The sequence below is a fragment of the Arthrobacter sp. CG_A4 genome (assembly GCF_035985125.1).
Lineage (GTDB): Bacteria > Actinomycetota > Actinomycetes > Actinomycetales > Micrococcaceae > Arthrobacter.
On the sequence record NZ_JAXCID010000010.1, the window covers coordinates 57,308 to 101,865 of the forward strand.

37 protein-coding genes (1 of these 37 cut by a window edge) are annotated in these 44,558 nt (G+C 67.7%); 19 read left to right on the plus strand and 18 right to left on the minus strand.

All coding sequences use genetic code 11. The features are described from left to right. Nucleotides 1-1,471, minus strand: partial view of a cytochrome ubiquinol oxidase subunit I gene (locus RCH07_RS06415; RefSeq protein ID WP_326966641.1) — the 5' portion only. It extends 113 nt beyond the left edge of the window; only the first 1,471 of its 1,584 coding nucleotides appear in the window; its start codon is at nucleotides 1,469-1,471; the stop codon falls past the left edge of the window. A gap of 289 nt (nucleotides 1,472-1,760) precedes the next feature. Here RCH07_RS06415 and RCH07_RS06420 point away from each other — a divergent pair, with 289 nt between their 5' ends. After that, nucleotides 1,761-2,147: a BlaI/MecI/CopY family transcriptional regulator gene (locus RCH07_RS06420; protein WP_326966642.1), complete on the plus strand. Its 387-nt coding sequence runs from the start codon at nucleotides 1,761-1,763 to the stop codon at nucleotides 2,145-2,147. Between the two features lie 6 nt (nucleotides 2,148-2,153). After that, nucleotides 2,154-3,143 carry a M56 family metallopeptidase gene (locus RCH07_RS06425; RefSeq protein ID WP_326966643.1) on the plus strand — a complete coding sequence of 330 codons (990 nt, stop codon included), beginning with the start codon at nucleotides 2,154-2,156 and terminating at the stop codon, nucleotides 3,141-3,143. A 75-nt stretch (nucleotides 3,144-3,218) separates the two neighbouring features. Here RCH07_RS06425 and RCH07_RS06430 read toward each other — a convergent pair whose 3' ends face one another. Further along, nucleotides 3,219-5,327, minus strand: a complete 2,109-nt coding sequence (locus RCH07_RS06430; protein ID WP_326966644.1) for a DNA gyrase/topoisomerase IV subunit B — start codon at nucleotides 5,325-5,327, stop codon at nucleotides 3,219-3,221. Nucleotides 5,328-5,564: 237 nt separating this feature from the next. Here RCH07_RS06430 and RCH07_RS06435 point away from each other — a divergent pair, with 237 nt between their 5' ends. Next, the gene (locus RCH07_RS06435; RefSeq protein ID WP_326966645.1) at nucleotides 5,565-5,786 is read left to right on the plus strand and encodes a DUF7455 domain-containing protein; all 222 of its coding nucleotides are present in this window, start codon (nucleotides 5,565-5,567) and stop codon (nucleotides 5,784-5,786) included. A gap of 187 nt (nucleotides 5,787-5,973) precedes the next feature. Here RCH07_RS06435 and RCH07_RS06440 read toward each other — a convergent pair whose 3' ends face one another. The 4 genes from RCH07_RS06440 to RCH07_RS06455 form a co-directional block, all read right to left on the minus strand. Beyond that, nucleotides 5,974-7,296 (minus strand): RNA polymerase sigma factor, encoded by a 1,323-nt coding sequence (locus RCH07_RS06440; RefSeq protein WP_326966646.1) that lies wholly within the window; start codon nucleotides 7,294-7,296, stop codon nucleotides 5,974-5,976. A 282-nt stretch (nucleotides 7,297-7,578) separates the two neighbouring features. After that, complete coding sequence (locus RCH07_RS06445; RefSeq protein ID WP_326966647.1) at nucleotides 7,579-8,856, minus strand: DUF4192 family protein; 1,278 nt, start codon at nucleotides 8,854-8,856, stop codon at nucleotides 7,579-7,581. Between the two features lie 144 nt (nucleotides 8,857-9,000). Then, nucleotides 9,001-10,314 carry an MFS transporter gene (locus tag RCH07_RS06450; protein WP_326966648.1) on the minus strand — a complete coding sequence of 438 codons (1,314 nt, stop codon included), beginning with the start codon at nucleotides 10,312-10,314 and terminating at the stop codon, nucleotides 9,001-9,003. A 35-nt stretch (nucleotides 10,315-10,349) separates the two neighbouring features. Then, entirely contained in the window at nucleotides 10,350-11,288 is a 939-nt protein-coding gene (locus RCH07_RS06455; RefSeq protein WP_326966649.1) for a proteasome assembly chaperone family protein, read from the minus strand. A 356-nt stretch (nucleotides 11,289-11,644) separates the two neighbouring features. On the opposite strand from RCH07_RS06455, the gene RCH07_RS06460 reads away from it, so the two are divergent. From RCH07_RS06460 to RCH07_RS06480, 5 genes are all read left to right on the plus strand, one after another. Continuing rightward, complete coding sequence (locus RCH07_RS06460) at nucleotides 11,645-13,171, plus strand: leucyl aminopeptidase (protein ID WP_326966650.1); 1,527 nt, start codon at nucleotides 11,645-11,647, stop codon at nucleotides 13,169-13,171. A 247-nt stretch (nucleotides 13,172-13,418) separates the two neighbouring features. Further along, complete coding sequence (gene lpdA / locus RCH07_RS06465) at nucleotides 13,419-14,804, plus strand: dihydrolipoyl dehydrogenase (RefSeq protein ID WP_326966651.1); 1,386 nt, start codon at nucleotides 13,419-13,421, stop codon at nucleotides 14,802-14,804. Nucleotides 14,805-14,929: 125 nt separating this feature from the next. After that, the gene (gene sucB / locus RCH07_RS06470) at nucleotides 14,930-16,804 is read left to right on the plus strand and encodes a 2-oxoglutarate dehydrogenase, E2 component, dihydrolipoamide succinyltransferase (protein WP_326966652.1); all 1,875 of its coding nucleotides are present in this window, start codon (nucleotides 14,930-14,932) and stop codon (nucleotides 16,802-16,804) included. Nucleotides 16,805-16,973: 169 nt separating this feature from the next. Then, nucleotides 16,974-17,342, plus strand: a complete 369-nt coding sequence (locus RCH07_RS06475) for a hypothetical protein (RefSeq protein ID WP_326966653.1) — start codon at nucleotides 16,974-16,976, stop codon at nucleotides 17,340-17,342. 225 nt (nucleotides 17,343-17,567) lie between these two features. Then, nucleotides 17,568-17,996 (plus strand): OsmC family protein, encoded by a 429-nt coding sequence (locus RCH07_RS06480; protein WP_326966654.1) that lies wholly within the window; start codon nucleotides 17,568-17,570, stop codon nucleotides 17,994-17,996. 88 nt (nucleotides 17,997-18,084) lie between these two features. On the opposite strand, the gene RCH07_RS06485 is transcribed toward RCH07_RS06480, so the two are convergent. Next, on the minus strand, nucleotides 18,085-21,735 hold the full coding sequence (locus RCH07_RS06485; protein WP_326966655.1) for a S41 family peptidase: 3,651 nt from the start codon (nucleotides 21,733-21,735) through the stop codon (nucleotides 18,085-18,087). A gap of 74 nt (nucleotides 21,736-21,809) precedes the next feature. Between RCH07_RS06485 and RCH07_RS06490 the strand changes: the two genes are divergently transcribed. Beyond that, a complete protein-coding gene (locus RCH07_RS06490) occupies nucleotides 21,810-22,703 on the plus strand; it encodes a TIGR01777 family oxidoreductase (protein WP_326966656.1) in 894 nt (297 codons plus the stop codon). A 409-nt stretch (nucleotides 22,704-23,112) separates the two neighbouring features. Here the strand turns inward: RCH07_RS06490 and RCH07_RS06495 are convergent, their stop codons facing one another. Further along, nucleotides 23,113-25,143 (minus strand): serine/threonine-protein kinase, encoded by a 2,031-nt coding sequence (locus RCH07_RS06495; protein ID WP_326966657.1) that lies wholly within the window; start codon nucleotides 25,141-25,143, stop codon nucleotides 23,113-23,115. A gap of 50 nt (nucleotides 25,144-25,193) precedes the next feature. Here RCH07_RS06495 and lipB point away from each other — a divergent pair, with 50 nt between their 5' ends. The 4 genes from lipB to RCH07_RS06515 all read left to right on the plus strand — a co-directional run bounded on the left by lipB (nucleotide 25,194) and on the right by RCH07_RS06515 (nucleotide 28,284). Beyond that, nucleotides 25,194-25,919 carry a lipoyl(octanoyl) transferase LipB gene (lipB, locus tag RCH07_RS06500; RefSeq protein ID WP_326966658.1) on the plus strand — a complete coding sequence of 242 codons (726 nt, stop codon included), beginning with the start codon at nucleotides 25,194-25,196 and terminating at the stop codon, nucleotides 25,917-25,919. After that, nucleotides 25,916-26,923: a lipoyl synthase gene (gene lipA, locus RCH07_RS06505; RefSeq protein ID WP_326966659.1), complete on the plus strand. Its 1,008-nt coding sequence runs from the start codon at nucleotides 25,916-25,918 to the stop codon at nucleotides 26,921-26,923. The genes lipB and lipA overlap by 4 nt, the downstream gene beginning before the upstream one ends. An 88-nt stretch (nucleotides 26,924-27,011) precedes the next feature. Beyond that, nucleotides 27,012-27,773 (plus strand): DUF4191 domain-containing protein, encoded by a 762-nt coding sequence (locus RCH07_RS06510; RefSeq protein ID WP_326966660.1) that lies wholly within the window; start codon nucleotides 27,012-27,014, stop codon nucleotides 27,771-27,773. Nucleotides 27,774-27,918: 145 nt separating this feature from the next. Further along, nucleotides 27,919-28,284 (plus strand): DUF3817 domain-containing protein, encoded by a 366-nt coding sequence (locus RCH07_RS06515; RefSeq protein ID WP_442784782.1) that lies wholly within the window; start codon nucleotides 27,919-27,921, stop codon nucleotides 28,282-28,284. A 453-nt stretch (nucleotides 28,285-28,737) separates the two neighbouring features. On the opposite strand, the gene RCH07_RS06520 is transcribed toward RCH07_RS06515, so the two are convergent. Next, the gene (locus tag RCH07_RS06520; protein ID WP_326966662.1) at nucleotides 28,738-29,175 is read right to left on the minus strand and encodes an RDD family protein; all 438 of its coding nucleotides are present in this window, start codon (nucleotides 29,173-29,175) and stop codon (nucleotides 28,738-28,740) included. 298 nt (nucleotides 29,176-29,473) lie between these two features. On the opposite strand from RCH07_RS06520, the gene glnA (RCH07_RS06525) reads away from it, so the two are divergent. After that, a complete protein-coding gene (gene glnA, locus RCH07_RS06525; protein ID WP_326966663.1) occupies nucleotides 29,474-30,898 on the plus strand; it encodes a type I glutamate--ammonia ligase in 1,425 nt (474 codons plus the stop codon). Nucleotides 30,899-31,019: 121 nt separating this feature from the next. On the opposite strand, the gene RCH07_RS06530 is transcribed toward glnA (RCH07_RS06525), so the two are convergent. The 5 genes from RCH07_RS06530 to glnA (RCH07_RS06550) all read right to left on the minus strand — a co-directional run bounded on the left by RCH07_RS06530 (nucleotide 31,020) and on the right by glnA (RCH07_RS06550) (nucleotide 36,736). Then, on the minus strand, nucleotides 31,020-31,220 hold the full coding sequence (locus RCH07_RS06530) for an AsnC family protein (protein WP_326966664.1): 201 nt from the start codon (nucleotides 31,218-31,220) through the stop codon (nucleotides 31,020-31,022). A gap of 91 nt (nucleotides 31,221-31,311) precedes the next feature. Beyond that, on the minus strand, nucleotides 31,312-31,827 hold the full coding sequence (locus tag RCH07_RS06535; RefSeq protein ID WP_326966665.1) for a GNAT family N-acetyltransferase: 516 nt from the start codon (nucleotides 31,825-31,827) through the stop codon (nucleotides 31,312-31,314). A 59-nt stretch (nucleotides 31,828-31,886) separates the two neighbouring features. Further along, nucleotides 31,887-32,303, minus strand: a complete 417-nt coding sequence (locus RCH07_RS06540) for a VOC family protein (protein WP_326966666.1) — start codon at nucleotides 32,301-32,303, stop codon at nucleotides 31,887-31,889. 71 nt (nucleotides 32,304-32,374) lie between these two features. Next, a complete protein-coding gene (locus tag RCH07_RS06545; RefSeq protein WP_326966667.1) occupies nucleotides 32,375-35,386 on the minus strand; it encodes a bifunctional [glutamine synthetase] adenylyltransferase/[glutamine synthetase]-adenylyl-L-tyrosine phosphorylase in 3,012 nt (1,003 codons plus the stop codon). A 9-nt stretch (nucleotides 35,387-35,395) separates the two neighbouring features. Beyond that, on the minus strand, nucleotides 35,396-36,736 hold the full coding sequence (gene glnA, locus RCH07_RS06550) for a type I glutamate--ammonia ligase (protein ID WP_326966668.1): 1,341 nt from the start codon (nucleotides 36,734-36,736) through the stop codon (nucleotides 35,396-35,398). 263 nt (nucleotides 36,737-36,999) lie between these two features. Between glnA (RCH07_RS06550) and panB the strand changes: the two genes are divergently transcribed. Further along, nucleotides 37,000-37,980 (plus strand): 3-methyl-2-oxobutanoate hydroxymethyltransferase, encoded by a 981-nt coding sequence (gene panB, locus RCH07_RS06555; RefSeq protein ID WP_326966669.1) that lies wholly within the window; start codon nucleotides 37,000-37,002, stop codon nucleotides 37,978-37,980. A gap of 50 nt (nucleotides 37,981-38,030) precedes the next feature. Here panB and RCH07_RS06560 read toward each other — a convergent pair whose 3' ends face one another. Next, the gene (locus tag RCH07_RS06560; RefSeq protein ID WP_326966670.1) at nucleotides 38,031-38,195 is read right to left on the minus strand and encodes an SPOR domain-containing protein; all 165 of its coding nucleotides are present in this window, start codon (nucleotides 38,193-38,195) and stop codon (nucleotides 38,031-38,033) included. Nucleotides 38,196-38,245: 50 nt separating this feature from the next. Here RCH07_RS06560 and map point away from each other — a divergent pair, with 50 nt between their 5' ends. The 3 genes from map (at nucleotide 38,246) to RCH07_RS06575 (ending at nucleotide 40,778) form a co-directional block, all read left to right on the plus strand. After that, a complete protein-coding gene (map, locus tag RCH07_RS06565; RefSeq protein WP_326966671.1) occupies nucleotides 38,246-39,124 on the plus strand; it encodes a type I methionyl aminopeptidase in 879 nt (292 codons plus the stop codon). 87 nt (nucleotides 39,125-39,211) lie between these two features. Next, the gene (ppgK, locus tag RCH07_RS06570; protein WP_326966672.1) at nucleotides 39,212-40,015 is read left to right on the plus strand and encodes a polyphosphate--glucose phosphotransferase; all 804 of its coding nucleotides are present in this window, start codon (nucleotides 39,212-39,214) and stop codon (nucleotides 40,013-40,015) included. Between the two features lie 4 nt (nucleotides 40,016-40,019). After that, entirely contained in the window at nucleotides 40,020-40,778 is a 759-nt protein-coding gene (locus RCH07_RS06575) for an SDR family oxidoreductase (protein ID WP_326966673.1), read from the plus strand. Nucleotides 40,779-40,895: 117 nt separating this feature from the next. On the opposite strand, the gene nrdR is transcribed toward RCH07_RS06575, so the two are convergent. From nrdR to RCH07_RS06590, 3 genes are all read right to left on the minus strand, one after another. Then, nucleotides 40,896-41,387 (minus strand): transcriptional regulator NrdR, encoded by a 492-nt coding sequence (gene nrdR, locus RCH07_RS06580; protein WP_326966679.1) that lies wholly within the window; start codon nucleotides 41,385-41,387, stop codon nucleotides 40,896-40,898. Nucleotides 41,388-41,512: 125 nt separating this feature from the next. Beyond that, entirely contained in the window at nucleotides 41,513-42,892 is a 1,380-nt protein-coding gene (gene hisD, locus RCH07_RS06585) for a histidinol dehydrogenase (protein WP_326966674.1), read from the minus strand. A 40-nt stretch (nucleotides 42,893-42,932) separates the two neighbouring features. Beyond that, on the minus strand, nucleotides 42,933-43,619 hold the full coding sequence (locus RCH07_RS06590; RefSeq protein WP_326966675.1) for a hypothetical protein: 687 nt from the start codon (nucleotides 43,617-43,619) through the stop codon (nucleotides 42,933-42,935). 198 nt (nucleotides 43,620-43,817) lie between these two features. Here RCH07_RS06590 and RCH07_RS06595 point away from each other — a divergent pair, with 198 nt between their 5' ends. Next, nucleotides 43,818-44,276, plus strand: coding sequence for a flavin reductase family protein (locus tag RCH07_RS06595; RefSeq protein WP_326966680.1), 459 nt, complete (start codon nucleotides 43,818-43,820; stop codon nucleotides 44,274-44,276). Nucleotides 44,277-44,558 lie beyond the last annotated feature (282 nt).

Below are 44,558 nucleotides of genomic sequence, written 5' to 3' on the forward strand. Positions count from 1 at the left end.
TGATGTAAGTGACCAGCAGCTTGACCTCGACCACCAGGAGCACGGCGTACACGGCGGTCAGCACCACGAGGGAGGTGAGCAGCTCGCCGGCCGAGACGCCCGGGGAGACGGCCGCTGCGGTGAACATAAAGACCTGGTCGATTCCGCTGGGATCCGGGTTCGGCGCGACGACGAACGGCTGCCGGCCCATTTCGGTGAAGATCCAGCCGGCTGCGTTAGCCCCGAACGGGGCCATGATGCCGACCACGGCCAGCCGCATGAGTCCGCGGGAGGCCGGGACTGTTCCCTTGCGGGTGAGCCACAGCGCCACGAGCGAGGCGAACGCCGCGATTCCGCCGAAGCCGATCATCATCCGGAATCCCCAATAGGTAACTTCCATCACGGGGACGTACTGGATTTCCTGGCCTGCCCGGTCACCGTAGATCGGGTTGTCCGGCAAGTGGGTTCCGTAGTCTGCCTTGTACTGGTCCAGCAGGCTGTTCACGCCTTTGACCTCGGTGGTGAAGTCGCCTTTGGCCAGAAAGGACAGGATGCCGGGTACCTCGATCACGGCCACTACGTCGTCGCAGTTCCTGGACCCGATGTTGCCGATGCTGAGGATGGAGAAGCCGGTGCCGTCGTGGCAGGCTGCCTCGGCGGCGGCCATCTTCATGGGCTGCTGTTCGAACATGAGTTTGCCCTGCAGGTCTCCTGTGACGGCGGTGCCGGCGAAGGAGATCATCGCGACGACGGCGCCGATCCGCAGCGAGCGGATCCAGACGGCGTGGTCGGTCCGGTCCCGGCCCGGCGTAGCTGACTCGCCGGGGATGACCTTACCGTCGGGGCCGACGGTGTCGATGCCGTCGTGGCGCCGCCGCCAGAGGTGGTACCAGGCGATTCCCAGCAGGAAGGACCCGGCGACGGCGAGGGCGCCGAAGAGGGTGTGCGGGACGGCGACGAGGGCGGTGTTGTTGGTGAAGACGGCCCAGGCATCGGTCATGACCGGCCGGCCGTCTATCATCTCGACGCCGACAGGGTGCTGCATCCAGCTGTTGGCCACGATGATGAAGTAGGCGGAGAACACGGAGCCTACGACGGCTATCCAGAGGCAGGCCAAGTGGACGCCGGGCTTGAGCTGTTTCCAGCCGAAGATCCAGAGGCCCAGGAAGGTGGATTCCACGAAAAAGGCGAGGAGGGCCTCCATGGCCAGCGGCGCCCCGAACACGTCACCGACGAAGCGGCTGTACTCGCTCCAGGCCATGCCGAACTGGAACTCCTGCACGATTCCGGTGGCGACGCCCATGATGAAGTTAATCAGGAACAGCTTGCCCCAGAACTTGGTCATCCGGAGGTACTCCGGCTTGCCGGTGCGGTGCCAGAGCGTCTGGATCACGGCTACCACCAGGCCAAGGCCTATTGTGAGCGGCACCATCATGAAGTGATAGACGGTGGTGATTCCGAATTGCCACCGTGCGATTTCCAAGGCGTCCAAGGCAGTCCCTACTGTTGGCTGGCTGTTGGCTGGGCGAGTAATTTCTACGCTACGTAGAAACACTACTTCTACAGAGTGTAGAACAAATCAACGGCTCCCCGCACCCAGCGCCGCACGGTGGTGCACGGCGGTACACGGCCTGAAATTGAGGCGCCGCAACGCGCCGCAGTCGGCTTGTTCTACCTCATGTAGAAAATATGTGCAAAACGCGGTAAATTTGGAGTTGAAGTATTCACACACCATCCGGCACAACAGGTGAGCCGGGCGGCCCTCAAGAAGGACGTATGGAATGGCTAGCCTTGGTGAACTGGAACGGGCAGTGATGGATCTGCTCTGGGCGGGCCAGGAGGCTGCAACGGCCAACACCCTGCGGGACCTGCTGGCCCGGACTACCCGCCCCGCGGATGGCACCGCCGGCCATGAGGGCAAAGAACTCGCAGTCACCACGGTGCTTACCGTGCTGTCCCGCCTGGAGCGTAAGGGGTTGGTGGAGCGCGAACGCGGAACCCGGCCGCACCGTTACCAGTCCGTCTCCAGCCGCGAGGAGCACACCGCGGAACTGATGCACGAGGTGCTCGGATCCGCCCCGGACCGCGACGCCGTACTGGCACGGTTTATTGGTTCCGTCACCGACACCGAAGCCGAGACGCTGCGCAAACTGCTGGGCCTCAGCTAGCGCCCGATGTTCTGGACCTCATGGTTTCTGGCGGTCCTGGCGATAGCGCTGGCTTGGCCGGTCCCTATTGTCCTGTCCCGTGCCCGCTGGCCGGCCCGTTCCCCCTTCACCGCAATGCTGCTCTGGCAGGCCATCGCCCTGGCGGGAGGGCTGTCCATGATCGGCGCCATGCTTGTCTACGGGCTGGAGCCGATCGGTGGCAACCTGCTGGCCGGGCTCGGAGCCCTTGCCGGCATGGTGTTGCGGAATGAGCCCACCACAGCCCTCGGTTTCTGGCACGTCTTTGCACTTTCCGCCGCGGCACTCCTGACGGCGCACCTCGTGTTCACGTTGCTGTTAACCTATTACAAGATCCAGCGGCAGCGGCGGCGGCACCGGGAACTTCTGGAACTGCTCGCCTCCCCGTCCGCTGACGGCCCCCGGACCATGGTGCTCAACCTCGAGTCTCCCGTGGCATATTGTCTGCCGGGCGGCGCGCGCTCCGTTACGGTCCTCTCCGACGGGCTCCTGGCCGCGCTGGAACCCGCCGAGCTCCGGGCAGTGCTGATCCACGAGAACGCACACCTGAGCCAGCGCCACCATCTCCTGCTCTGGGCCTTCGCGGCCTGGCGCCAGGCGCTGCCGTGGCTGCCAACCACCCGGCTGGCGCAGGATGCGGTCAACTCGCTGATTGAAATGCTCGCGGACGACGTCGCGCTGAAGACGGAGAGCAAGTCCACCCTGATCAGGGCCATCGCGATCGTGGCCAGCGGCTCCTCCGGTGCCCTGGCCGGACGGATGGCGTTCGGCGAGGACGAACCGTCCGGTGACGATCCCGGCCAGCCAGGTGCCACCGGCGGGTCCGGCTCGGCGCGCACCACAGCCTCCCGGGTCAGCCGCCTGCTCTCCCCGCAGCCTCCTCTGCCGGAGCCGCTGCGGCTGGTTGTACTGGCGACCTGCCTGCTGCTCCTGGCCGTGCCGACGGCGCTGTTGATCGTTCCCGGGCTGCTCGGCTGAGAGGTACCAGCCCGGCCAGGCGTGAACCTGCCCGGTCAGGAATGAACCGGCCCCGTCAGGAATGAACCGGCCCGGTCAGGCGTCGATCCGCTCCCGGTCCAGGCCTGCGGCGCCGGCAATGATGAAGTCCTTGCGCGGCGCGACGTCGGAGCCCATCAGCAGGTCGAAGGTGTCCTCGGCCTGCTTGGCGTTTTCAATCCGGACCTTACGCAGCGTCCGGTGCCGCGGGTCCATCGTGGTCTCGGCCAACTGCTCCGCGTCCATCTCACCCAGGCCCTTGTACCGCTGGATTGGTTCCTTGTAGCGCTTGCCTTCTTTGGCGAGCCTGGCCAGCAGCACGTGAAGCTCCGCCTCGGAGTACGTGTAAATCATCTCGTTGGCCTTCTGCCCGGCGTTGATGACCTCCACCCGGTGCAGCGGCGGGACGGCGGCAAAGACACGGCCCCCGTCGATCATCGGGCGCATGTAGCGGAAGAACAGCGTCAGGAGCAGCGTCCGGATGTGGGCGCCGTCGACGTCGGCGTCGGTCATGAGGATAACTTTGCCGTAGCGGGCGGCCCCGATGTCGAAGCTCCGGCCGGAACCCGCGCCCACCACCTGGATGAGGGCGGCACATTCGGCGTTGGAGAGCATGTCGCCCACCGAGGCTTTTTGGACGTTGAGGATCTTGCCGCGGATAGGCAGCAGCGCCTGGAAGTCGGAGGACCGCGCAAGCTTGGCGGTGCCCAGCGCGGAGTCACCTTCGACGATGAACAGCTCGGACCGCGCGACGTCGTCCGTGCGGCAGTCCGCAAGCTTGGTGGGCATCGACGAGGTCTCCAGCGCATTCTTGCGGCGCTGAGTCTCCTTGTGCACCCGGGCCGAAATGCGGGACTTCATCTCGCTGACGACCTTTTCCAGCAGCAGAGCCGACTGGGCCTTGTCGTTGCGGTTCGCGGAGGTCAGTTTGGCGTTGATTTCCTGCTCCACCACCTTGGCCACGATCGCGCGGACGGCCGAGGTGCCGAGGATTTCCTTGGTCTGGCCCTCGAACTGGGGCTCGGCCAGGCGGACCGTGAGGACCGCGGTGAGCCCGGCGAAGATGTCGTCCTTTTCGATCTTGTCGCTGCCGGCCTTGAGTTTGCGGGCGTTCGCCTCGACCGCCTTACGGAACGTCTTGAGCAGCGCCTGTTCGAAACCGGACTGGTGGGTGCCGCCCTTGGGGGTCGAAATGATGTTCACGAAGCTGCGCACCGTGCTGTCGTATCCGATGCCCCAGCGCAGGGCGACGTCGACCTCGCAGTCACGCTCCACCTCCGCCAGCTGGCTGTGGCCTTTATCGTCGATGACCGGGACGGTTTCCTTGAATTTGCCGGCCCCATGCAGCCGCCAGATATCCGTGACGCCCGGATCGGCGGCGAGGAACTCGACGAACTCGGAGATGCCGCCGTCGTGGTGGAACACCTCTTCGTGCGGACCGGCCTCGCCAGGTGTGCCGGCAACCCGGCGGTCGTCCCGGACCGTCAGCCTGAGTCCGGGGACCAGGAAGGAGGTCTGCCGCGCGCGGGCGGCGAGTTCGTCGTAGGAGAATTTGGCGTCCGGGGTGAAGATCTGCCGGTCCGCCCAGTAGCGGATCCGGGTGCCCGTGACGCCGCGCTTGGCCTTGCCGATGACGTCAAGCACGGAGCCGTCGACGAAGGGCTCGAACACGGAGGCCGGGTCCGGCTTGGTGCCGGTGTCCTTGAAACGGCCCGGCTCGCCCCGGCGGAAGGACATCTTGTAGGTCTTGCTGCCGCGGTCCACTTCCACGTCCAGGCGCGCGGACAACGCGTTGACCACCGACGCGCCGACGCCGTGCAGGCCGCCCGAGGCAGTGTAGGAGCCGCCGCCGAACTTGCCGCCGGCGTGCAGCTTGGTAAAAACAACTTCGACGCCGCTCAGCCCGGTTTTCGGTTCCATGTCCACCGGCACGCCGCGGCCGTCGTCGTGGATCTCGACGGAATTATCCGAGTGCAGGATGATCCTGATGTCGTGGCCGAAACCGGCCAGGGCCTCGTCCACCGAGTTGTCGATGATCTCCCACAGGCAGTGCATGAGCCCGCGTGAGTCTGTGGAGCCGATGTACATGCCCGGGCGCTTGCGGACGGCCTCGAGGCCTTCCAGCACAGAGAGATGCCGGGCGGTGTAGTCAGAACTTGGTGCCACAGGTCGGCAACTCCTTCAGGAACGGGACGGTCAGGATGGACGCGCAGGGCGTCTTGGCGCCCCTCCTAGGGTAGTCGCCGCGCGGCGCCCTTCGGGGTTGCCACTCCCCTGCCCCCGGAGGCCACGAAACCCGTTATACAGACGTGATACGCGTACAGCGAAAGTCGGGCAAACTTGCGATGGTTTGGCTCCGAATGCTGGTTATATAGGTATACCGATCTACCAAGGAGGCCGAACATGACAACAGCAGTTGCGGACCGCACACTCACCACCGTTGACCGGTGCGATCGTTGCGGAGCACAGGCATATGTCCGGGTTGTTCTCGGCGCTTCCGGAGGTGAGCTTCTCTTCTGCGGCCACCACGCCCGCGCCGTGGAACCGACGCTGAGGCCGCTCAGCTCAGACTGGCACGACGAGACCAGCCGTCTTCAGGAAAAGACACCGGTTCCGGTCGACTAGACCATTCGCGTTCAGCCCAGCTGACCTGAAACCAAGCAGTCCAGGGCCCCTCCCTTCCGGAGGGGCCCTGGTTTTTAACCCGGCGCCCCTGAAACCAACAACGCGGGGTCACTTCGCGCCCATTCATCCGAAGATCATGGGCGGGATGTGACCCCGCGTTGGGTTAGTCCGGGCGATTAGTCCCGGCTTAGTCCAGGTAGTCGCGCAGGACCTGTGAGCGCGACGGGTGCCGCAGCTTGGACATGGTCTTGGATTCGATCTGGCGGATCCGCTCACGCGTCACGCCGTAGACCTTGCCGATTTCGTCTAAAGTCTTCGGCTGTCCGTCGGTCAGGCCGAACCGCATCGCCACAACACCCGCTTCGCGCTCGGAGAGCGTGTCCAGCACCGAGTGCAGCTGTTCCTGCAGGAGCGTGAAGCTCACGGCATCGGCCGGGACCACGGCTTCGGAGTCCTCGATGAGGTCCCCGAATTCGGAGTCGCCGTCCTCGCCCAGCGGTGTGTGCAGGGAGATCGGCTCGCGTCCGTACTTCTGGACCTCGACGACCTTCTCCGGCGTCATGTCCAGCTCGAGGGCCAGCTCTTCCGGGGTCGGTTCGCGGCCAAGGTCCTGCAGCATCTGGCGCTGCACGCGGGCCAGCTTGTTAATGACTTCCACCATGTGCACCGGGATACGGATGGTCCGGGCCTGGTCGGCCATGGCGCGGGTAATCGCCTGGCGGATCCACCAGGTGGCGTAGGTGGAGAACTTGAAGCCCTTGGTGTAGTCGAACTTCTCGACCGCACGGATCAGGCCCAGGTTGCCTTCCTGGATCAGGTCCAGGAACAGCATGCCGCGGCCGGTGTAACGCTTGGCCAGCGACACCACGAGGCGGAGGTTGGCCTCGAGCAGGTGGTTCTTGGCGCGTTTGCCGTCGTGGATGACGAACTCGAGCTCGCGTTTGAGCTTCGGATCCATGCTCCCGTCGTCGGCATTGATCTTCTCTTCGGCGAACAGGCCCGCCTCGATGCGCAGGGCGAGATCAACTTCCTGCTCGGCATTCAGCAGGGCGACCTTGCCGATCTGCTTCAGATAGTCCTTGACGGGGTCCGCGGTGGCGCCGGCGGACATGACCTGCTGCACGGGGGCGTCGTCGTCGTCGGCATCGGAGTAGACAAAGCCGGACCCGGTGGGGGCTGCGGCGGCCTTGGCCGGAATCTCTTCGCCGTCTTCGCCGATCTCGACGGCGGCTGCCTCGTCAAGGTCCACTTCGTTGTCGTCATCGGCGTCGCGGGCGGCTTTGCCGGCCGCCTGCGCCGCAGCCTTGGCGCCGGGCTTTGGCCCGCGTTTCTTGGGTTCAGGCCTGGCGGCTGCCGAGCCGGCGTTGTCACCTTCACCCAAGGCTGCGTCCTTGACGGCCTTGTTGGCTGCACGCGTGGCGGCGCGCTTTGCGTTGGTTGCCGCCTTCTTTTCCTCGGCGGACAATTCGGCCTGGTCGGCGGGTTCCTTCTTCGCGGAAGACGGGGTCACAGAAAACCTTTCTAGCAGCGGTCTGTGGAATCGCCATACGGGCAACACCACTATGACCCTGTCAAGTCCGTGTTTCACATCAGGTGCAGTCACGGCCAGCAGAGCCACTCAGTAGAACTGCCGGGAGGACCGTAATGTTCCCGATTTCCGGGGTTCACTACGAGCACTTAATACACGGACCCAACCGGGTCTCGGCAACCATTGTCTCATGATTTTCTGAATCGTTGCCGCCCCGCCGCGAAGCGTGGGCAATAATTTGGCCTTCCATGAAGGCGCCCGCCGTCAGGCCGCGTCGGCCTCGAACTTCTGCCAGGCGGAGTCTTTCCGGCCCGCCCAGCCGCACAGCGTCCCGCGCCGGACGAGTTCCGCCAGCAGTTCCGCCAGCCGGTATCCCGGGTATTCCGCCTCGGCGAGAATGAACAGCGCGTCCGCGTAGGATCCCTTGCCGCGGCACCACTCAATCCAGCCGCGGCCGGTCAGGGCCGCAGCCCCGGCTTCGCCGCCGGCTTCCGCCAGTTGGACGAGGATCCGGTCCAGCTGCCCCATCAGCGGCCAGTCCGGCACCGGCGGGGCGAGGCCCAGCAGCACTTTCCCGTACGCGGGCACCTCCACCGGCTCGTTCCCTGTGCTGCTGCCGCCGGCCGCGCCGCCATCGGCACCACCAACGTCGCCCGGACGAGCCGGCGGCGGAAAGCCCTCGAGCGGGGGCAGCGGCAGGGGCGGCAGGGGATCCGGCCGCCCCTGCCGCTGCCCGGAACCGTCGTCAAACACGCCGAAGTCTTCCGCACCGCGACCGGCGGCCTCCGGCCCGGCGGCCGCCATCACCAGCACAGCGTCCCGCCAGGCCGGGACGCAGAGGGTGGCGCGCAGATAGCCGGCCAGGCCGGCAGGGAGCTCCTGCCCGGGCGGGGCCCGCAGCACCCGCGTCCAGACTTCCAGCGCCCCGGCGAACTGTGGACGCTCCCGCCGTCGTCCAGCAAACAGCAGCGCCCAGTCGTCCTCGGCCGCCAGGACCACCGGGTCAACGTGGCGCGTCGGCGCCGGCACAGGGTCGCCGGGCGCAGAACCGACGGTGCTGCCGCGGAAGACCATCTCGGCGTTGAGCCGGCTGTTCCGAATCTCGTCGACCGGCCGGCCGGGCATGGCGCAACACGAAGGGTCATTGCAGTAGGCGTTGCGCCAGTAGTCGGCACCGATGAGCCAGGCATCCCGCACCGGCATGCCGGCTTCCGCCAGAGCGTGCTCCAGCCCTTGTAAGAGCAACGCGAACGTACTTCCGTCCCCGTCCATTCCGGTGAAGAAGGCCAGCAGCGAGCCGTCCGCTTCCTCGTCGGCCTCCAGATAGGACGCCACGCTGCGGGCGAAGCGGACCGCTGCGGGCGGACCGCCCTGGCCGCCTGCGCCTTCATCAGGCAGGTCTACCCGCAGGGTGGCGCCGAGGCGTTTGCCTTGCAGCGTCATGGCCACGAGACTGCGGGCGGGCCAGTAGCCCAGGGAATGCGGGATGAAGCCAAGGATGTCCTCGGGGCCGGTGATTTTCAGGTGTTCGGGAGCTGTCATAACGCCAGCTTCGTCGACGGCCGTGCCTTGCCGATAGCTCGACTTGCCCTATGTGGAGAACTCCTCGAGGCAAGGGCCGGGCCACCCGATACAGGTCAGGTGGCCAGGCCGCCCCAGGTCAGGTGGCCCGGTCAGGTGGTGCGGTCACGTGCTGCGCCTGCGCTGCCGGGCGAGGGCCGCGCGCAGCGGAGGCACCACCACGCCCTGCGCCGCCATCTGGCGGCGCACTTTCCGCCGGATGACGATGATGGCGCCGGCTCCGGCCGCCAGCAGCAGAAACTGGACGCTCAGGGCGATCCGGAACGGATCGATACCGTACAGCTCACCCTGGGAGAAGCCGGTGGCGTGCAGAACGTCAAGCACCAGGCCGATCAGGAAAATGGCCACGAGGGCGGCGATGAAACCGCCCACGTTGACGATCCCCGTGGCGGTGCCGATCCGGTGGGCCGGGTTGAAGGTCCGGGCGAGGTCGAAGCCGATCATGGAGCCCGGCCCGCCGACGGCCAGCACCACCACGAGGGCGGCCAGCAGCCACAGCGGGGACCGGCCGGGGATGAGGAGTACGGCGGCCCAGGCCGCGGCGGTGGCCGCCGAAATCAGCAGCACCATGGTGGACCGCCGCAGCGGATGCCTGGCCACAAACCTGCCCATCAGCGGGCCGGCGGCGATGGCGGAAGCGACGTAGAGCGTCATCAGCGCCGAGACCACGGCCCTATCCAGGCCCTGGGCGGAGATCAGGAAGGGGTAGCCCCAGGTCATCGCGAACACGGTGCCGCTGAACTGGACGGTGAAGTGGCTCCACAGCCCCAGCCGGGTGCCGGGCTGCTGCCACGCGAGGGCCAGCGAAAGGCCCGTGGCGCGCAGCCCCCGGGACGGTGCCGGGGGCCGTTGGCCCGGCGGCAGGTCCTGCAGCAGGACCACCACCAGAACGAGGGCGAGGGCGGACATCGCAGCGAGCGTGAGGAAAGCCGGAGTCCAGCCGGCGGAGTGCAGGATCAACGCGAACGGCACCACGGAAAAGAGCTGGCCCAGCTGCCCGGACATCCCGGTGAGCTGGGTGAGCAGCGGCACCCTGGCCGGAGCAAACCAGAGCGGGATCAGCCGGATCACGGCGATGAAGGTCATGGCGTCGCCGGCGCCCACCAGCACCCGGCCCAGCACGCCTCCCGGGATGTTCTCAGCGAAGGCCAGCTGGAGCTGCCCGAGGCCCATCAACAGGGCGCCGCCGGCAATCATGGCGCGGGAACCGAAGCGGTCCACCAGCACGCCGACGGGGATCTGCAGCCCGGCGTAGACGAGGAGTTGCAGCACGGTGAAGAAGGAGATCTCGGCCGCGCTGGCGTGGAAGCGCTCGGTGGCTTCCAGCCCAACCACGCCAAATGACGTGCGCTGACTGACCGCGACAAGGTACGCGAAGACCCCGATGATCCAGATCAGCCAGGCGCGGGGTGAAGTCACGCCCCTATTATGCCCGTGCGCGTGAACAGTCGTAGTTATTGTCCGGGTTCCGTCCGGGCAAGGTAGGCCTCCACGGCGGCACCGAGGGCATCCGCGTTGGGCAGCTGGTCGTTCTCGTCGGCGAGAAGCGAACGCCGCACCGTTCCCTCGGCCTTCTCGTCGTAGCGCGTCTCGAGCCGGGACACCACCTGCTGGACGTCCTCGGACGCGGCGATCTGTTCAGCAATCTGGCGGCCGACCTCCCGGCCTGCCTCGCGGAGCCGGTCCGTGGGCAGCATCAGCGAAGCCGCGGCACCCAGGTATTCCAGCCCGGCGACGGCCGCCGTCGGGTATTCGGCCTCGGCAAGGTAGTGCGGGACATGGATAACATAGCCGGCGACGTTGCGGCCAGCCTCCACCAAGCGCAGCTCAAGGATGTGGCCCACCGCGGCAGGCACCTCGACGGTCGGCTTCCACATCGAGATTCCCTCGATGAGGTCCGGGCGGTTGCCATGAACGGTCACTCCCACGGGGCGGGTGTGCGGAACAGGCATCGGGATGGAATGGATCCAGGTCACCAGATTAACGTCCAGCTCCCGGACAATCCCGACGACGGCGCGGGCGAAGCGTTCCCACTGCAGGTCCGGTTCGAACCCGGACAGGAGCAGAAACGGGCTGCCGAGCCCGTCAACCAGCCGGTACAGCGCCAGGCTCGGCGCCTGGTAGTCCTGCAGGTGGTCCTCGACGAAGCAGACCTGCGGGCGCCGGGTCCGGTAGTCGATCAGCTGGTCGGCGTCGAATTGGGCGATCATCTCGACGTCGAGGGTATCCAGCATTTCGGTGCTGATCTGCCGGACGACGTGGCCGGCGTCGGCAAAGCCGGTGAATCCCATAACGAGGTTCAGCCCGCGCAGCTCCGGGCTGTGGAACAGCGCGTCATCACGCAAGTAAAGCGATTCAGGGTCCAGCAGAGAGCCGGAAATCCGTTCCATCACGGCATGTTCCTTTCGTCGTCGGCGGTTGGCGGGGGCGGAGTCCCGCGCGGCGGGTGGTGCCGTCAGGTGCCGGGTCGTGCCGTCAGGCGCCACCAACGGGAGCACACGCGCCTCAGCCAGTTGCGCCGATACCAGCTACAACGTCCGGGGGCGCGGGGGCATTCCTGCCGGTGGTGTGCTCCAGCTCTCATCCAATTGAACACCCGCACCGGGGAGAGACTACGATCGGAGCTGGCCTTATGACGGCTTGAAAGCACTTAGCCTACGTCCCAGACCAACAGCGGCGCAGGTTCCATGGCAGGGCGCCAACCATGCAGTTCCTGCCGAAAACTCACAGAGAATTGAGGACTGTCCTCGTGGTCAAGAATACTGAAGTCACACTTCGTGCAATCGCCGGGGATTTGAAGAAGTCCCCCAGCGGCGCCCTCGTCATCGGCGTGGGCCAGGGCACGGACGGTCCGGTCCTGCTGAGCAATCCCCTGACGGCCAAGGCCGCCGAGGCGCTGGCGGAATCACTGGGCGCTCTTGGCATCACCGGGGCAGCCGACCAGGCGCACCGCCTGCCCGGGCTGGCCGACGTCGGAGCCGGCATCCTGGTGCTCGCCGGGGTGGGCAAGGTCGCCGCCAACCAGGCACTCACCGAGGAAGCCCTGCGCCGCGCCGCCGGCTCGACCGTCCGCCAGCTGGCCGGCGTCACCACCGTCACGCTCGCGCTTCCGACGTCGACCCTGGCCGACGTCGCCGCCGTCGCCGAGGGTGCCGCGATGGGCGCGTACGCGTTCACCGAGTACCGCACCTCCAAGGATGGCCTGAAGGATCCGGTGAAGAACGTTGTGATCGTCACCGATCTCGCCTCCGACAAGGGCCTCAAGACCGTCCTGGACCGTGCGACCCTGATCGGCAGGGCCGTCAACGCCACCCGCTCGCTGGTCAACCAGCCGCCGAGCCATCTCTTCCCCGAATCCTTTGCCGAAGCCGCCAAGGAACTCGCCAAGGGCCTGCCCGTCAAGGTGACCGTGTGGGACGAGAAGCGCCTGGAAAAGGAAGGCTTCGGCGGCATCCTCGGCGTCGGCAAGGGCTCCACCCGCCAGCCGCGCTTGGTCAAGGTGGAATACTCCCCCGCCAGGGCCACGGCCAAGATCGCCCTCGTGGGTAAGGGCATCACCTTCGACACCGGCGGCATCTCACTCAAGCCGCACCTGGGTATGGGCGACATGAAATCCGACATGGCGGGCGCCGCCGTCGTCCTCAACACCGTGCTGGCCATCGCCGGCCTGGGCCTTCCCGTCAAGGCGACCGCGTGGCTCTGCATCGCGGAGAACATGCCCTCCGGTGCTGCCCAGCGCCCCGCCGACGTCCTGACGATCTTCGGCGGCAAGACCGTCGAGGTCCTGAACACGGACGCTGAGGGCCGCCTGGTCATGGCCGACGGGATCGTCGCCGCGAGCCAGGAATTCCCGGACGCCATCATCGACGTCGCCACGCTGACCGGCGCACAGCTGATCGCACTGGGCAACCGCACCGCCGGAATCATGGGCTCCGACGCCGTCACCGCCCCGCTCAAGGCCGCCGCGGACCGGGCCGGCGAGCTGGTCTGGCCGATGCCCCTGCCCGAGGAGCTCCGCCCCAGCCTGGATTCCCAGGTAGCCGATCTCGCCAACATCGGCGAACGCCACGGCGGCATGATGACCGCCGCCGTCTTCCTGCGCGAATTCGTCGGTAAGGGCAAGGACGGCGAGCAGATCCCCTGGGCGCACATCGACATCGCCGGCCCGTCCTTCAACACCGGCAGCCCTTACGGCTACAACCACAAGCAGGGTACCGGCTGCACGGTGCGCACGCTCGTGGCCTACGTCGAGGACATCCTGGCCACGACGGTCTAAGCGTCGAAACGTCCGCGTGACTGGTGGCCGGGGGGCTCCGATCCCCCGGTCACCAGGGCACGTGAGACTGGACACAAGCGCTCCACAATCGCCACGGCAAGGTGGAGCATGTATTAGTGGTTCGCTAAGGTGAACTTTGGTAGTCACAAATGAAAGGGAACTTCCCGGCTGGCATAATCACGGCAGGAAGTTCCAAGACCAGATGATGCGTACTCTCGTGTCATCGTTCACGCGAGGGAGCGTTTTAGTGGCCGATCAGGCAACTGCGCAAGAATTCGACATCCTGGTACTCGGCGGCGGCAGCGGCGGCTACGCAACTGCCCTGCGTGCCGTTCAGCTTGGCCTCACCGTCGGCCTGATCGAAAAGGGCAAGCTCGGCGGCACCTGCCTGCACAACGGCTGTATCCCCACCAAGGCACTGCTGCACTCCGCAGAACTGGCCGACCACGCCCGCGACTCGGCGAAGTACGGCGTCAATGTCACTCTCGACAGCATCGACATCACCGCCGTCAACGCCTACAAGGACGGCATCATAGCCGGCAAGTTCAAGGGCCTGCTGGGTCTCATCAAGAGCAAGAAGGCCATCACGGTCATCGAGGGCGAGGGTAAGCTCCAGGGCACCGACACCGTCGTCGTGAACGGCACCGCCTACAAGGGCAAGAACATTGTCCTCGCGACCGGCTCCTATTCCCGCACGCTGCCGGGCCTGGAAATCGGCGGCAAGGTCATCACCTCCGACGAAGCCCTCACCATGGACTACATCCCCAAGAGCGCGATCATCCTCGGCGGCGGCGTGATCGGCGTCGAGTTCGCTTCCGTCTGGAAGTCCTTCGGCGTGGACGTCACCGTCATCGAAGGCCTGCCGTCGCTGGTCCCGAACGAGGACGCGACGATCGTCAAAGCCTTTGAGCGCGCCTTCAAGAAGCGCGGCATCAAATTCTCCACCGGCATTTTCTTCCAGGGTGTCGAACAGAACGACGACGGCGTCAAGGTCACCCTGGTGGACGGCAAGACCTTCGACGCTGACCTGTTGCTCGTAGCTGTCGGCCGCGGCCCCGTCACGGCCGATCTGGGCTATGAGGAAGCGGGCGTGACGCTTGACCGCGGCTTCGTTATCACGAACGAACGCCTGCACACCGGCGCCGGCAACATCTACGCGCTGGGCGACATTGTCCCGGGCGTCCAGCTCGCGCACCGCGGCTACCAGCAGGGCATCTTCGTCGCCGAGGAAATCGCCGGCCTGAAGCCCGTCGTCGTCGAAGACGTCAACATCCCCAAGGTCACCTACTCCGAGCCTGAAATCGCCACTGTCGGCTACACGGAAAAGGCTGCCAGGGCCAAGTTCGGCGAGGACGAGGTCCTGACCCAGGAATACAACCTGGCCGGCAACGGCAAGAGCTCCATCCTGGGCACGTCCGGCCTGGTCAAGCTGGTCCGCCAGAAGGACGGCCCCGTGATCGGCGTGCACATGATCGGCTCCCGCATGGGCGAGCAGATCGGCGAAGCCCAGCTGATCGTGAACTGGGAAGCCTACCCGGAGGACGTGGCCCAGCTGCTCCACGCCCACCCGACCCAGAACGAGGCACTGGGCGAGGCCCATCTCGCGTTCGCGGGCAAGCCGCTCCACGGCTAACAGTTCCGCCCGCGCCACCGCAAGACTTCAGGGCTTAGTGCACCCGGCCCAAAAACCGGGTGCACTAAGCTCGACCAAAGCAGCAATCATCCGCACTAAAGATCAATAAGGAGAACGGGGACGACATGTCTGAAACCGTTAACTTGCCCGCCCTCGGTGAGAGTGTCACCGAAGGAACCGTCACCCGCTGGCTCAAGCAGGTAGGTGACCGGGTGGAGGTGGACGAGCCGCTGCTCGAAGTTTCCACCGACAAAGTAGACACCGAGATCCCCTCTCCGATCGCCGGTGTGATCGAGGAAATCCTCGTCGCCGAAGACGAGACCGCTGAGGTCGGCGCCGCACTGGTCCGCATCGGCGATGGCTCCGGTTCCGCGGGGGACGCCGCCCCTGCCGCCGAGGAAGCACCGGCTGCCGCACCCGCCGCCGTGCCGTCCGCCGATGCCGAGGCACCCGCCGCAGCGGCTCCTGAAGCTGCGGCCGCCGCAGCCCCTGAAGCTGCCGCGCCGGCCGAAGCACCCGCCGTCGTGCCGTCCGCCGAAGCCGAGGCGTCCGCCGAAGCTGAGGCACCCTCCACCGCAGCGCCGGCCGGCGAAAGCCACGAAGTCACGCTCCCTGCCCTTGGCGAGAGCGTCACCGAAGGCACCGTGACGCGCTGGCTCAAGAGCATCGGCGACACCGTCGAGGTGGACGAGCCGCTGCTGGAAGTATCCACCGACAAGGTTGACACCGAGATCCCGTCCCCTGTTGCGGGCACCCTGCAGGAAATCCGCGTCAGCGAGGATGAAACGGCCGAGGTCGGCGCCGTACTGGCCGTGATCGGAGCCGGCGCCGCGGCCCCTGCCGCAGCTCCCGCTCCCGAAGCGCCCAAGCAGGAAGCACCCAAGCAGGAAAAACCCAAGCCGGAAGCCCCCCGGCAGGAAGCCCCCGCCGCTCCGGCCCCCGCGGAAGCACCCCAGCAGGAAGCTGCAGCTCCTGTTGCACCGGCAAAAGCAGCTGCTCCGGCAACTGCTCCGGCCGCGCCGCAGGCCAGCCAGGCACCGGTCCCGGCCGAGTCCGGCTACGTCACTCCGCTGGTCCGGAAGCTGGCCAACCAGCAGGGTATAGATATCAGCACACTGTCCGGCACCGGCGTCGGCGGCCGTATTCGGAAGCAGGACGTGCTGGCGGCCGCAGAGGCCAAGGCAGCTCCGGCGCCCGCGGCAGCAGCACCGGCTGCGTCCGCCGCAGCGGGTCCGTCCGCTGCTCCTGCCGCCCGGCCCTCCGCTGACCCGTCCTCGCTGCGTGGCAGCGTGCAGAAGGCCCCGCGGATCCGCCAGGTCATTGCCCGCCGCATGCGCGAGTCCCTGGATGTTTCCGCCCAGCTGACCCAGGTGCACGAGGTGGATATGACGCGCATCGCGAAGCTGCGCACCGCCGCCAAGGATGGCTTCCTCGCCACCAACGGCGTCAAGCTGACGTTCCTGCCGTTCATCGCCAAGGCAGTGGCCGAGGCCCTGAAGCAGCACCCGAAGCTCAACGCGGAGTACAACGAGGAAGCGCAGGAGATCACCTACCACAACGCCGAGCACCTGGCGATTGCCGTGGATACCGAAAAGGGCCTGCTGGTCCCGGTAATCTCCGACGCCGGCGAGCTGAACCTCGCCGGCCTGGCCGGCAAAATCGCCGACGTGGCCTCGCGCACCCGGCAGGGCAAGATCGGTCCGGACGAGCTCTCCGGCGGCACGTTCTCCATCACCAACATCGGTTCCGTGGGCGCGCTCTTCGACACCCCGGTCATCAACCAGCCGAATGTCGCCATCCTGGGCACCGGCGCGATCGTCAAGCGGCCCGTCGTCGTCACCGATCAGAACGGCGATGACTCGCTGGCGATCCGTTCGATGATGTACCTCTCCCTGACCTACGATCACAGGCTGGTGGACGGCGCCGACGCGGGACGCTTCCTGCAGACCCTGCGGGCGCGCCTCGAAGAGGGCTCGTTCGAGGCAGACCTGGGGCTTTAGCCTCCGGCTTGCCGGGGTTCACGAACCCCGACGGCGACGGCGGTGCGGGCACGGTGGGAAACCCTCCGTGACCCGCGCCGCCGTCGCCGTTTTGTGCCCGGGACGAGGTGCATCGTAGCCGTGGCGGGTCCTGCTACGGTGCGTAGAACCTTCTGGCTAGACTGGGCCCATGCAACTCGTCTATAACATCGTGGTCTTCCTGCACATCGTCGGCGCAGCAATGATCGTGGGTATCTGGATCGGCCAGATGAAAAAGCCCACCGTCCACCCACGCCAGTTCGACGGCGCCATGCTGCAGCTGCTTACCGGCATCGCCCTGATGGGACTGATTCCAGTCCTGGGTCAGACGATTCCGAGGTTCGCCGATCCGGACTACGTCAAGCTCGGCGTAAAGTTCGCCGTTGCCCTGGCCGTCGGCGTGCTGGCTTTCCTTGGCCGTCGCAAGTACAAGAAAGGCGCGGACACCGGCAAGGGCCTCGCGCACGGCGTCGGCGGCCTGGCCCTGCTGAACGTGGCCATCGCAACCCTCTGGCAGTAAACCCCACTCACGCGATAACGACGGCGACGCACCCCACGCGGGTGCGTCGCCGTCGTCGTTAAGGCACGGGCTGCGCCGGCCCTCCGTGGGCGGCACCGTACGCGGTCACGCTTCTCCAGGAGCGGACACCGGTGCGCAGGCGGCGCCGGGTCCCTAGGATAGGACACGGCACCATCCGGCGGATCGCGGGATCCGTGGGATGACAAACGACCTTGAGGAGTGGACATGGCAGCAACACGCACCGCACACACTGTATGGAACGGCGACCTGATGACGGGCGCCGGCAACACGACGCTGGACAGCTCCGGTCTCGGTAACTTCGATGTCACCTGGCGGGCCCGAACCGAGGCCTCCCAGGGTAAGACGAGCCCCGAGGAGCTCATCGCCGCGGCGCACTCCGCCTGTTTCTCGATGGCCTTCAGCCTCGCCCTCGCCCAGGCCGGCCACGCCCCCGAAGAGGTCAACACCAAGGCGGATGTTACCTTCGTGCCCGGCACCGGCATCACGGACAGCCACCTGACCGTCAGCGCCCGGATCCCGGGAATTTCGGAAAGCGAATTCCAGCGGATCGCCGCGGAAGCCAAGGTGGGCTGCCCCGTCTCGGCCGCCCTCACCGGCATCAAGATCACCCTGGACGCCACCCTGGCCCCGTAGCACGTGACGCCGACGGCGAAGGCCCACGTTCCCTGCTGGTCAGGGAACGCGGGCCTTCGCCGTTTAAGCCGGCGGCATCTGGGAACGGCTAGCCTTTCGGGCGGGCGGGCAGCGGGGCTGGACGCACCTGGCGGTAGCCTTCCCGCAGCGGCGGCCGGTCGGTGGGCAGTTCCTGGATCATTTCCTTGAGGGCGCCGATGCCGTATTCGAGCTGCGGATCTATGCCCGCGGCGTACGCGTGCGGCGGGAAGGTCACTTCGATGTCCGGGGCGACACCGAAGTTCTCGACACCCCAGCCCACGCCGCCGGAGAACCAGGTGGCGTACCGGGGCTGGGTGACGCCGGTCCCGTCGGCCAAGGCGAACCGGTTGTCGATCCCTACGACGCCGCCCCACGTCCGGGTGCCGATGACCGGGCCGATCCCCCGCAGCTTGGCCACCTGGGTGATGATGTCGCCGTCGGAGCCGGCGAATTCGTCGGTCAGGATGATGACCGGACCGCGCGGCGCGTGGTGCGGGTAGGTCCCGGGCTTTTCACCGCGGGGCATGCTCCAGCCGGTGACCTTGCGGCCGATGAGTTCCGCCACCAGCTGGGAAGTGTGGCCTCCGCGGTTGCGGCGGACGTCCACGATCAGTCCGTCGAGGGACGTTTCGGTATCGAGGTCGCGGTGCAGCTGCGCCCAGCCGTTGGCCATCATGTCCGGGATATGGAGATACCCGAAGGTCCCCTGCGACGCCTCCCGCACGGTGCGGCGGTTGGCGGCAACCCATTCCTGGTATCGCAGCCGTTCCTCGTCCTTGACCGGAACAACCGCCACCCGGCGCTGTTTTCCGGCCTGGTCACCGTGCCGTGGGCCGTTGCGGAGCGTGAGTTCCACGGCACGGCCGGCGGCGCCGACCAGCTGGATGGCAGGAGTGCGCGCTTCGGTGAGCTCGACGCCGTCGATCGCGAGCAGCACGTCACCGGGCTTCGCGTCCGCGCCGGGGCGGGTCAACGGCGAGGTGGCGAGCGGGTCGGAGGACTCCCCCGCCAGTATCCGGGTGATTTCCCAGCCCTCGCCGGTGAACGCCAGGTCCGCGCCGAGGCGGCCCTGACCGTTGCTGCCGTTCTCGGTGACTGCTGCGGGCCGGACGTAGGCGTGCGAGGTGCCCAGTTCGCCGTGGAGTTCCCAAAGCAGGTCCACGAGGTCGTCGTGCGAGCCGAGCCTGTCGACGATGGGACGGTAGCGGGCGTGGACCGAGTCCCAGTCCTGGCCGGCCATATCCTCGGTCCAGAAGAAGTCGCGTTGGAGCCGCCAGGCTTCATCGAAAGCCTGGCCCCAGACGCTGAGCGGATCGAGCTGCACGCGGATGCGGTTCAGCTCCACCTTGACCAGCTGGCCGGACTCCTCGTCGGCCTTGGCGCCGGCGGGTGAAACTCGGATCTGCTTGTCCTGCAGGAAGATAACCTTCTGGCCGTCCCCGGAGAGGCGGTAGCTGTCCAGCGACTCCACGATGGTGGTGGTGCGGCGCTTCGCGAGATCGAAGCGGACCAGTTTCGGTGCCGCGTTTTTGTCCGCCAGGCTGGCGCGGCCTTCGCCGGTGACGCCGAAGAGCTCATTGTCCAGCCAGAGCAGCGCCCCGGGCGTAGCGGTCAGTCCGGAATAGTTTCCCTGCGGCACGGGCACGCTGATGACGCGGTGGGCCAGGCCCTCGGCGTCGACGGAAACGGCGGGAACTTCTTCCTTCGCGGATCCTTCGCGGGGCTCAGCGCCGGCATCGCCGGCGTTGACCTTGCCGGCGCCGGCATCGCCGGCGTTGACCTTACCTGCGTTGACGTCGTCCTGGAGGTCGACGCTGGGTCCAAACGGGGAGGGGGTGTCCGCGGCGAGGGCCACAAGGTAGGGCTTGATAGGGCTCGGGAAGGAAAGGTCGAACGAGTGCCCGTCGTAGACGGGGTCAAAGCTGCGGTTGGAGAGGAAGGCGAGGAATTTGCCATCCGGCGTGAACGACGGCGACTCGTCGCGGAAGCGGCCGTCGGTGACGTCGATGATGGCTCGCAACGGGTCCCCGGACGTCCCGGCGGCGTCGACCTTTGTGATCCGCAGCCGGCTGCGGGAGCCGAAGGACGTGACCGGCTCAGCCCAGCCCAGCCACGCCGAGTCCGGGGACCAGCTGAACCCGTCGATGCTGCCTTCGCCGATGCTGCCCACGAGCGCCAGGGTGCCGGTACGGGTGTCCACCAGGTAGATGTCCCCGAACGAGGTGCCCACGGCGAGCCAGTTGCCGTCCGGGCTGGCCTCGATGGCGCTGGTCCGGGTCGCCTTGGGAAAGTCGATCCGGGTCAGTTGCCGCGAACCTCGACCGTCCAGCGGGGAGGTGTCGCCGTCCCCCGCGGGGCCGGCGGTGTCGGCACCGTCGCGGCTGGTTCCGGCCTGGTTGCTTCTGGCCTGGGTCGGAGCGGACACGGCGGCGCCGGCGCCGGTGATTGTGGCGGCGGAAACCGGCTGCGGCAGCGGCGTTCCGGCGTCGGATTCTTCCGCTGCGGCGGAGGGTTCCGGCACAGCGGTGCGATCGGTCCGGTGCACGCCGGTCCCGGTTCCGCCGTCACGGGTTCCGCCGTCAGGGGTTCCACCGCCCTGGGTTCCGCCATTCCGGGTTCCACCGTCCAAAGGGGCGGCGATGGCCTTCAGGTACAGGGCTTCGACGCCGTCGTGGTCGGCCACGTAGGCGATCCGTCCGTCGCCGAAGGGGCGGGGCAGCCGGGCCCGGACACCGGGCGTCGCTTCAAGGACGCGGGACGGGCCGTCCTGGTGCCGCAGCCAGTGCAGGGTGCCGTGGGCTTCGACGGCGCTGGACCCGCCGGCACGGTCCGGGACAACATCGCCAAGGTGCCGGGACGTCTTCAGCGGTGCGGCGCGGCGGGCCTGGGAGGCGGAGCCGAGAGTGATGTCCAGTTTTACGGCGTCCGAGCCGAGGTCGGGCAGGAGCCAAAGCTCACCGGCGGATTCGAAAACGACGCGCCGGCCGTCGGTGGCTGCGTGCCGGACGTAGAAGTCCTCGTGATCCGTGTGGCGGCGGAGGTCGGTGCCGTCCGGCAGCACCGAGTAGAGGTTGCCGTAGCCCTCGTGGTCGGACAGGAAGGCAATCCGGCCGGCCACCCACATCGGGTCGGTCAGGTTGCCGTCGAGCTCGGCGGCGAGCCGTTCGAACTCACCGTTTCCGTCGCCGTCGATCCACAGTTTTCCGGCGGTGCCGCCGCGGTAGCGTTTCCACCAGGCGGGCTCACGCGAGAGCACGCTGGCCAGGACGACGGGGCGTTCGTCGCCGACCTCGGGGCCAAAAGCTACGGACTCGACGGGGCCGAACGGGAGTTCGCTGGCCCAGCCGCCGGCGACGGGAAGGCTGTAGGCGTGGGTGTGCCGGCTGTCGGATTGCCGGAACGCACTGGTCACCACAACGTCCCCGCCGGGGGTGAAGCCCTTGACCCGGGTGGAGCTGTGGCCGAAGTAGCTCAGCTGGCGGTAGCCGCCGCCGTCGACGTCCGCGGTGACCACCTCCGGTGCCGTCCCCTGAATCACTGTCCACACGAGCCGCTTGCCGTCCGGGGTGAACCGGGGGCTGCGGGCGGGCAACTGCAGCGAGGAGACACGCCAGGCTCGGCCTCCGCCAAGGGGCGCAATCCACACGTCGTCCTCGGCCACGAAGGTGACCAGATCGCCGTGCAGATGCGGGAAACGGAAGTAACTCGAAGAGGTCATCGTTAGATCATAGTCAACACCGCCACTCCCTCCCGGGAGGTTTCCCTGCCGTGCCGGACATGGTGAGATGGAACATGCGAATCATTGTTGCCGGAGCCTCCGGGCTGATCGGAACCGCCCTTACCAGCTCCCTGCGCAGCGCCGGGCACGACGTCGGGACGCTGGTCCGGCGCCCGCCGACGGCGCCCGACGAGTTCCAATGGGACCCTGCGGCGGGGCAGATCGATGACACGGCGCTGAAGGGTGCCGACGCCGTCATCAACCTTTCCGGCGCCGGCATCGGGGACCGGCCGTGGACCCGGCGGCGGATCAGCGAGCTGCGCAGCTCGCGGCTGGGTCCGACCCGGACCCTGACGACGGCGATGGCCCGGCTGGAAACCCCGCCGTCCGTATTCCTGAGCCAGTCGGCGTCCGGCTATTACGGCACTGCCGGCCCGGCCGTGCTGCGCGAGGACGCCCCTGCCGGCAGCGGCGTCCTGGCCCGGATCTGCGCCGACTGGGAAGCGGCCGCGCACGAGGCTCCGGCCGGCGTCCGGGTGGTGACACCGCGCACGGGCGTCGTCCTGAGCCGCTCCGGTGGCGCGCTGGGCCGGCTGATGCCGTTGCTGCGCCTCGGCGTGGGCGGACCGCTGGGCAACGGGCGGCAGTATTGGCCGTGGGTGACGCTCCCGGATGTGGCCAACGCCTTCGCCTTCCTGCTCGCTGCCCCGGTGTCCGGTCCGGTCAATGTCTGCGCCTCCGAGAGCGCGGATGTGAATGCGCTGATCGGGGCGCTGGCCGGCGCCCTCCACCGCCCCGCGATGCTGCGCGTCCCGGCGCCGGTGCTGCGTCTGGTGATGGGCGGGCTCGCGGAGGAACTGCTGCTCGCAAGCCAGCGGATGGAGCCGGCGGTGCTCAGCGCGGCGGGGTTTGAGTGGCAGCATCCGTCCCTGGCGCAGGCTGCCGCGTGGGTGGCGGACCGCGGTTAATCGTCATTTTCGTTAGTTCGGGGGTCCGGGCGCGGCCTGGACCTTTTCGCGCCGCGGGACATGCCCATTCTTCGCACCCGGGACCGGGCACAATGACACTATGTCCACCCGCCGGCCCCGGCGCAGGGCATGTCCCCTTGGGTCCGTGTCCAGTCCAGCGGGGCATGCCCATTTTTCGCACCCGGGACCGGGCACAATGACACTATGTCCACCCGCCGGCCCCGGCGCGGGACATGTCCCCTTGGGCGGGTGCCCAGACCAGGTGTCCAGCGCCGCGGGACATGCCCATTTTTCGCACCCGGGACTGGGCATAATGACACTATGTCCACCCGCCGGCCCCGGCGCGGGGCATGTCCCCTTGGGCCCGGCCACCGCGCCCAGACCCCCGACGAACTAACGAAAATGACCACTAGCCGGCGGCGGACTCCTCCGGCAGGATCTCCTGGATCCGCCAGCGGCCGTCGACGGGAACGAGGACCAGCTGCAGCCGCTGTTCAGGCGTGGCGGCCGCGTCCGCCACCACTTTACCGGCGGAATCCTGCTCCCGGTAGGGCGTGGTTGCCGCGCTGACGGCGACCACGGCCCGGGTCGCGGTGCCGCCGGCGGCACCCTCCACCCGCGTCAGGACGGTAGCGAAGCCGGCCAACACATGCCCTGACTCCGTCAGCAGGGCGCTGATCCGGCCGTCCGCACCGGCTGCGGCCGACCCCGGTACGTTGACCTGATCCAGCAGCCGGAAGTTCCCGGAACTGAACGCCAGGGAGCGAAGCCGCGCCAGTCCCCGGACCGCCTCTTCAGGGTCCACCGATGCCAGCAAGGCGTCCAGGTCGGCCCGCACCTCAGCCTCAGCAGGTGCCCCTGCCTGCGGCCCTGCCGGTGGCGCTGCCCCGGACGGGTCCGGCGTCGTTGCCGCTTCGGTGGCCGCGCCGGGCGGCGCTTCAGTGGCCGCTTCAGTGGCCGCGCCGGGCGGCGGGACGAGTTCAGGGAAGGGCGCCAGGGTTACCCGTCCGCCCGCCAGCAGCCACGCCCCGCCCAGCAGCGCGACGCCGAGTAGAGCGACAGCGAGCAACGAAACAGCAAGCAGCGCGCCAGCCGCCTGGCGGCGGGCGACTGCTCGGACACGGCGGGGCCGGGCCACCTGTTGAGTCCCCGGCAGGCGGCGGTGGGCTCCGGCCGGGGCTGCGCCGGGGCGCCGTGACCCCGGCCCCGACCCGGGTGCCGTCTGTGTGACGGGCGTCGTCTGCGCGGCAGGCCCGGGCGTCGTCTGCGTGGCAGTCCCGGGGGGAAGCCCGTTCCGCGGCAGCCTGTTCCTGCGGTGCCAGTTCCTGCGGAGCCGGTTCCTCGGTGATCTGCTCCCCGGCAACCGCCTCCTGCGCCGCCAGGTCCTGCCCAGCCAGCCCCTCCGTCTTGCGGCCCGCCGCTCCCGCGCGCTGCGGGGCAGGGCGCGCCGGGTCAGCAACTCCGGGATGACCGTGGCGTGGACTGACACGGACAGGTCCACCGGCGCCGCCTCGGCGCTGCGGTAGATTGCGGCCGCGAACTCCGCGGCCGGGGGCCGTTGCCGCCGGTCCTCGTGCATTCCGGCTTCCAGGGCCGCTGCCAGCGCCGCGGGAACATCCGGCACCAGCAAGGGCAGTGGCGGCCGCTGGGGCCCCGGCTCGGGAGCCCTGCCGGTGAGGCAGTACCAGCCGAGGGCGGCCAGCGAATAGACGTCCCGCTCCGGCTGCAGACCAGCCCGGACGGCATCCACTGGTGCGGGGTCGCGGAAACCGTCCGTCCCGGCCTGGGACACGTCGCCGGGATCGGCCACCATCCTCGCGACGCCCAGATCGGCCAGCAGTGGCTTGCCGTGCGCCGTGAAGAGCACGTTTCCGGGAGACAAGTCGCCGTGTGTGAAGCCGTTGCCGTGCAGATAGGCCAGGGCCTGCGCGAGGGGGGTCAGGATAGTCACCGTCTCCCCTGCACCCAGCTTTCCCCTGCCGGCCACCAGCCCGCCCAGCGACCCGCCGGGCGCGTAGTCCAGTACGAGCCCCAGTCCGTCGCCGCTGTCGCCGTCACCGCCCGCGCCGTCGCCGCCGTCGCTGCTCGCGCCGCCGCCGTCGTCGTCCGCGAAGGGCGTACCGCCGTCGCCGTCCCCGCTGGGCGCGCCGCCGCGCGGGGAGCGTATACGGACCACCGAGCGGGCTTTGACCAGATGCTCGTGAGCCAGGGCGGAGAGGATCCGGACCTCACGACGCATGCCCTCCTCCGGATCCCGGGCCTCCGTCGCTTCGCCGTCGTTAGCGGACCGGCACGGGAAACACTTGAGGGCGTACGCCCGGCCTGTGGACTGTTCGGTCACCAGCCAGACCGTCGCGCTGCCGCCGCGGCCCAGGCAGCGGCCGACGTCGTATCCGGGAACCTCGGGGGCCCTGTCGCCTGTCCGCGCGTCATCTTCCATACCCTAGGAATAGCCGATCCCGAGGAATCCCGCAGAAGTTATCCACAGGCATGAGAGCTTGGACACACAATCGGGCCCGACGACGGTCCGGGTCTAAGCTGGATGCCATGACTCTTGAGTTCTCCCGGCTTGGTTTCGCCCCGGAATTCGTCGACTACACCCGCGGCTGGGACATCCAGCGCGAACTGCACGGGAAAGTCGCCGCCGGCACGTCGCCCAGCACGGTCCTGCTGCTCGAACACTCCGCCGTCTACACGGCGGGTAAACGCACCGAGGACCACGAACGCCCCTTTGACGGGACCCCCGTCGTCCCGGTTGACCGCGGCGGCAAGCTCACCTGGCACGGCCCCGGCCAGTTGGTGGGCTATCCCATCCTCAAACTCAAGAACCCGTCCGGGATCCGCGACTACGTGGAGCGTCTGGAAGCCGTGATCATCGCCGTTCTGTCCGACTACGGGATCGCGGCCGTCCGAATTAAGGGACGCGCCGGCGTCTGGCTCGAGCAGGACGCGTTGGGTCCGGCGCGCAAGATCGCCGCCATCGGCATCCGCGTCCACGACGGCGTTACCATGCACGGCTTCGCGATCAACTGCAACAACGACCTCGCCCCGTACACCCAGATCATCGCCTGCGGCATTACCAACGCCGGCGTCACCACCATCTCCCAGGAGACGGGCAGGGACGTCACGCCCGCCGACCTCGTGTCGCGGATCACCGAAGAACTGCGCAACAATGAAGAAGCGCTAGTAGCAAACCATGAAGGAGCTCTACTGTGACACTGGCACCAGAAGGCCGAAAAATGCTGCGTATTGAGCAGCGCAATGCGGCCACCCCGGTGGAACGTAAGCCCGAATGGATCAAGGCCAAGGTCCATATGGGCCCCGAGTACGTCCAGCTCAAGAACCTCGTCAAAAAAGAGGGACTCCACACCGTGTGTGAAGAGGCCGGCTGCCCCAACATTTTCGAATGCTGGGAAGACAAGGAGGCCACCTTCCTGATCGGCGGCTCCGAATGCACCCGGCGCTGCGACTTCTGCCAGATCGATACCGGCAAGCCCTCCCCCGTGGATGTCTTCGAGCCCACCAAGGTGGCCCGCTCCGTCCTGGCGATGCAGCTCCGTTACGCCACCGTCACCGGTGTGGCCCGCGATGACCTCGCCGACGAGGGCGTCTGGCTCTACGCTGAAACGGTCCGCAAGATCCATGAACTGAACCCGGGCACCGGCGTCGAACTCCTCATTCCGGACTTCTCTGGCAAGCCGGAGCACATCGAGGCCATCTGCGACTCCAAGCCCGAGGTGTTCGCCCACAATGTGGAGACCGTCCCCCGGATCTTCAAGCGCATCCGCCCCGCGTTCCGCTACGACCGGTCGCTGGACGTCATCACGCAGGGCCGCAAACTCGGCATGGTGACGAAGTCCAACCTGATCCTCGGTATGGGCGAGACCCGCGAGGAAATCTCAGAGGCACTGAAAGACCTGCACGACGCGGGCTGCGACCTCATCACCATCACCCAGTACCTGCGCCCCAGCGAGCGTCACCTGCCGGTTGACCGCTGGGTCAAGCCGCAGGAATTCGTGGAGCTGCAGCAGGAAGCGGACCAGATCGGCTTCCTCGGCGTTATGAGCGGGCCGCTGGTGCGTTCCTCCTACCGCGCGGGCCGGCTCTGGGCCACCGCAATGCGCAAGAAAGGCTGGGAGATCCCCGCCGAGCTGGCGCACATCGAAAGCTCGGGAAGCACCCGCCAGGAAGCCAGCTCGCTGATCGCAGCACACTCCTGAAAACGGTTGAAAGATGGTTTCCACGGACCGGCGCCTGACACTTTCAGCGTCCGACCCCTGGCCATAAATCACGTAGAATTAAGGCACTATGGCGAATTCCTCTGATTCCAGCACCTCCTCTCCGGCTTCTGATGCTCCGAAGCGCGGCTTCTTTTCCCGCAAGCCCAAAGCAGCGAAGGTCAAGAAGCCGAGCCGGCTGAAGCAGATCGGCGAGGTCTTCCAGATGACCCGCCGCCACGATCCGATGGTCCCGTGGCTCATGCTGCTCGCGTTCCTCGGCGTCGTGGCCGTCAGCTTTGTTGTTGGCTACCTGCTGGATAACTGGATCACCGGCCTGATCATCGGCATCCCGCTGGGTATCCTCGCGGCAACCCTGATCCTGTCCCGCCGGGCCGAGCGCGCCGCCTTCGCGCAGATCGAAAACCAGCCCGGAGCCTCCGGCGCCGCGCTGGGCACACTCAAGCGCGGCTGGATCACCGAGGACCAGCCCGTCGCGGTCAACCCCCGCACGCAGGACGCCGTCTTCCGCGCAATTGGCCGTCCCGGCGTTGTGCTCGTCAGCGAGGGCCCCAGCAGCCGGGTCAAGCCGCTCGTCGACGCCGAACGCAAGCGGCTCGCCCGCATCCTTCCCAACGTCACCATCCACGTGATTGAAAGCGGCCGCGGCGAGGGCCAGGTTCCCATCAGCCAGGTCGCTAAGAAGATGACCAAATTGAAAAACGAGCTGACCAAGCTGGAGGTCAACACCGTTTCCAAGCGAATTTCCTCGCTGGGAAGCCGCCTGCCGATCCCCAAGGGCATCGATCCCTACAAGGCCCGTCCGGACCGCAAAGCAGCCCGCGGACGCTAGGGACCAGCACCAGAGCCACAGGGACGCCCCGGTGACCGCCTTCCAGGCCGGCCGCCGGGGCGCTCCTTTTGCCCAAGACCGGACCGACCGTCCCCCCGGGACAGAACGCGGAGACTCCGTTATGAAACTGCCGTCCACACCTGTCATGATCCGCATCTTTCGGGTGCTGGCCATCGCCGAGGGCTTCAGCTGGGCCGCCCTGCTGATCGGCATGTTTCTCAAATGGGTCACCCGGACCACCGAGCTGGGCGTTGAGATTGCAGGTCCCATCCACGGGGCGTTCTTCATCGGCTACGGCATCGCCGCCCTGAGCTTGTGGGGCCTGCAGCGCTGGCCGTTCCGGGTGGCGCTGTTCGCCGGGGCGTCCGCCGTCATCCCGTTCGCCACCGTCTGGTTTGAACGCTGGGCCGGCCGCCGCGGCCACCTGACGGCCACGGCCGGACGGGGCCCTTCGACGCCGGGCGCTTCGACGTCGGCTCGGGAGACAGCCGGTGAGGCGGCCGGCGTCTAGCCCTTTCGCGCGGGTGGCTCCTCCATTGGACGCAAATGGCCGCTACCTGCTGTGGCTTAGCGGCCACATGTGGCGAATGGCGGTGGTCCGGAGCGCCGTAGCCGGCCCGCCGACGCCCTCCGCGCGGCTGGCGCCTCCATTGGACGCAAATGGCCGCTACCTGCGGGGGTTTAGCGGCCAAGTGTGGCGAATGGCGCGGTTCAGCGGCCACATGTGGCGAATGGCGTGGTCCGGAGCGTCGTAGCCGGCCCGCCGACGCCCTCCGCGCGGCTGGCTCCTCCATTGGACGCAAATGGCCGCTATCTGCGGTGGCTTAGCGGCCAAATGTGGCGAATGGCTGGGTCCGGAGAGCGCCTCCGAGCTGGTCGCCGTGGCCGGGAGCGATCCGCTCGCGTGTTCCTGCCGCCGCCGGTTCGATAAGGCAGGGCAAGCCCTGTCGACGCCAGAGAGAGGCTACCTCCGGACGAGCACCGTGTTCATGGCCTTGTCATGCAGGCCCCGCTGGTCCGGGTCGAAAATGACGGCCGGGAAGACGAGGCACAGCAGCAGACTGCGGACCAGGGCCGGAAGGGGGCCGGCGGGGCCGCCGCCGAGGCGGGTCACGTGGAGGCCCATGATGCGGTGGCCGATGCTGTACCCCAGCGTGCCGATCAGGAGGGCCTGTTCGACGGCGAACACGGCCAGGGTTGTCCAGGGGTTCCCGGCGAAGGCGAAGTTGCTGATCAACAGCGCAATCCCCCAGTCAATGCAGATGGCCAGGATCCGCCGTCCGGCACGGGCAATGGAGCCCGGCCCGGATTCGGGCAGCCCCAGCCGCTCGCCGGGATACTTCGAGATGCCCGACGTATCCGGCCCGCCGAGCCATGAGCCTATGTCTTTACGATCCACCACCCTCCAAGAGTATCGGCAAAGACCGGCCTCGCAGGGCCGTTCACTGTGTGGACCTCGCACGGCCACAGGGTGGAACCGGATAGGCCACACTGTGGACAGCGACTACCGTTGACCTGTCAGGGCATTCCGTAACGTGCCCGAAACAAAGCGGACACCGCGGGGAAACCCCGTGTCCTTAGGGTGGTAACAGTTGCTAGCGGCATAGGGGCGGGGCAGACCTTCGGGTGCACCCCGCCGTCGGACTGCGCTGGACCATACGGCCTGACGGCCAGATCTTTCATATGCGTAAGGAGCATAGATGTTCAAGACTGCGGACGAAGTCCTCAAGTTCATCAAAGACGAAGAAATCAAATTCGTCGATATCCGCTTCACCGACCTCCCCGGCGTTCAGCAGCACTTCAACGTGCCCGCCAAGAGCGTCGACGCCGACTTCTTCGTCAACGGCCAACTCTTCGACGGATCCTCGATCCGCGGTTTCCAGGGCATCGCCGAGTCGGACATGCAGCTCATCCCGGACGTCACCACGGCATTCATCGACACGTTCCGCATGGAGAAGACGCTCGCGCTGAACTTCTCGATCGTGAACCCGCGCACGGGCGACCCGTACCACCGAGATCCCCGCGGTGTGGCTGAAAAAGCCGAAGCGTACCTCGCCTCCACCGGCATCGCCGACACCGCGTTCTTTGCGCCCGAGGCCGAGTTCTTCGTGTTCGACAACGTCCAGTACCAGTCCTCCCCGCAGGGCAGCTTCTACAAGATTGACTCCGAGGAAGCCCATTGGAACACCGGCCGTGAAGAAGAGGGCGGAAACCTCGGCTACAAGACCCCGGTCAAGGGCGGCTACTTCCCGGTCTCCCCGACCGACAAACAGGTTGACCTCCGCGATGCCATGTGTGTCGCCCTCGACGAGGCCGGCCTTGAGGTCGAGCGCAGCCACCATGAGGTGGGCTCCGCCGGCCAGGCTGAGATCAACTACAAGTTCACCACCCTGACCCACGCGGCGGATGACCTGCAGAAGTTCAAGTACGTCATCAAGAACACCGCCGATGCCTGGGGCAAGTCGGTCACGTTCATGCCGAAGCCGGTCTTCGGTGACAACGGCTCCGGCATGCACTGCCACCAGTCGCTCTGGACCGCCGGCGAGCCGCTGTTCTACGACGAAAAGGGCTACGCCGGGCTGTCCGATATGGCCCGCTGGTACATCGGTGGCCTGCTGAAGCACTCCTCCGCCGTGCTGGCGTTCACCAACCCGACGGTGAACTCCTACCGCCGCCTGGTCAAGGGCTTCGAAGCGCCGGTCAATATGGTGTACTCCCAGGGCAACCGCTCCGCGGGCATCCGTATCCCGATCACGGGCTCAAACCCCAAGGCCAAGCGCATCGAGTTCCGCGCTCCGGACCCGTCCTCCAACCCGTACCTGGCGTTCGCTGCCCAGCTGATGGCCGGCATCGACGGCATCCGCAACCGGATTGAACCGCCGGCCCCGATCGACAAGGACCTTTACGAGCTCCCCGCCGAGGAAGCCAAGGACATCCCCAAGGCTCCCGGCACGCTCGAGGAGGCACTGGACGCACTGGCCGAGGACAACGAGTTCCTCCAGGCCGGGGGCGTCTTCACCCAGGACCTGATCGACACCTGGATCGAGTACAAGTACGAGAACGAGATCCGTCCGCTCTCGCTGCGCCCGAACCCGTACGAGTTCGAGCTCTACTACGGCGTCTAGGCGACACCGCAAAGTTCCCAACGCCTGCACGACGGCGGCCCCCACCCTCCCGGTGGGGGCCGCTGGTCTTTGCGGTCTGGGGCGGCGCCCGTCGTTAGGCCCTCGGGTCCGGATCTCCGGCTCAGCGCTTCCCGTACTTCTTGTGCACGGCCTGCTTGCTGACGCCGAGGCACGTCGCAATGGCCTCCCAGGAGAGTCCCGCCTGGCGGGCACGCAGCACGACCTCCGTCTCGGTGCGGGCCACTTCCTTGCGGAGCTCAGACACCGCGTACAGCGCTTCGGCCGGGCCCTTGCCGTCCATGGAACCGATCAGTGTCTTCATCAGGCACCTCCTGCCGTCAACGTTAGCTGACACAGGCAGTAGCGTCAATGAAAATTGACGTTACTGCCTGCGGACGTTCAGCGGGCACTGTTTAGAACGCCCGGTACATGGTCCGCTGCGGGCCGGCGCCGCCGCCAAGGTATTGGCCGTGGTCCTCGAAGCCGGCCTTGCGGTAGGCCGCCTGTCCGGCGGGGTTAAGCTCGTTAACGGAGAGCACGACGCCGGCCTGTCCGCCGCCGAGGGCGGCCGTCAGATTCGCGGCCGCCGGGACTGCTGACCCGGCTGCCAGGGTGCCGAGGCCCTTGCCCTGCTGCCGGCGGTCGATCAGGAAGCCGCGAAGCAGCCAGGCCGAGCCGTCGTCCGCCCAGCCGGCTGCGGCTGCAGCACCGGCCTGCAGGGTCAACACCCCCACCGCCACGCCGTTGGAGTCAATCGCGAAGGGGTGGCGGGACTCTTCTGCCAGCCCCACAAGCGTCATGCGCAGCGGGTCGCCCACGAACATCCGCTGCTCGCCGCTGACTTCCAGGTCTGCGATCTCGCCCAGTTTAATGGCGCGGGAGTCGTCGTCGAGGTTCTTCAGCGGCAGCAGCCACACGTGTTCAGGCATAACAGAAGCCTACCCAGGCCGGGGCTCACGCCGCCGTCGTAGGAATCAGGCAGCCGCGGCTAGAGCGCCGCGTCCTTCGGAGGCCCGGCGGGATCCATCCACATGACTTCCCAGAGGTGCCCGTCCGGGTCCTGAAAGCTGTGGCTGTACATGAAGCCGTAGTCCTGGACCTCCTGGGACGGTGTGCCGCCGGAGGTCAGGGCCTTGCGGACCATTTCATCGACAGCCTCGCGGCTGTCCACGGAGAAGGCCATGATGGACTCGGTGGTAGTGCGGGCATCCGCGATGGCTTTGGTGGTGAAGGTCTTGAAGAAGCCTTCCACGAGCAACATCACGAAGGCATCGTCGTTGATGATCATGCACGTGGCGTTCTCATCAGTGAAGGCCGGGTTGAAGGAAAAGCCCAGCCCGGTGAAGAACTCAACGCTCTTGTGGAGGTCCTTGACGGGGAGATTCAGGTACATTTGCGTGGCCATCCGCCCAAAATAGCACCATGCGCGTGACGTGTCAGCACCCGAAGCCTCCCCGTCGATCCAGGCAGCTAACGCTACTGGCCGTAGAACACGCGCTCGAAGACGCCCCTGGCCCGCCGGCTGAGCCGCAGGTAGTCCTCCTCGAGGGCCGCGGCGTTGCCCTGCCCGTAGCCGCACCAGCGGGCCACCGCCTCCAGGTCCCGGCGGGACGAAGGCAGCACATCCGAGGCCCGGCCGGTCCAGATCACATTCGCCGAGCGGACCCTGCTTGCCAGGCGCCAGGCTCGGAGCAGGATCACCACGTCCGCCGGCTCCAGCAGCCCGACGGCGGCCGCCGCCTCCAGTGCTTCCACAGTCGAGGTGGTCCGCAGTTCCTGATGCTGCGCCGCGTGCTGCAACTGCAGCAGCTGGGCCAGCCATTCGACGTCGCTCAGGCCGCCGCGGCCCAGTTTCAGGTGCCGGGCGGAGTCCGCCCCGCGCGGCAGGCGCTCCGCTTCGACGCGGGCCTTGACGCGGCGGACTTCACGCACGTCCTTCTCGGACAGCGTTTCCGGGTAGCGGATCGGGTTCACCAGGGCGACAAAATCGGCGGCCAGTGCGTCGTCGCCGGCCATGGGGCGGGCGCGCAGCAGCGCCTGGGCCTCCCAGACGAGTGACCACCGGCGGTAGTACTCGGCGTAGGACTCCAGTGACCGCACCATGGGCCCGCTCTTGCCCTCGGGCCGAAGGTCCGCATCCACCATCAGGACGCGCTCGGCGAGGATGGCGGGCTTGAGCGGCTGGGTCAAAAGGCTGGAGAGCTTCGCAACAATCTTCGCGGCCTGGGTCTGCGCCTCATCCTCGGGCACCCCGGGCAGGCCGCGATGGACGTACATCACGTCCGCATCCGAACCGTAGCCGATTTCCTGCCCGCCCTGGCGCCCCATGGCCACCACCAGCACGTGCGTCTTGAGCGGTTCTCCGGCGGTGACCATGGTTTCAGCGACGCGCAGCGCACCCAGGACCGCGGCGCGGTCCGTGTCGGCGAGTGCAGCGCCCACGCGGTCCTGGTCCAGGACCGCGGCGCTGTCCGCGATCGCAATCCGCAGGATTTCGCGGCGCCGGATGAGCCGGATCAGGCGCATGGCACTCTCCGGCTCCGCATGCCTGGACATCTTCGAGGCGATTTCGAGCCACTGCGCCTCGAACGTCAGCGGCACCAGATCCTTGTCCGAGCCGAGCCAGGCCACGGATTCGGGGGAAACTTCCAGCAGGTCCGAGATCAGCCGGGAGTTGGAGAGGACGTGGCAGAGCCGCTCGGCTGCCGCCGTCGAATCCCGCAGCATCCCTAGGTACCAGTGTGTGGTGCCAAGCGCCTCGCTGACCCGGCGGAAGGCCAGCAGCCCGGTGTCCGGATCCACGCCCTCGGCCAGCCACCCCAGCAGGATCGGCAGGAGCTGGCGCTGGAGCGCGGCGCGGCGGCTGATCCCGGCGGTGAGCGCCTCAATGTGCCGCATGGCGCCCTGCGGGTCGAGGTAGCCCAGGGCCGCGAGGCGTCCCTGCGCGGCCTCCGGGGTCAGCCGGGCCTCCTCGCTGCTGAGCGCGGCGGCGGTGTTGAGCAGGGGACGGTAGAAGATGCGTTCGTGCAGTTCCCGGACGGACTTCTTGGTCCTGCGCCAGGCGGCCATCAGGGCATCGGGTTTGGGCCGCTCGGTGGCGAAGGGTCCCAGCACGGCCTTCGCGAGCGACCGCAGCGAGGCTTCCTGGACCGGCATAAGGTGGGTGCGGCGCAGCTGGAAGAGCTGGATGCGATGTTCCAGCAGCCTCAGGTAGCGGTAGTCCCTGTCGAACTCGGCGGCGTCGGAGCGGCCGATGTACCCGCCGGCCGACAGCGCGGCGATGGCACCGGTGGTGTCGCGGCAGCGCAGGGACTCGTCCGATTTTCCGTGCACCAGCTGCAGCAGCTGGACGGTGAACTCGACGTCGCGAAGACCGCCGCGGCCCAGCTTGATCTGCCGCTGCTCCTCCTCGGCGGGAATGTGCTCGGTCACCCGGCGGCGCATGGAGCGGACCGATTCCACAAATCCCTCGCGGCCGGCGGAGGACCAGATCAGCGGGGCGACGGCGGCTTCGTAGCGCGCGCCGAGATCCGTGTCGCCGGCGATGGTCCGGGCCTTGAGCAGGGCCTGGAATTCCCAGCTCTCGGCCCAGCGGGCGTAGTAGCTCTGGTGCGAGGCCAGTGTCCTGACCAACGGTCCGGATTTGCCCTCGGGGCGCAGGTTGGCGTCCACTTCCCACAGCCCGGGCTCCCGGCCCGTGGCCATGATCGCCCGGGAGATGCCCGAGGCCAGCGCCGTGCCGATGGTGTTCGCGCGCGCGTCCTCCAGCCCGCCGGACTCGATCACGTAGATGACGTCGACGTCGGAAATGTAGTTGAGTTCGCGGGCACCGCACTTGCCCATCCCGATCACGGCGAGTCCGACGTCGGCCACCTCGGCGGCGCTGAAGTGGTCGGCGGCTTCGGCCCGGGAGACGGCGAGGGCGGCCTCGATTGCTGCCCCGGCCAGGTCCGCCAGTTCGGCCCCGGCGGAGGGCATGAAGTCCAGCGGATCCGCGGCGCAGAGGTCCTTGACCGCAAGCTCCACGAGGCCGCGGCGGTAAGCGGTGCGGAGCGCTTCATAGCCTTCGTGCCCCGACAGGGCTGCGACGGGCCGGGCGGACTTCGGATCGGCCCGCACGGACTGCAGCAGCCGTGCCCGCAGTTCCGCGGTATCCGCGGCGCGCGGCTCCGGGCTGGCCGTCACCTCGAAGGCGTCGAGATGTTCGGGGTGGCGGATCAGGAATTCGCCGAGCGCTTCGGAGGCGCCGAGCACCCGGTACAGCGGTTCGCTGCGCTCCGGATCGGCCACGGCCAGTTTCCGCAGGTCCGGATGCTTTTCGATCAGCCGGACGAGGGACTGCAGCGCAGTGTCCGGGTTCGCTGCGAGCTGCAGGCCGGCGAACAGGACCTCACGGTCCAGGCCGCCGAGCTCCGGGGCGGCCAGGAACCGTTCACCCTTGTCCAGATCGCTGAAGCCGGCGGCGATCAGGCGTCGTGCCAGGCTCACCCGGGCCGCCTAGAGGATGCCGAGGTTGCGCTGCAGCTCGTAGGGCGTGACTTGGAGGCGATAGTCCTGCCATTCGGCCCGCTTGTTGCGCAGGAAGTGCTCGAACACCTGCTCGCCGAGGATTTGCGGCATCAGCTCGGAATCCTCCATGGTCCGGATGGCTTCGTGCAGGGACGCCGGGAGCGGATCGTGACCCATGGCTCGGCGCTCGGCCGAGCTCAAGGACCAGATGTCGTCCTCGGCGGCGGCGGGAAGCTGGTAGCCCTCCTCGATGCCCTTCAGGCCGGCACCGAGCAGCACGGCGTAGGCGAGGTAGGGGTTGGCCGCGGAGTCGATGCCGCGGTATTCGATCCGGGCGGACTGGCCCTTGCCCGGCTTGTACAGCGGCACCCGGACCAAAGCAGAACGGTTGTTGTGGCCCCAGCTGAGGTAGCTCGGGGCTTCTCCCCCGCCCCAGAGCCGCTTGTAGGAGTTCACGAACTGATTGGTGACTGCAGTGAATTCGGGCGCGTGCTTGAGGATGCCGGCCATGAATTGACGGGCCGTCCCGGAGAGCTGGAATTCCGCTCCGGCCTCGTAGAAGGCGTTGGTGTCGCCCTCGAAGAGTGAGAAGTGGGTGTGCATGCCGGATCCCGGGTGGGCGGTGAAGGGCTTCGGCATGAAGGTGGCGTAGGTGCCCTGCTGCAGCGCGACTTCCTTGATCACCGTGCGGAACGTCATGATGTTGTCCGCGGTCTGCAGGGCGTCCGCGTAGCGCAGGTCGATCTCGTTCTGGCCCGGGCCGGCCTCGTGGTGGCTGAACTCCACGGAAATGCCCACCGATTCGAGCATGGTCACGGCGGTCCGGCGGAAGTCCTGGGCCACGCCGCCCGGGACGTGGTCGAAGTAGCCGCCCTCGTCCACCGGGACGGGCGAACCGTCGGGGCCCGGATGCTGGGACTTCAGCAGGTAGAACTCGATCTCCGGGTGGGTGTAGCAGGTGAAGCCCATATCCGCGGCCTTGGCCAGGTTGCGCTTGAGGACGTTCCGCGGGTCCGCGGAGGAGGGCTCGCCGTCGGGCGTCAGGATGTCACAGAACATCCGCGACGTCGCTTCGGTCTCGCCGCGCCACGGCAGGATCTGGAAGGTGGCGGGGTCCGGCTGGGCCAGCATGTCGGATTCGAAGACGCGGGCCAGGCCTTCGATGGAGGAGCCATCGAAGCCGAGGCCTTCCTCGAAGGCGCCTTCAACTTCAGCCGGGGCAAGAGCCACAGACTTCAGCGACCCCACGACGTCGGTGAACCACAGGCGCACGAACCGCACGTCGCGCTCTTCGATCGTCCGCAGGACAAACTCTTGCTGGCGGTCCATACTGGCCTCTTTCCGGTTCATTCGTCCGTGCCCCGGGCCCGTCATACATGGCGCCCACAGCTGCTCACGATTCACTTTACTAAGCATTGGCGCCGAATGCTGGAGCGGCCGCCCCGCGTAACACAGCGTTAACACAGCGGCGCCGGAATATGCCGCCGGACGCCCGGAGGCGTCCATTCCGGCGGCGGCCGTGTGACGTTTTTCACCGTTCACGCTCCGGTCCCCGGTAGCTCGGACGCGCGGTATCGCACTACGCTCGTGCCATGGCCACAAGCATCAGTCCCGATTCCAGCACGCCCGCAGAACTAACGGCCCCCTACGGCAACGGCCCGGCGGCGGCCTCCCCGGCCGTGGCTGCGCCCCCGACGGCGGACGCGACGGCGGCTACGCCGGCGGCCCTGCCAGTGGCCCCACCGGCGTCAGCACCCGCGGACGCCGCCCCGAAGCCGGCGGCGAAGATCCGCACCCACCACCTGCGCCAGGCCAAGCTCAACGGTGAGCGCTTCGCCATGCTGACCGCCTACGACCAGTACACGGCGGAAATTTTTGACCAGGCCGGCATCGAGGTCCTCCTGGTGGGAGACTCGGCCTCCAACAATGTCTTCGGTAACGAAACCAGCCTGCCCGTCACCGTGGACGAACTGATCCCCTTGTGCCGCGCGGTGACCCGCTCGGCCCGGCGCGCGCTGGTTGTGGCGGACCTGCCGTTCGGCAGCTACGAGGTCTCCGCTCAGCAGGCCGTGGCCACCGGCGTCCGGTTCCTCAAAGAGGGACTGGCACACGCCGTCAAGATCGAGGGCGGCGCGTTCTACGCCGAGACGGTCCGCGCCATGGTCCAGGCCGGCATTCCCGTGATGGCGCACATCGGCTTCACCCCGCAAAGCGAGCACGCGCTCGGCGGCTACCGGGTCCAGGGCCGCGGCGACGACGCCCAGCGGCTGATCGACGACGCCGTCGCCCTCGCCGACGCCGGCGCGTTCTGCGTGCTGATGGAAATGGTTCCGGCAGCGACGGCGGCGGCCGTGGACGCCGCCGTCGACGTCCCCACGATCGGCATCGGCGCCGGCAGCGCAACCACCGGCCAGGTGCTGGTGTGGCAGGACATGGCGGGCTTGCGCGGCGGGAAGATGGCCAAGTTCGTCAAGCAGTACGCGGACCTGCGCACCTCGCTCAGCGACGCCGCCCGGGCCTACGGCGAGGACGTCCGCTCAGGGCAGTTCCCGGGCCCCGAGCACTCCTTCTAGCCGCCGGGACGCGGACCGCCGTCGAGCGGGGCCCGTCAGACAGGACCCTGTCAGTCCTCGTCGCCCTTGTCCCACGTCTCGTTGCGCGCCTTGACCTTCTCGAGGGCGTGCTCGGCTTCGTCCCGGGTCTTGTAGGGGCCGATCAGCTGGCTCCAGTCGGACATGGCGTCCACTTCAACCTCGTGGGTGTTCACGTTGTACCAGTATTCGGGCATCGGTGCTCCTTTGTTTCCCGGCTTTCGGCGACTCCTTATAGAATCAATCTATGCCTTCTCTCGCTACGACAGCACCCATCGGCACCCTGATCCCGGGAACAGTCAGCCCACAGCTCCCCGTCCCGGCTTCCATCCCGCGCCCCGAATACGTGGGGAGGCCCGGACCGGCCAAATTCACGGGCTCAGAGGTCAAGTCCGCGGAGACCATCGAGAAGATCCGGACTGCGTCACGGATTGCCGCCCAGGCGATTGTGGAGGTGGGCAAGCACATCGTGCCCGGCGTCACCACCGACCACCTGGACAGCGTGGGCCACGAGTTCCTGCTGGACCACAAGGCCTACCCTTCAACCCTCGGCTACCGCGGATTCCCCAAGTCACTGTGCTCCTCGCTGAACGAGGTGATCTGCCACGGCATCCCGGACACCACCGTGGTCCGGGACGGCGACATCCTCAACATCGACATCACCGCCTTCATCGGCGGAGTGCACGGCGACACCAACTACACCTTCCTCGTGGGCGATGTCGACGAGGAATCCCGGCTGCTCGTCGAGCGCACCCGTGAATCGCTGAACCGCGCCATCCGCGCGGTGGCCCCCGGTCGCGAGATCAACGTCATTGGCCGGGCCATCGAGTCCTACGCCAGGCGTTTTGGCTACGGCGTGGTCCGCGACTTCACAGGCCACGGCGTGGGTGAGGCCTTTCACACCGGCCTGATCATTCCGCATTACGACGCCGCCCCCGCCTACAACACGGGAATGGAGGCCGGCATGGTCTTCACGATTGAACCCATGCTGACCCTCGGATCCGTCGACTGGGACATGTGGTCCGATGACTGGACCGTGGTGACCCGTGACCGCAAGCGCACCGCGCAGTTCGAGCACACCCTGCTCGTGACTGAATCCGGCGCGGAAATCCTGACCCTCCCCTGATTCCAGCACCACCCGGAAGATCCCGGTCTTCCCCGCCGGCCCCGGCCGGACCTCCGCTAGCCCGCCCCTGCCACGAACGGAACCACATTGGCCAAGAAGGACGAGAAGTCGAAGCAGAACACCCAGCTGATCGGGATCGACGTCGGCGGAACCGGGATCAAGGGCGGGATCGTCGACCTGAAAAAGGGCAAGCTCGTCGGTGACCGTCTGCGGATCCCCACTCCGCAGCCGTCCACGCCCGCCTCCGTCGCCGAGGTGGTGGCGCAGGTGGTTGCCGAACTGTCGGCCCGCCCGGATGCCCCGGCCCCCGACTCCCCCGTGGGGGTCACCTTCCCCGGCATCATCCAGCACGGCGTGGTCCACTCCGCCGCCAACGTGGACAAGTCCTGGCTGGAACTGGATATCGATGCCATGCTCACCGCCCGCCTCGGCCGCCCTGTCGAGGTCATCAACGACGCCGACGCCGCCGGCCTCGCCGAAGCCCGCTACGGCGCCGGCAAAGGAGTCGCCGGCACCGTCCTGGTGATCACCCTCGGCACCGGGATCGGTTCCGCGTTCATCTTCGACGGCAAGCTCGTCCCCAACGCCGAGCTCGGGCACCTGGAGATCGACGGCTTCGACGCCGAAAGCAAGGCCTCCGCCGTCGCCCGGGAACGGGACGGCCTGAGCTGGGAGCAGTACAGCGTGCTCCTGCAGCGGTACCTCTCCCACGTCGAGTTCCTCTTCTCCCCCGAACTCTTTATTATCGGCGGTGGCATCTCCAAGCGCGCGGACGAGTACCTCCCGAGGCTGCGGCTGCGCACGCCGATTGTCCCGGCGGAGCTGAAGAACGATGCCGGAATCGTCGGAGCCGCTATCGAGATTGCACTCCAGCACAGCCTCGCCAGGTAGCGCCATGACGTCCCCCCGGCCCGCGGTGGTCATCGTCACCGGCGGCAGCCGCGGCATCGGCGCAGCAATCGCGCATCGCGCTGCCCGGGACGGGTACGCCGTCGTCGTGAACTATTCGGCGGATGCGGCAGGCGCCGCCGCCGTCTCGGACGGCATCAATGCCGACGGCGGGACCGCGGTGGCCGTCCGCGCCGACATCAGCGACCCGCTCGCCGTTGCAGGCCTGTTCGACGCCGCCGAGGCCCTGGGCACCCTCGCCGCGGTGGTCAACAACGCCGGCATCACGGGAAACCTGATCGGGCCTCTCACCGATGTACCCGCCGACGTTGTCCGCCGGGTCCTGGACGTCAACGTGGCCGGGCTCATCTTCAGCTGCCAGGAGGCCGTCCGGCGGCTCAGCACCGACCTCGGAGGCCACGGCGGGTCTATTGTCAACATCTCCTCGACTGCCGCGAAGGCCGGTTCGCCGGGAACCTGGGTGCACTACGCGGCGTCCAAAGGCGCCGTGGACGTGCTGACCGTGGGCCTGGCGGCAGAGGTCGCGGCGCAGGGCATCCGGGTGAACTGTGTGGCCCCGGGGAGCACCAAGACGGGGCTCCATGCCGCGGCCGGGATGCCGGACAGGATGGCGCGGCTCAGGCCCTCGATCCCGATGGGGCGCGGAGCCGAACCGGATGAGGTGGCGGCCGCGGTCTCCTGGCTTATGTCCGAGGAGGCCGGGTACATCACCGGCGCCGTCCTGCCCGTCTCCGGCGGCAGATGACGCCCACCCGGGAACCCTGTTGGAAGGGTTGGTGCCGGTGGTGGCCGCGGCTTCCCCTCCGCTGCCACCACCGGAGTTTGTGTGCCGGGGAAGCTGAGCCGTCGTGAAGATTTCCGCTTAGAGCGGGCTCGTCTGCGGGCTCGTCTCTTCCCGGCCCCTGGTCTGCGCCTCATGGCGGAGCAGGGAGATGGCCGATTCGAAGTCCTCAAGGGATTCGAAGGCCTGGTACACGCTGGCGAAGCGCAGGTACGCGACTTCGTCGAGTTTCTGCAGCGGGTTCAGGATGGCGAGACCAACTTCATGCGCGTCAATCTCGGCGGCGCCGGAGGCCCGGATCGTCTCCTCGACCTCCTGGGCCAGCAGGGCGAGGTCGTCCTCTGTGACGGGACGGCCCTGGCAGGCCTTGCGCACACCGTTAATGACCTTGCCGCGGCTGAACGGCTCGCCGACGCCGGAGCGCTTGATCACGGTCAGGCTGGTGGTCTCCACGGTGGTGAAGCGGCGGCCGCATTCGGGACACTGCCGCCGGCGCCGGATGGCGGACCCGTCGTCGGCGATGCGGCTGTCCACCACACGGGAATCGGGGTTACGGCAGAACGGACAGTACACGTCGTCCCCTCCCCGTCGTAGGCTGAAAATCTCCGACACCGGAAAATTCTCGGAACATTCGCTCCGCCATCAGTTTACGACTAGATGTGGCTGAATAACAAGCCTGTAATTACTACATGTAGTGGTCAGGCGCCTGCGCCGAACCGCGCTGTGACGGCCTCCCCGTGGGCCGGCAGGTCCTCGGCGCCGGACAGGCTCACGATGTGCCCGCTCACCTGTTCCAGGGCGGCGCGGCTGTAGTTGACCACCTGGATGGCGCGCAGGAAAGTGGTCACATTCAGGCCCGAGGAGAAGGCGGCCGTTCCGCCGGTCGGCAGCACATGGTTGGAGCCGGCGCAGTAGTCGCCCAGGCTGACGGGGCTGTAGTCCCCCACGAAGATGGCCCCGGCGTTGCGGATCCGGGCGGCGACGCCGGCGGCATCCGCCGTCATGATCTCCAGGTGCTCCGCGGCGTAGGCATCGCATGCCGCGATGCCCTGCTCCAGGTCATCCACCAGGACGACGCCGGACTGGGGTCCGGAGAGTGCCTCACGGACCCGCGCACTGTGTTTCGTGGCGGTGGCCTGGCCGTCGAGTTCCTCCCGGACGGCTGCCGCGAGCTCCGCTGAATCGGTGAAGAGCACTGAGGCTGCCTTGGGGTCGTGCTCCGCCTGACTGATCAGGTCCGCGGCGACAAGGGCCGGCCGGGCGGTGGCGTCGGCAAGGATCGCGATTTCGGTGGTGCCGGCTTCCGAGTCGATCCCGACGACGCCCTTGACCAGGCGCTTGGCGGTGGAGACAAAGATGTTGCCCGGGCCGGTGACCACGTCCACGGGATCGAGCCCGGCGAGACTCCCGGCCCCGGTTCCGGTGGCCGGGATACCGTAAGCGAAGGCCGCGATGGCCTGTGCTCCACCGATCGCATAGACCTCGTCGACGCCGAGCAGGCAGGCGGCCGCAAGGATCGTCGGGTGCGGGAGTCCGCCGAAGTCCTTCTGCGGCGGGGACGCCAGGGCAATGGATTCGACGCCGGCGGCCAGGGCCGGGACCACGTTCATGACCACCGAGGACGGGTAGACGGCGAGGCCGCCGGGGACGTAGAGGCCCACGCGGGCCACCGGAACCCAATTCTGGCTGACGACGGCACCGTCGCCGAGTTCGACGTCGGTGTTTGCCGGGCGCTGCGCGTCGGCGAAACGGCGGGCCCGCCGGATGGACTCTTCGAGCGCCGCCCGCACGGCGGGGTCGAGCCCGGCGAGGGCGGCCTTCAGCGCCCCGGCGGGGACGCGGGGGTGGGTCTGGACCACGCCGTCGAAGGTCAGGGCCAGTTCGCTGAGCGCTGCAAAGCCCCGCTCGCGGACAGCCGCGATGATGTTCAGGACCTTCTCTTCGGCGTCGGCAGTGGTGCCCGGCCGCGCCCGCGGAACGGCGGCGCGGAGACCGGCGAGGGTCAGCCGCCGGCCGCGCAGGTCTACGGTGCGGAAGGTGAGGTCGGCGGGCGCGGGGCTATCAGGAGTTAGGGTCACCTTTTCATTTTACGTGCCGGGCGGCCGGGCCCCGACGCTGTTACGCCGGTGGCTGTTCGCGCGACGCGCCAGGTGCCGCGTCCGTTGCCGCATCAGGTGCCGCGTCCGTGGCCCCGTCTGTGGCCCCTTCCGGATCCGGTCCGGCCCTGCGCGGGGATGAGAAAGCGGCGCCCAGGAAAATGGACAGCGCGACGGCGGCCGGCCAGATGGCCAGCAGCGCGTAGGACCGCAGCGAGAAGGCGATGCTCGCGTTGGCCGAGGCGTCTTCCGGGGTGCCGAACCAGATGCCGCAGAGCACCCCGGTACGCCAGGCCAGGACGGCACCCACGGCGCCGCCCAGAACTGCCAGCACAACGTCCTGGCCCGAGGACTCCTGGTCCTTCGAACCGGCGGTCAGGGCGCCCGCGATGCAGCCGGCCAGCAGGAAAAGTCCGGCCAGCACCAGATCCCGGGGCAGCCAGGCTTCCGGGTTGCTGCCGTTCCGCAAGGCGGGGTTCCCCGAGAGCAGGTTCAGACCCGACGGGGCGAGGAGCCACCAGAGCAGCCCGACAGGCACTCCGGCCGCGGCGATGAGGGCGGCCGTGCGCCACTGCGTTGCCCGGCGGTTCCGCTCCGGGCCCGGCGGCACGGGAGCGGCGGCTGGCTGCGCCTCCCGACGGGTGTCCTGCCGGGAGAGGCGCTGATCCTGTTGCTGGCCGTGCTGGCCATGTACCGCGGGCTGTGTCATGGAACAAACCTTAACAAGCTTTCCGCCGGCCCGGAACGCGGCACCGCGGGGAAGGCGGCACCACGCGGAAGCTGCAAGTACCGGGACCGGCCACCGGCGCAATACGCTGGCAGGGTAGGAGTATCACCCGGACGGGCAGCAGGGAGTTGGATCGCAGTGACCACAGAGGACCAGGCCTTCGAGGGAACGTTCAGGGAAATGTTCCGCCGGCATGCGGCCGGGGTGGCGATCATTACCGTCAACCACAACGGCGTGCCGTTCGGCTTCACGGCGACGTCGGTGGCCTCGCTGTCGGCAAAACCGCCGCGGTTCACCTTCAACATGGCCCGGACCTCGAGTTCGTGGCCGGCCGTGGCAAACGCCACCTACATCGGCGTGCACATGCTCGGGCTGGAGAACCAGGAGCTTGCCGAGCGGTTTGCCCGCACCCGGGATCGATTTGACGGCGATCACTGGGAGCCCGGGCCGCACGGGGTGCCGATCCTGAAAGACGTCGCGGGCTGGCTGATCGGCAAGGTCCAGATGCGGCTCTCCTTCGAGAACAACGCCGTGGTGGTGGTCGAGGTCGTGGCGGGCCGCGTCGGCGACGACGGCACTCCCCTGCTCTACCACTCCGGCGCGTACAGCCGGTCCGCCCCGCTGGACTACGAAATCTAAGCCCTTGCCCGGCCGTTTCGACGGTTCCCTGCGCACTCGATGGCTCTAAGCGTCGAGTGCGCAGGGAACCGTCGAAACGGCGGCGTGCCCCGGCCCCTAGACGTGCCGGCCCCAAGACGTGCCGGCCCTTAGGACACGCCCATAAATAAGTACGACTAATCGGTTTTTGGGTGGGAACATGATGTATGCCCATTTCCGCTGATGCTGTCGAGTCGCTGCGTGCGAAGTTCGCCACGATCCTGCCCCACCTCGATGAGCGGGCCACGCGTTTGCTGCTGGCGG

Excerpts from the sequence above, each read along its gene's own strand:
- map (WP_326966671.1), top strand. The coding sequence starts at position 38,246 with ATGCCTTCTCTCGCTACGACAGCACCCATCGGCACCCTGATCCCGGGA.
- RCH07_RS06540 (WP_326966666.1), bottom strand. The coding sequence starts at position 32,303 with ATGGCCACGCAAATGTACCTGAATCTCCCCGTCAAGGACCTCCACAAG.
- RCH07_RS06515 (WP_442784782.1), top strand. The coding sequence starts at position 27,919 with ATGATCCGCATCTTTCGGGTGCTGGCCATCGCCGAGGGCTTCAGCTGG.
- RCH07_RS06485 (WP_326966655.1), bottom strand. The coding sequence starts at position 21,735 with ATGACCTCTTCGAGTTACTTCCGTTTCCCGCATCTGCACGGCGATCTG.
- sucB (WP_326966652.1), top strand. The coding sequence starts at position 14,930 with ATGTCTGAAACCGTTAACTTGCCCGCCCTCGGTGAGAGTGTCACCGAA.
- RCH07_RS06425 (WP_326966643.1), top strand. The coding sequence starts at position 2,154 with ATGTTCTGGACCTCATGGTTTCTGGCGGTCCTGGCGATAGCGCTGGCT.
- RCH07_RS06435 (WP_326966645.1), top strand. The coding sequence starts at position 5,565 with ATGACAACAGCAGTTGCGGACCGCACACTCACCACCGTTGACCGGTGC.
- RCH07_RS06560 (WP_326966670.1), bottom strand. The coding sequence starts at position 38,195 with ATGCCCGAATACTGGTACAACGTGAACACCCACGAGGTTGAAGTGGAC.
- RCH07_RS06475 (WP_326966653.1), top strand. The coding sequence starts at position 16,974 with ATGCAACTCGTCTATAACATCGTGGTCTTCCTGCACATCGTCGGCGCA.
- panB (WP_326966669.1), top strand. The coding sequence starts at position 37,000 with ATGGCCACAAGCATCAGTCCCGATTCCAGCACGCCCGCAGAACTAACG.
- RCH07_RS06480 (WP_326966654.1), top strand. The coding sequence starts at position 17,568 with ATGGCAGCAACACGCACCGCACACACTGTATGGAACGGCGACCTGATG.
- RCH07_RS06530 (WP_326966664.1), bottom strand. The coding sequence starts at position 31,220 with ATGAAGACACTGATCGGTTCCATGGACGGCAAGGGCCCGGCCGAAGCG.
- glnA (WP_326966663.1), top strand. The coding sequence starts at position 29,474 with ATGTTCAAGACTGCGGACGAAGTCCTCAAGTTCATCAAAGACGAAGAA.
- RCH07_RS06575 (WP_326966673.1), top strand. The coding sequence starts at position 40,020 with ATGACGTCCCCCCGGCCCGCGGTGGTCATCGTCACCGGCGGCAGCCGC.
- glnA (WP_326966668.1), bottom strand. The coding sequence starts at position 36,736 with ATGGACCGCCAGCAAGAGTTTGTCCTGCGGACGATCGAAGAGCGCGAC.
- RCH07_RS06420 (WP_326966642.1), top strand. The coding sequence starts at position 1,761 with ATGGCTAGCCTTGGTGAACTGGAACGGGCAGTGATGGATCTGCTCTGG.
- RCH07_RS06590 (WP_326966675.1), bottom strand. The coding sequence starts at position 43,619 with ATGACACAGCCCGCGGTACATGGCCAGCACGGCCAGCAACAGGATCAG.
- RCH07_RS06535 (WP_326966665.1), bottom strand. The coding sequence starts at position 31,827 with ATGCCTGAACACGTGTGGCTGCTGCCGCTGAAGAACCTCGACGACGAC.
- RCH07_RS06490 (WP_326966656.1), top strand. The coding sequence starts at position 21,810 with ATGCGAATCATTGTTGCCGGAGCCTCCGGGCTGATCGGAACCGCCCTT.
- RCH07_RS06510 (WP_326966660.1), top strand. The coding sequence starts at position 27,012 with ATGGCGAATTCCTCTGATTCCAGCACCTCCTCTCCGGCTTCTGATGCT.
- RCH07_RS06495 (WP_326966657.1), bottom strand. The coding sequence starts at position 25,143 with ATGGAAGATGACGCGCGGACAGGCGACAGGGCCCCCGAGGTTCCCGGA.
- lipB (WP_326966658.1), top strand. The coding sequence starts at position 25,194 with ATGAGAGCTTGGACACACAATCGGGCCCGACGACGGTCCGGGTCTAAG.
- RCH07_RS06445 (WP_326966647.1), bottom strand. The coding sequence starts at position 8,856 with ATGACAGCTCCCGAACACCTGAAAATCACCGGCCCCGAGGACATCCTT.
- RCH07_RS06595 (WP_326966680.1), top strand. The coding sequence starts at position 43,818 with ATGTTCCGCCGGCATGCGGCCGGGGTGGCGATCATTACCGTCAACCAC.